This window comes from Candidatus Poribacteria bacterium, from assembly GCA_026702755.1.
In the GTDB taxonomy this organism is placed as follows: domain Bacteria; phylum Poribacteria; class WGA-4E; order WGA-4E; family WGA-3G; genus WGA-3G.
The window spans coordinates 115,343-173,013 of sequence record JAPPBX010000082.1; the positions used below are offsets into that span (position 1 = coordinate 115,343).

A 57,671-nucleotide genomic window follows, 5' to 3' on the forward strand; every position below is an offset into this window, starting at 1 on the left:
AAACTTCGTCAACTGGGGGTAAAGCATCCCTCAATCAAATATCGGAACGGAAGAACTTCAGAAATGCCACCGTTGTAAACGCCAAAGCGAAAAAACCGAGTAAGAGCACATCCACCGCAGAGCGACGCAATGTGTCCGACAAAGAAGGCTCCGTCAGGGTTGGCGGCGGTGGTATTTTGTCTGTTTCGGATTCAGAAGAATCGTTCACCCGACGCAATATCTGCATAGCCTGTGCCATTGCATCGTCTGAAACTGCCCTGAAATACGAGTCATCAACTTGACTGTAGTACCGCTCACCCGTTTGGAAATAGTCGTCCCTTTTCAACTTACCCGTTTGTGTCAAGTTCATCGCAACATAAGTCAGAGAGGACGTTGGTACGATCCGAGAAAGTGTCTCTCCAACATGTTCTTGCCTCTCCTTCTCACGCTGATAGTCCCTGTCAATTTTTTCCGTTTGATTCTGGAACTCCTGTCGAAACTGCTCGTTAATCGGCTTTTTGATTTCATCCATTCTTTCGTCGTCTGAGCGCATCATAACAACACCGCCGCTACCCCCGACAGTTTTCGCCATTTTTTTGAAAATTTTTTCATCTCTATCTTTCGTCAGGTTGTTGCGAAGCACCGTTTTTTCCATATAAACAGCCTGCTGTGTCCGGGTAGGCGCGACGAGTTTAGCCACCACAAACGCACCGCGTGGCGCGATTAGCACGGCAAACACCCAAAACGTAAAAGCGACAATCAGCGCGGTCTTAGCGTTATCCAGATAGGTTGAAATGACCACGCCTATTGAAAAGAATACAGCAATATAGAGCAACGAGATAAGCGTCAGACCCAAAACAGGTAGCGCGACTTTGAGCTCACCGAGCGGAAAGCCTTGCCAGACCAGCAAGAGCAACCCTAACAGGAAAGACACTAAAAATGGAACGACAAACACAATGTATCCACCGATTAACTTGCTCCACAAGAACACATCTCGCGGAAGAGGGTTTGACAGGTTTATCCGAAGGGTGCCTGCCTCCCGCTCCCCTGCAACGGCATCGAACGTGAACAGAAGTGCCAGCAGACTGAAAACTGTCCCGACAATAAATAGGAAATCAAGATTTCCTAAGACATACGCAACGGATGCCTCAGAAACCCCTGCTGAACCTTGCCGGACCCCATTACGCGTCATTCCAAGATACGTCGGAAGTACATCCTCTAAACCGTTCGCAAAGACACTCAAAGGTGTAGGTTTAAGGAACAACTTGGAAACCTCCGTGTTCGGGTCCGACGCGTTCGGAGGATTTTCTTTCGCCTCTGTCTGTTCGCGTTTGATCGACTCTTGGTAGTCTACAAGGTTCTGGCTATACCTACGGTAATTGATCGAAAGGGTGAGCGGAACGAGCAAAAGGCACATTAACAGAAGCGCGACGAACCGGACGCTCAAAATGTGGTGCATAATCTCTTTTTGAATCAATGTCATTAGCATCGTAATTTCTCCTCTGTTTTTTTATTCTTAGAACCTATGCAGACAGGCGATAAATCGCCTTACTACAAACAGACATACCTTGAAGGACGTGTATTTCTCAAAGACAGTATGGTTCGTAGTCGCGCAATTTATTGCGCATTGCGTAAATCCTGATTATGTTAGATTTTACAATTATTTACACATTTTAAAGAGGCGAGGATACAATCCTCGCCAGCAGCGATGGAGGTCTTCGCTTCTATTTCGCCAAGCGATTTGGTTATTACTAACCACTTGTATTAAATATCGGAACGGAAGAATTTTAGGAACGCCACCGTAGTCAATACCACTGCGAAAAAACAGAGCAATAGGAGGTCCACCATTGATTGACGGAGCACCTCGCCTAAGGTCATAATTTCCAAAGAGGGTGGTTGTGTGATTGTAACGGTATCTTCTACCCTATGCATTCTCATAGAGATATGATCTACAACTTTGCTGAACCAATCCGTATCAAGCGCATCATAATAGCGATGACCCGCTTGAAAGTAATTGTCTCTTTTTGTCTTTCCGGTCTGGGTTAAATTTGTTGTGAGATAGATGAGCGAAGATGTCGGGGTGATTCGGGAAAGCGTTTCACCTACAGATTCTTGCCGCGCTTTGTCCCGTTTGTAACGGCGGTCTATTTCGTCAGCACTCTCCTTGAATTTCTGCCGAAATTCCTCTTCAACCGGTTGCACCTCTTTATCCACATCACTGATGCCCCCAGCAATAGTATTCGCTATCTGTTCATCAAAGGAAGGCTGCTGACGATCTTTCCAGAATTCTTGGTGTATCTTCGCTTTCTTTTCTTCAAGCTCTGAATTGAAATTCTCACGGAGAGCCGTCTTTTCAAGATAGACACTCTGCGATGTTTGGGTCGGCGCGATGAATTTCGCTGCGAGGAACCCAACACGCGGTGTAATGAGCACAGCGAACACCCAAACCGTAAATGCGATAATGAGTGCTGTCTTGGAATTATCTAAATAGGTAGAAATAACCGTTCCAATTGCGAAGAAAACCCCAATGTAGAGTAGCGAGACGACAGTTAGACTCACCACCCGTGGAAAAATTTCAGACTCACCAAGCGGAAAACCTTGCCAAACAAGCATCAGTAAACCGAATAGCAGTGATATCAAGAATGGAACGACGAACACTAAGTAACCACCGATCAGCTTACTCCATAGGAAGAGGTCGCGCGGCAAGGAATTTGATAGCGTAATCCGAAGTGTTCCGGCTTCTCTTTCCCCAGCAACAGCATCAAAAGTAAACAGAAGTGCAAGCAAACTGAAAACAGTACCTACAAGAAATAGAAGATCAAGATGTCCCAAAAGGTAAGAAAGAGAATCTGAAACCAAAGCTGGAGCACCTTGTGTAATTCCATTGCGCGTCATTCCAAGATAACTCGGCAGGGCATCCCCTAATCCGTTTGCGAAAACGCTCAGCGGTGTCGGCTTGAGGAAAAGTTTGGAAACTTCCAACTCCGGCTTCAGTTCCATCTTCGGGTTCATCTTTGCTTCCTCGATGTTTGCCAATTTAACGGCTTCTTGGTAATCAACAAGGTTCTGTTGATAATTTCGATAACCGATAGAAAGCGTAAGTGGAATAAGCAACACACACATCAGCAAGAGAGCGACGAACCGGACGCTCAAAATATGATGCATAATCTCTTTCTGAATCAATGTCATTAACATGGTGATTTCTCCTCTGTTTTTTATTTGTTAACCCGTTTGATTTTTTGTAAAAGGCGAGGTTAGAACCTCGCCAACGGAGCCGGAAAGACGGAATGGAACATCAAGGAGATACCAACACCGATAGCTGCTCAAGGATGTCCTGCCCCTCTTCCGTTTTAAGAAATTCTTCCCCAAGGTGCGATTGTAGTTGCGACTGTAGTTTTTCCTTAATCTGATCTTTCACCGACGCGGTCACTTGTTGTAGGATATTCATACCCATTTGTGTCTCAAGAATACCCTTTCCAAATTGTGCCTCCAGCTGTGGTTTAGTTTGCTCAAGGATACTAACCTCCATGCGATTGAGTACCTTCGGCAAGACCTTGAGGATCAAATCTTCGGTCGCTTCCTTAATTTCCTCTCTGACTGTTTGGGTCTTGAGAAAATTCTCTCCGTGTTGTGCCCGTAAGTCACGTAAAAAGTCAGATAAGGCAGAAAACTCTGTCTTGTTGCTATTATAGATAGTTCTTTGCGGTCCGTTTCGATAGAGTTTCCCAGCAACACTTAAGTTGAGTCGATGATGTTCACACCGAACGATGGGAGTCATATCACCTTCCTGCATCAACAGCCTTTCCTGATCCGCTTTTTTAGAAGGACGCATCTCATAGAGATAGCTACACGGCAGCGTTGGGTCTGACGCATCGTCGGTGAGAACGCCGGGAGTTCCTACTGTTGGATCTGCAGGGCAGATGAGCACTTCCTTCTCCAAATATTCTGGAGAAAGTTCGGAAAGCCATTGCGGATTTGTATGTGCAATAGAAACGCGATGCCATTGCGGATTTGTATCTGCATTAGAAGAGCGATTCGGTCCAATGACGACTCTCAAAGGCGGATCTTTATCTGCATTGGAATAATTCTCACGCGCCAGTTTTATCTGTCTCAAATTCTCTCGGCATGCCTCAATCCCTTTAGAATGCTTAGCGTCCTGTTGCACTATAGATGCTGCGAGTTCATAAGGATAAACAGCCGCCAAGAGGAATCGGTTTAGGCGAACCAATGCTTCTCCACTTTTTGGATTTTGGGCAATGAGTGTCTGCATCTGTTTATTGAATTCAATATCAGCGAATAGTTCGGGATCGTAGAGGGGACCCGCTTGAAGAAGCCGATTCAACTCTGCAAGCAGTGCCTTCTGCAGCTTCGGAGACGGATCGCTTGCGCCATCGTACCCAACTAACAGCCGCTGTATATCTTCGGACAACCGCGACGCAATCAATTTGGATACCGGTGCGCGTGTGTCTGCAAGTTTCACCGCCAAACTGCCCGGATCTTTAATCGCATCCATATCAAAGAGAAACTGATTTGTGCCTGCGTGGAGGGACAGTTGCATGCCCATCGCCATCAATACAGTTGCGAACAAAAGTGTTATCGTTTTGCCTTGTAAGTACAACCTGAGATAATGAATCTTTAATCGTTCAATCATTTTTAACATTTTTAAATCTCCTTTTTTATATTTTTTATAGGTTATTGGCTGTCGGCTATCAGTAGTCAGCAGTTGCCTTGTGCTGGTTATCCAATTTGCTATTCCCACAAGCACCTCTTTTCTGAAAACCGATAGCCGATGGCTGGTGACTAATTCAGCGTGAAACGTAGCACACCGCGATCCGTAGTTCCAACATAGAGTGTGTTACCATCAATAGCAAGCGAGCTAATCTCGCTCGGAACTTCCGGTGTGACCTGTTCCCATCTGCTTGAATTCTCTTTCAATTGATATATCTGTTGCTGAGTTGCGCCGTAGACCGTTGTGCCATCCACTGCCATTTTTTCTATCACAAGCGGTGTGCCTTCCGCATCGGTTGCCATGTGCCAGTGAGTCCCATCGCTTGAATACGTCACACCTTTATCGGTTGCCGCGTAAAGCGTTGGTCCGGCGAAGACGATAACCTTGAAGTGGGTAACAGAAAATGGGAGGTCTGTCGTGACATCGTTCCACGTGTCGCCTTCATCAAACGATTGAAGGAGGTGTCCATCCCGTTTGCCAACGTAAACATTTTTACCTGAAACTGCGATTTTGAAATCAAGGGAACCCTGATCTTGAATGTCAGCGATAGAATGAATAGACTCACCTGCATCCGCTAAGCCAGTATTGAACCATTCAGTCATACCGGCCTTCCACCTGAGGAGTTGCTGGTCATATTCCATATAGTAAGTACTACCGCTGACAGCGAAACTCCCCAAGTATGCCCGAAAGAGTTTAACGAGACCTTCCTCTACAGTCTCATTAGCAACTGTGCTGAGCATATCCATATCGAAATCTTCAGGTTTTAATCTCTTACCTTCTTCAATGTTTTCCTGAAGTTCATCTTGTCCGGGTTCCCAAAGGGCGTTTTTGAATGTTTCAAAGATCAGTTCTTCAAGGTCTATCGCCCCTAAAATTGGCATTCCGGGGACAGGCACTAACCCATTATCCTCAGCAGATACGCGGTAAAGTTGAGGCGATCCCCCGTTGACACCTTTGACATAGGGCACATCGTTAAATTTCATCATACTCGTGAGAATTTCAGGACCACCTAAAACAGGGGTCCACGATTCACCATCATCAAACGAGCCAACAAGTTTTCCCCATGTTTTTGCGTAAAGCATATTATTGGCATAGACCAACTTGTCTACGCCGGCCCTCACCAATCCTGTGTTAAACGGATGCCATGTTTTGCCTCCATCGGTCGTGCGTTGAATCCCCAATGGACTACTACTTTTGTAAAATGTGTTCGCATCCGATATGACAGCGGTGGAATCACCTCCTGTAGCTGCCGCTAAGACACGGGTGGCAGGACTTCCTATAGCTGCGTCACCTAAACCTAAAGATATCCATGTTTCCCCTGCATCACTTGAGTAATAACTCTCAACGCCATCTACGACTAAAAGTCTTTCTTGTGCTGCCACCATTTTGACGCTGGCAGTCTTTTCCATTTCTGAGTTGTCATCCACTGGTCGAGTGCCAGCACCAGTGGCAAAAGTAAATCCAGCGTTTTCCTCGGAATCGGAAGCTGTTTTTTTGGGGAAATCTATCGCTTGCCACGAATCTCCGAGGTCTGTTGAACGGTAAAGCGACAGATCGGTATTAGATTCCGACATTAACACGGAGATCGAAAGCTTCTTATTTTCAATCTCCTCTCCAACGGCAACATAGAGTCGGTGCTCAGCACTTGCCAATGCAAGGATATTCTCGACTTCACCTACGGGTAATTGCTCCCAGCCTTCCGAACTGTGGCGATAAAGCCCATTATCCGTCCCGACAAAGACAGTGTTTTCTATAGCGGTGATTGCCCGAATTTTCCTATCGGTTAGGTTTTCGTCGGTAAGAGATGTCCACGATTTACCGGCATCTACAGAGCGGAATACACCATCAACAAGTCCCAAGTACATTGTAATGTTGGCTTGCGCTCCAAGGGTCTCATCCGTTATAATAGTGCCAATCAATTGCCCTTCTGGACGTGTTCCCAATGAATTCCATGTGCTACCTCTATCTGCGGAAGCAAGGACTTCGGTATCGGAAACGACATAAAGGGTATCCTCATGTTCCATCATTTGCCACGATCCATTAATAGACATGTTCGTATTAGCAGATATCCACGCGCTTCTATCGTCTGTTAGTCTATAGAGATCCGCGCCTGCTTTGGCATAAACGTCGCCGTTAGATGCCATGAAGAGGTCGTTGACGACTCCTCCTTCGGGACCCTTAGTTTGGGTCCACTGCGGCTTCGGCGTTGAGACTTCTCTCATATCGACTGGCAGGGTGGCAAAAAGCGATTCGTCGGGTTTCTGACCCGCGCCGGGACTCTTACCAGGGATAGCTGAGCTTCCTGCCTGACTCCGAACTGCGGGCTTTGCTGGAGAGTCCACAACAAAAACCGCCTCAATAAGCTCAACCGTTGGTTCAGAGGTGGCACTCAGATTGTAGGGTTTTTGAAAACGGGAGAGGTACTGCGTGCCAACACCCATCATTAAGAAAATCAAGACAGCGGAGGCAGCAGAGATTGCTAACGGCGCGACCGGTTTACTCACAGCAGGTGGAACGGGTGCTATACGTGAGACTTCCTGCATAATGTTATCCGCTAAGCTATCAGGGAGTTGGAAGCTGCCGAGATTCTGCTGAATTACGTCGTCCTCTTTCCGCAAGCGGTTACGTGCGCGGCTGAGGCGGCTCTTGACGGTATTCTGGGAGACACCCAGAAACTCACTGATGGCTTTGATTGTCATTTCGCCGAGGTAGTGGAGCGTCATCACCGTCCGTTCACTTTCCGGTAATTTTTTGAGAAGCTCCTTGACAACCTCGCGGCGCGTTTCGTCGGCTTCGGCTTCCTGTTTTTCTGCTACATATTGAGAATACGACACTTTGTCCACCTCGTTTGAATCGGCAGTATCTAAGGATTCCATGGGTATGCGGTTTTTTCGGAGCCAATCAAGGCACTCGCGGGCGACGATAACGTAAAGCCATCCGCTAAACGCGTTAGGGTCCTTCAAGGTACGTAGTTGTCGGTACGCCTTGAGAAACGCGTCTTGCGTAAGTTCTTGTGCGATGTGAAAATCACCGATTTTCCGCCACGCCAACGCGTGAACCCCTTTTTGATATTTCTTGACCAAGGGACTGAATGCTTCCTGGTTCCCTTGTAATACTTGCTGAATGAGTTGCGCATCGCTCTGTTGCATTGCACGCCTCCTGCTGAATTATCACGTCTGTTGATTGAAGTGACGTAACTTAGATTTCAAAAGGTTGCATTATTTCTGAAAAGGCAAAAAATTGATCTCTGAAGGGAACGTTTCAAAAGACGCTTCCCAAGGTGTATTGTCTACACGATGCGCTGGCAGTTCAGAATTCGTTCCTATTTCAACGCTGCCGAAAGCAAGATAACCAATGCCGAAGAATAATAAAAAGACCAGGAATAGATTAATCATTAGAAAGCGCATGGTTTTCTCCTTTAAAGTGAAAGTTCGGTTCCGTTTGTGATCAACAATTTACCTGAAATTTAACATCCATTGATTGTAGTGACGTAACTTAGGTTTCAAAAGGTTGCATTATTTTAAAAAAGTTGGAGAATCAACCGCTTGTGTAAACATTTCTCCGTAATCATTACATCCATTGATTGTAGTGACGTAACTTAGATTTCAAAAGGTTGCATTATTTTAAAAGCCGTCAGCAATCAGATTATCATGTAGGTTGGGTTGAACGGCATTGAAAGGGCGGATGTTGGTGTTCCAAACACCCCCAAATCCAAGAGGCTGCCCTATACACTCAAGAACATAGTGAAACCCAACTTCATACTCTCAGAGTCGTGGCACTTGACAACAAAAGCGTTGGGTTTCACTCGGTCTCTGGTTGCAACCGCACCATAGGTGTCAATTTAGGGATATTTCGTTGTATTTTATAGGAATGTCCCTACAAATGCCGCCCCTACGGGGCTTGGGTTTTTTGGTTTTAACGCTGCTACACAGATGTCGTCCCTACGGGACTAAAGAGGGGTTCTGGCGTGTCAAAGTTTATGGCTAAAATCCGGCGCAGTTGGAAACAGCACCATAAGTGTCAATTTTAGAAAAAACAACCGTCGCAGTCCCAATCTGGTAGGTTCGGTTTCCTAACCGAACCGAGTTTTACACAAAAACCTCTTGAATCCCGTAGGGATGGTATCTGTGTAGAAAAACGCGACCTCACAGACCTAAGCCCCGTAGGGGCGGCATTTGGAGAGAGACTGTTGCAAAATCCTCGAAAAGTCCTTAAATTGACACCTATGGCGCAGTTGGGAAACCGAACCTACCGGACCTGGTGCTCAAGCAGTTGTTTTTTCTAAAATTGACACTTATGGTGCAATTTGCAACCGTACTGGATCTTAAGTAGAAACTGCGTATTCCCTAATCCCCTTCTTCAGTCCTGTAAGAATGCAATGTTTATAGCATATTTATGGAACCCATGTATGGTTAAAATAAAATAGGGGTGGTAAAACCACCCCTATTTAACATTTTTTAAATTACTGCGTAAGTCCTAAGTTCTTTGAAGCCTTGATGGCTCCCCACGTCACAGCCCTCTTATCTAACGGTTGCACTGGCAGTGAATCACCACCAACCCAACGTGGCGAAATAGGCAGACTATCCGGCAAAATAACTAAACGCCGAACTTGCTGCGACGCAAGCGAATAGATGTAGAGACCATTATTACCAAAACCTATATCCGCAGAAAAGACAAGATAGTCGCCATTCGGAGACCAATCTACTTGAAAGAACTGCCGCAAGCCGCGATTGGCTACTTCCAGCAGGTTTATCCCATTAGCATTCACAACAAATATACCTTCATGAAGGTGAGTGACCACTGGTTGGTGATTCCTCCCATCAACATCCGCAACAAATACACCTTCATGAACCGGTGTGTAGGCAATCTTTCTACCGTCCGGGGAGAAACTATAGAACGGGTAACGGCTTACGAAACCCGCACGTTCAGGGAATAGCGAGTGTTTCTTAGGTTTCTCTCGTCCACTGACATTCGACGCCCAGATCTCCTGAGGCTTGTCCATTGAAGCGAGATTGTAGAACACCGATTGCGCATCTGGTGCCCAGACAAAACCTATTGGATTCTTACCAATGGGGTGTGGTAACTTTCGTTTCCGTCGTCCATCCGGCGAAATTAGAAAGATTTCTGTGTCCACATCGCGTCCGCCTCTTATCTTTTGCTGACTGCCAGCATACACAATCCAACGTCCATCCGGAGACCAAGAAATATCCACGTAGGAATGGACTTGTAATATGATGGAACGAATTTTCTTACCCGTGCGAAGGTCTCGGATATGAAGAACATTACGGCGGTCAGGGTCGCTGTCTACCGCTGCCAAAAAGCGACCATCCGGCGAAGGTGTCGAAATACCCTCTTCCGCAATGCGCGTAGGTGTAGGGACTGTATCATTGGGACGTATCATGTAGGTGGTACTACGATAGGTGTAAACAATCACACCTTCTGCCCAGCAGAGCAGATTTGGGCAAATCCCCAATAGAAGAATTATTACCGAAAACAGAAAAGTCAAGCGATGCGTTTTCATTAGGAACCTCTCATTTCAAAAATAGCTGCACTAAGAGTCAAGGTTAAGGTGCGTTAGGATTTACGCGAGTTTCTGTTAAATCTTAAGGTCCGCCCACTGCTGGCGAGGTTTTAAACCTCGCCAGCAAAGAGGACTGCGTAAGTTCAGATTTATTAAATTCAAGTCAAATTTGGGTTTTAATCGGATAGCCCTGAAACTGCAGCAGTCTCGCTGTCAAAACGTTCAAAGAGACTCACGAGTCGGCTCATAACAATCAGATTATTGATCTGTTTGCTGATATTGATGACACCGACGCGACCTTTCTTTCGTGCGACAGCGGCACGTGCTCCCATGAGCACACCAAGTCCTGTACTGTCAACCCGCTTGACGTGCTCCAAATTGATGAGGATACGGGGTGTCTCAGAAGTCTCTATCTGCGACGAGATTGCTTCCCATAATTCTGATGTTGAGGGTCCGATTATTTTTCCGTTCGGTTCCAAAATCGTGATCCCATTTTGCTGGCGAATTTTAGTCGTCATGATTTACTCCTTTTTTAAAGTGAAAGTTTCGTTTGATTTACAAGGAACAATTTAGTTGAAATTTAACATCCATTGATTAGAGTGACGTAACTTAGATTTCAAAAGGTTGCATTATTTTCAAAAAGGTGGGAATTAATCTCTGGTTGGTCGAAAAAAGGTGAGAAGAATCTGTGAATCCAGACTTATTTTTTAGAACTGATAGAGAATCGACTGCTGCAGGTCTTTGGGTCCAGGAATTTTTTCAGATCAAATTTATAGGGAAACCGAAGTACAAGACTCCAGTTTCCCTATGTTCTGTATGACAGTTACTCAGCCTATTTCGCTAAATTTTTCTTCACTAACTCGGCAACAGCTGTCTCAAGTGCGTTTCCACGGAGTTGAACCTTGCGAACGATTCCATCTCCATCAATCAGGAAGGTAGCTGGAATCCCTATAACGTTATACATCTTGGCGACAGTGCCGTTATCCAAAAACTGGGGCCAGGTAATATCCTGCTCTTCAATATACGAATCAAGGACTGCCTGTCCCTGATCTAAGCTGATACCGATAATCTCAAATTTCTGGTCTTTGTATTTATCGTAAACCTTTTTGAGATGTGGCATTTCTGCCTTACAAGGAACGCACCATGTTGCCCAGAAATCAAGTAGCACAACCTGTCCGCGGAATTTCTTCAGCGAGAGTTCTTGACCCTTTAGGTCTACCGCTTGGAAACCCATTGCGGGTTTGCCGATTTTTTCGCTATGGGAGACCCTCGGAGCATTTGAAGTATCCTGCTTTTCACTTTTCTTATCCGCTGATTTCATGCTAAACGGGATTTTGGTGTCACCCTTTCCATCGCGTTCGTACATTTTTGCAACCAACTTCAATTGCTCTAAATTATCCGTTATCTCCTTAATTTCATCAGCATACTTTTCCGGATCCATATCGGTTCGCATCTGTTTCATCATTTCCATAAAATGGGTGATATCCGAAACCGTTGCTCCCCCTTCACTCCCCATACGAAAGAAAAGTTCTACCCATTCTTTTGCAAGGGGATGACCCTTGTAGGCTATTGCGGCACCAGTTTCAAGCTCCTTGCGTGCAGCGTCTGGATCGGTGGCGAGCAGCTCGTAAAATTTCTCCATGTGCTGACTGAGAATTTGTGCTTCCTTCTCAGCGTCAGACAATTCCGCTTCAGATCCAGAAGTGCTCTCTTGTGCGTCGGAAGTTGTCCCGTCAGCCACCAGCGGTTTAGCACCAGCAGCTTCGATGTGTTCAGCAAATCCCGTATAATGTTCAAGCGCATCTCGGTGGTGTTGTATCTCCTTGGCATACTTTTCTGGGTCCACAGCAGTTAGCATTTCGAGTCCGAGTTCATATACACGTATAAGATCCGGAATTATTTCCCATGGGTTCTCGATTTTATCTTGTCCCGTTTCGTCTAGACTGATTCGGTGAAAGACTTGGTAGCAGTGTTCTACCCACTCTTCGGTAAGTGAGTGTTTGTTGAACAGTTCCTTAGCAACGCGATCAAGTTCGACGCGTGCGGCTTCAGGATCTGTCTTGAGGAGTTTATAAAATGTTTCAAAATGTGCCTCCCAAGATGCACCGTTTTCATCGTGACCGTGTGATTCAGCGTCAGTTCCAGTATCGCTGAAAGCGAGATAACCGATGCCGAATAGGAACATACAGACCAGGAATAGGTTGATCATTACAAAACGCATTTTTTTCTCCTTTAAAATAGAGCCTACGTTAAATTCGCAAGCGGTAATTTGCTAAAATTTTGAATCCGTTGACTTAATTTATAAGTGACACATTTCAGCGGTCAAAAGGTTGCATTATTTTCAAAAATAGGATTGAGATCAGAAGTTTGTCGTAAAAATAGAGGGTATAATTGCAATTTTCTTTTATACTTCTTGAAATATGTGTTATAATTTGTATACACACTTTTGGCATAGGTCAAAACTTGCTATACAAAAGTTGGAACCACGACATGCTCAATTGGGAGGCATAGCATGGAACACCATATAACAGATGAACAGTGGGAACATTTTTCGGAAAACGGCTACGTGCGCATTGGACAAGTCGCAACGGATACCGAACTCGAAAAACTGCAGCAGCAGATGGATGACATCATGCTCGGCAAAGCCCCGTTGGATTATGACCAAATCATGATGCAACTTGACCGGGAACCCGGCAAAAACTCGCCTGGACCGCAATCTAAAGGGCATAAAGGGGCAACGTTGTTGTACCGGAAAATCCAGAACCTCGAACTCGATCCGATTTTTTTAGAGTATCTCCAGAAACCGATTTTTGAAGAGGTCTGCACGAAAATCTACGGAGATGGGACTCCCGTCGCCTGCTTCCGGGCAATGTTTATGAATAAACCTGCGCATGAAGGCACTCAGCTCACGTGGCATCAAGACAGGTGGAGGGATCTCGACCGCGACCCACAGATTACGATTTATACGGCTTTGGATCCAGCAATGATTGAGAACGGCTGTGTACATATCATTCCGAAGTCCCATAGTAGGCTCATCAACCCTGAAAACGGCTCTGGTTTTCTAACGCAGGAACACATTGATGACATCGTCGCGAAGGCTACACCGCTACCGATGGAATTGAAAGCAGGAGAAGTGGTACTCCTCCATAATTGGATGCTGCACAGTTCCGGTACGAACGACACGGATATTCCACGGCGTGCGTTCAGTGTCTGCTATATGCATGGCGAGACGCAGTCGCATCATGGGCATAACTTTACGCGAGTTTTCGGCGATGGTGCAATCAGCGTCGATGATTTATCGAAATCTACGTTTGAAAGCCCAATCGTTTAGGTTTCGGAGCAGCCAGCAATCAGCAATCGGCAATCAGTAAAGCGTTCCTCGTTAATCGACAACCTCTTCTACTGATCGCTGAAAGGATTTTGAAAAAATCCGCCCTGACTGCTGACAACTACTAAACAAGGAGAAAAATATGGCGAAAATTCGACTTGCCATGATTGGGTGTGGCGGAAACTCCTCAGGTCACGCCAGACGCATGAATGAAAATCCCGACGTGCAAATCGTCGGAACGTGTGATGTGAATACTGACATCGCCAGCGGTTATATTGATCGGAACCTGTCTGACCTCAGTCCACGCCCGGGTGCGTATGATGACATCGGTGCGATGCTGAAAGAAACCTCACCGGATGCTGTGGTGATCTCTACACCGCACACACTCCATTTTGAACAGGGCATGCAAGCACTCGAAGCAGGTTGCCATGTTCTGATGGAGAAACCGATGGTCACGTCTTCCAAAGATGCGTATACCATAGCAGAGAAGGTTGAAGAGACTGGGCTGACCCTTACGATCGGCTACAATACGCCTTGCACGCCCAACTTCTATTATACCAGAGAAATCATCCGCAGTGGGGAATTCGGCAAGCTGGAATTAGTGATCGGTTATATTACGCAAGGCTGGAAAGGTGGTACAACGGGAACATGGCGACAAAATCCGAAACTCTCCGGTGGTGGACAAGCGTACGATAGTGGCGCGCACCTCTTGAACAGTCTCTGCTGGGCAGTCGAGTCGAAAGTCGCTGAAGTCTATGCCTATACGGATAACCAGGACCGGGATGTCGACATCAATTCCTCGATTAACGTTAAGTTTGAAAACGGTGTGCTCGCTGCAATGGCAGTAAGTGGCAATTGCCCAAGCCCGGGTGGTACACACATGGCGTTAGTCTTTGAGAACGGCAGAATTGAGGTAGACGGCTGGGGTGGTGGTTGGATTCGCGTCTGGAAAGGTGGAGAAGCGTTAGACCCACCTCCGATTTCAGACGATATGTCCGCCGGTAGCCCTGATGACAACTTCATTGATACGCTTTTAGGCAGAGCGGAACCGCGGACAAGTCCAATGAACGGGATTATTCAATCCGAATTGATGGATCTCATCTACGAATCCGCGGAGACAGGTGTCCCGGCACGTCCAGAACGCTAAAACTACAAGCGCGGTTTTTCAGCCGCGCTCACCACATTCAATTAAAAGGAGGAATTAAAATGGAGTTTACTGTTAATTTAACAACAGAACAGATCATTGATTTTATCCAGCAGATTCCACCTGAAGAGAAAATTGCGGTACTCACCACGCTTGCAGAACAGGCACACGCTGAACATGCCGAACAGATAAAGTATGGCGAAGCAAAGGTACGTAAAATATGCGCAGCGCGAGGATTAGATTGGAACGCGATGACTGAAGATGAACGAATAGATTTTATTGACGATCTCGTTCATGAGGACAGGGAATGCAACCAATAGTCGTTTACGACACAAATATCTTGATATCCGGCATGGTGTGGGGTGGAACTCCTTATGATTGTATCAAACTCGCAATGACAGATAGAATTGAAGGCGTAACCTGTGCTGAAATAATTGATGAATTTGCCGAAAAGTTAACCACCAAACTTGAATATTCCGAGTTCCGAACCTCAAGAATCGTTACCAGACTCCTTGGTTTCCTCCGAATGGTCAAAATTAAAAATAAACTTGAAGGTATCACCAGAGATCCTGATGATGATAAAGTAATAGAATGTGCTGTTGTCGGTGGTGCTACTCACATTGTTACCGGTGACAAGAGACACTTGTTACCACTGCAGAACTATCAGGGCATTCATATTGTAGCAGCGGCTGATTTTCTTCGACAGTTTGGATAACACTGTCCGAATTGCGGAGACATCTCTTATAGTTATACTTCTAACGTCGCGCCTTCGGGACGTGGTGCTGTCGGTCGGATAGGCATCTTCTGGTAGGAACGATACGCGAGTCCTGCCAAATGTGGTGTCTCAATTCGGACGTGTCCTTCCGCTCGCGAGTGCATGAGCGCATCAAGAACACCCGTCACGAGCAGCGTCCGTTCTACCGGATACTGCGGTTCATTCGTCACGAACATCTCTTCAATATTGAGACTCAAATAACTAAAATGAGCGTGCGGGGGTCCGTTCTGTAAGTACACCTCTGTGGCATACTGCGTATCCTCCGATTTTGCTGCATACGCGAAATCAGAGATGTAACCGTTCAACATCAACACTGCAGAGTGAAACCCATCGCTATGTTCCAACAGAAACGCCGCTGGATTCGGACACCTTTCCGTGAACGTGCTATCTGGACGATTTTCAATCTGAGCACACGCGACCTCGGCTAATTCCGTAGACCATCTTCCAGACGCACCTGCCTCCCAGACCGATTCTCCTTCCAGACACTGAATTGCCACGATCCCCGACTCGCCGCCTTGCCGACGTTCAATCATACATTGCAACGTCTCAAGCGCATGGAACCCATAGGACTCCACACCACCATAGCCAATGCCGACAGCCGAATCCAACTCAGTATCAAGCGGATGTTCTAAAAACGGTTTCCGCCAACCGAGCGGTAGCGAAGAACCCGCCATGAACGGCACATCAAGTGCTTTCGCTCGCTCATACATCCAAAGTGCATCTGCCCAATTGTAGGAGAGGTGTTTATCGCAGAAAACTGGCACCGACCTACTGCTTGACGCAAAGACACCGCAAATCTGCTCAAACATATAGCGGCGCGGATACATGTGCTGTTCAAACTCGTTATAGGGATAGTCACCGTGCTCACCAATTAATATCACACCATCGACAGCCAGTTCATTCCCACCGAGAGTCAACGCCTGTCGGATACTCGGGTAGATAGGAACGTTGTGTTCCGCCGCCAAACCAACGCCGATGTCCCGATCATCTACCTGATCCAGATAGATAGACACTAACTCGACACGAGGCATCTGATGTCCCGTATCTGTTGGGAAACCCTTCATGTATTTCGTAGCGATTACATCCGCATGCGAGTGCTGGAAATAGGTCGTAATGATTGCAGCAATTTTTTTCGGTGTCGCCATCTGATTCTCCTGTTTACCTATCTAACCCAAGGAGGCAGGGTAGGCACAAGACCTACCCCTACGGGTTTTCTATAGACATATAAACGTCCAAAATCTATTAGGTAGTAACTCAGGTTATCTAACGATTTCGGTGCCGATTCCACCCTCTGTGAAGATTTCAAGCAATAGAGAGTGTGGAATTCTTCCATCAATAATATGCGTTTTGTAAACGCCGCCCATGAGTGCCGTTGTGCAGGCATCCACTTTAGGGAGCATGCCGCCTGCGATGAAACCTTCGTCGATTAGCTGATCCACTTTTCTTATATGGATCGTTGACATCAGCGACGCGGTATCCGAGAGGTCCCGGAGAATGCCACGCGTATCGGTCAGCAGAATTAATTTCTCTGCTTGGAATGCGGATGCGATCTCACCAGCCATCGTATCGGCGTTAATGTTATAAGTTTGTCCATCAACACCAACACCAATTGGTGCGATAACAGGGATATAATCGGCGTTGTCAAGTGTAGTGATCGACTCGGTGTTAACGCCGATAATTTTCCCAACGTATCCCAAGTCAATATCGATTTGATGTCCGTCTTCATCGGTAACCTGTGTTTCCTGTTTCTCCGCGAGAATTAGGTTCGCGTCCTTTCCAGAAAGTCCAATCGCTTTTCCACCGTGTTGGTTGATACGCGCCACAATTTCTTTGTTGATTGATCCGAGCACCATCTCAGCGATTTCAACTGTTTCTGCGTCGGTTACACGCAGCCCCTGTACAAATTCCGGGACTTTCCCGACCTTGTCCATCCATTCGGTGATTCGGGGTCCGCCGCCGTGAACGATAATGGGTCGGATACCGACATATTTCATCAAAACGATGTCTTCCATGACGGAGTGGATAAGTGTCTCGTCCTCCATTGCGGCACCGCCATATTTGATAACAATGCGGCGGTCATAAAAACGGCGGATATAAGGTAAAGCCTCAATAAGAACTTCGGCAGTTCTGTTCATATCTGTTCGTTTTGCCCTCTATTTTTTTCTTTGAAAGTGGAGTATAATAATATATGATACGTGAAGCCTGTGGGTTTGTCAAATTAAAAGTAGTTGGCTGTCGGCAAGAATGGCTATTGGCTGTCGGCTGTCAGTGTCGCGATACGGAGATCGCTCCTACCCAGAAGGAGGGTCTCTGACCGATAGCCATAAAAGGAATAGTAGCATAATGCAAATATCAGCACAGATAACCCGATTCCACGGCGTGGACACTCCTTTTGAGGTTTGCGAGATGCCTGTGGTCGCCACTTCAAACGATGTTCTTGTTCGCGTCTCACTCTCAACCATTTGTGGTTCCGACCTTCATACCGTATCGGGACGCCGCGGTGCGGAAACGCCATGTATACTCGGACACGAAATTGTCGGTACTATTGCAGCACCCACACCGCTTCGTTCCGCAACCGGGGAAGCACTACGCGAAGGCGACCGGATTACGTGGGGTCTCACGACTGCCTGTGGTACATGTGACTACTGTGTGAATCGGAACCTCCCGCAGAAATGCGAAACGATGTTCAAATACGGACATGCCCGGAGTGAAGGTGCCACCGCTTTCTCAGGTGGTTTCGCCACACATATCCTTCTCCGTCCCGGAACAGCCATCTACCACCTTCCTGATGCTATGATGGATGAGGAAGCTGTCCCCATCAACTGCGCCCTTTCGACTGTGGTAAACGGCTTGACAAACATCGGCACACATGTCGGTGAGACCGCTGTCATTCATGGTGCTGGCATGTTGGGCATCTATGCAGCATGCTATCTGCGAGAAAAGGCATACGAGAACGTCGCCGTTGTGGATATCAACGAGAATCGTTTGCAGACCGCTAAAAGCTTCGGTGCGACACATACTTTTAATCCGGATAAGACATCTGTTGAAGAGATTGATGCGGCACTCAAAGAACTAACAGATGGGCGGGGTGCTGATCTCGGTGTCGAGGTCAGTGGCGCGACAATTGGAATTCCGAACCTAATTACCTGGTTAGCAATCGGTGGAAGATGTGTAACACTCGGCTATGTTTACCCAAACGCTGATATCTCTGTGGATGCCCATCAGATCGTCACGAAGTGTGTGACACTCCGAGGTATTCATAACTATCATCCTTCTGCGCTCGGCACCGCACTCCGCTTTGTCGAGGAAAGTCGGACGCGCTATCCGTTTGCAGAACTCATCGAGGAAACATATCAATTGGCGGATATCAACACTGCTTTTGAGCGCGCGATGCGTCAGGAAGCACTCCGCATCGCTATCGCGCCGTCTTTAGAGGGATAGAAGAAAATTACTCAATTAACGGAACAGCGAGATTATTTGGCAGGATTAATTGTTTGTCCGTTAAGAGGTAAAAACGCATTTCTTGTGGCCGCGTACCGATGTCAGGTATTCTTGCTCTAAAATGCATATTAATAAGGTACGCTGGAATTAAAACCTGTTTGTAAAGCACTTTGGTAGATTTACCCGGCATGAGGGTGCGTTTTTTATTTAGAACCATCGTAGGATAATTCGCGATGGTGTATTCAAAACGATCCAAGCGAAAAGAGTCAGGCTCGGGCAGAACTTCAAACAGATAGTCCTGAATTATCGGATGCATATCATCTTCAAACTGGTTTTTGAAAAGTTCCTTAGCCTCTTCAAGGTGTTGAACATCATCCTCTGTGTGGACGGGTATTGTTGTTCCTGCACAACTCATGAACATCAAGACAGCAATGCCAACGACGAAAAATATACGATATTTCATGTTACCCCCTGCGAAAGTCGTTTTGAGATAGTATAGCACAATTACCAAAAAAGAGCATTTGTTATGTCAGTGGATCCCAGTCAGCTGCCAGTGTCTATACCCTATAATGGGTAGGATTGGATGGAAACCTCCACTTATCAGGGGGCTTTAAGAGTCGGGAATCGGAGTTCCCTCCTACAGTTCTCCGTCAATCCAGCATCTTATTCCATCGGTACGAAGTGTAATTGCGCCCGCTTCGTCGGTTCGTAATAACACAGACCCACGCATCTGATACCGTGCAACCACATCTGGATGTGGAAACTGATACCGATTTCTTTGACCGAGTGAAAAGATCGCATAACGCGGTTGAACGGCATCCAAAAACGGTGCACTGCTTGATGTTCGACTCCCGTGATGCGGTACCTTCAGGATTTCCGAATGAAGATCCTGTCCAGACGCAATGAGTCGCGATTCTGCCTCCTTACCAATGTCTCCTGTGAACAGAATGTCTATCTCACCGTAAGTAATCTTCATCACGAGTGAATCGTCGTTGGCGTCTCTATCGAGTAAGTTGGTGGACGCAGCACTGATCGGATGCAATAGATTCAACGTGGCTGTCGGCGTAAGTTCAATCTTTCCAGCGGACGGAAACGAATACGGAATGTTGCGCATGTTGACAATTTCGTGTAGGCGTTGATGCGTCTGAGAAGCGAGTGGTATATCCGATATTCCGAGGACGCGGGCGACTTTGAAATGCTGTAAGATATATCCGAGTCCACCGCCGTGGTCAATGTCTGGATGTGTCAGCACAACCATGTCAAGTGTCCGAATACCGTGGAAGTCAAGATAGGGTTCAATAATCCGTTTACCCACGTCGTAGTCAACCTGCCGCCGTTTTCGTTCGTCGTAATATGACCGTCGGATACCACCATCAATCAACATCGCCCGATTGTCTGGAAACCTAACGATAGCAGCGTCGCCCTGTCCGACATCCAACGTTACGACTTCCAGTAGCCTGCCTCTCTCGTGGAACGCAGCATCCCAGACCCAGATTGCTATAACTGAGAGTCCTATCAGGCTTGCAATTCTCCATTGACGATAGACATCCCGCCAATACGTGATGCCTAAACAGATGGCAATATAGAGGATGAACAGACCCAACGTCGGTGGGGTTATTTTCATTACGCCCCCTGTCTGTCCAAATACACCGATGAGTGACAGAAAGACGGAAATAATAGTGTGGTTGAAGAACCCAAGCAGTTTGGCAAGTGGAATCCAGAGAAAGCCAACACATACCGATGCCATGCCCACGGCAACAATGAGCGACACAAGCCCAACTGCAAATGGACCCACGATAATACCGATCGGGTATGTCCGGAAGAAATGGTAGGCTATCAAGGGTCCCGTCCCAATCTGTGCTGCGAATGTCACGAGATAGGAAAGCATCAACCATTTAACCGCAGTGTTGCGGAATCTGGTTAGGATAGGATCACTGCTGTCTGCAGGTGAATCCTCTGATCCTTCCCACCATCGACGCAAAGGTTTCTCCATTTTCGGAACGAAATAGACGATTGAAGCCACCGCTGCGAATGACAACTGAAACCCCACATCCCATAACTGCTGAGGGTTTAAAAGGAGCAACACTAACGCCGCAAAGGCTAACAGATTGAAGAGATCCGCATCTCGGTCAATGAGCATCGCACAGAGAAATAGGATTGTCATCAGCGATGCCCGAAAAACGGAGGGACGGAAACCGATCAGGCACGCGTAAACCAGCACTGCGAGAATCGTTAGCAGACAAACGACCTTCTGTGGAAACCGAAAGCGTGAGAAACCGAAATAACAGAACATCGCGATCAGCCCAACGTGCAGACCAGAAACAGCGAGTACATGAAAGGTTCCGCTGTTTCGGAAGAGATCCAACGTCTCTGTAGGGACATCACTCCGTTTGCCCAGTAAGATACCTTTGAGGAGCTGCGCATGCAATGAAGGTTCTGAGGGAGGTGTCTCTGTTTTAGTTCCTGTATAGATAGTATCAATCACACGTTCTGTGCGGATACGGAGTGCCTCTATCCACCGCAAGGGTGGAAATCCACGCTGTTCACCTATCTGGAGAAGTCCCTTGGCATCAATTATCCCAACGATATTTTGTCGAGCAAGGTAAGCGCGGTAATCAAATCCGCCGGGGTTGCGTTTGGCTTGCGGTTGACGCAGAATACCTGTGAGGGTTAAATGTTTACCGTAGCGGAGCGGCATCAACTGCTGGAATCTGATCAGGAATTTCGTCTTTACTCGCTGCGTCGGATCTGACAACAATTGAAGTTCACCGGCGGCATAACAGGCATCCCATGCCTCTCCGCGTTCAGGCTGATACGCTGTAGTACCTGAAAAACTAATTGGTTCATCATAGAAGTGCGCGGGGATTGCCGAATGCGATACAGCTTCCAATCGGAGCATCCCGCCCGCAAGGATTGCGAGATGGAGTAATCCATAGCAGAAATACCGCTGCCGATTCCTCGTTAAGATGCTACCGATGAGACAGAGCATCACAGAAAACCAGAGCCACAGAAACGGAACAGATAGCCATCTGCCTGCAATGATGCCCAATAGATACGGGATAAGAAAGAAGAGCGCGGGACGCGGTTTGATTTTCATCCGAATTTTATGCGGGGTTTTGCTCAATGTCCTGCTATTATACCAGTATTTGTCAAAACATTCACCTTTTTTCGCCACTTTGTGATATAATCCATAGAGATACCACTTCATAGGAAACGTCCATGTCAAAAGATAACATTCTCTCGCAGATGCCGATCAATCTCGGCGACAACCTAAAACTTCGATTCGCTACATCAGACGATATAGAAGTACTCACTGAATTCAATGCTCGCCTCCACGAAGCTGTGAACATCAGTACAAGTGTTCGAGACTTGATGTCCGGAGATCATCCTACCTGCAAGGCAAGCGACTTCACCGTTGTTGAAGATACCAAGACCCAGAAAATTGTGTCATCCGCGTGCCTCATTTCACAGACTTGGACGTATAGTGGCATCCCTTTCAAGTTTGGACAACCCGAATTTGTCGCCACTGAACCCGAATACCGCAGAAGAGGTTTCGTCCGAAAACAGTTTGAAGTGATTCACGCCCTGAGTGAAGCACGCGGGGAATTGATGCAAGGCATCACAGGTATCCCGTGGTATTACCGACTGTTCGGATATGAAATGGCACTCGATATGGAAGCAGAACAGGTTATTGATGGGATACACATCCCGTCTTTGAAAGAAAGTGAGACCGAAACGTGTCGGCTCCGACCGCGAACCGAAGCGGATAACACCTTCATTCAAGAACTTTACGCGAACGCGATCCAATCTCAGGTCTTTGCGTGCCCTCGAAGCCCTGCATTGTGGGAATATGAGTTCAACGGACGCTCAGCAGGGAGCGACGCACGGCATGAATGGCTACTCATTGAAGATATGGAAGGAGAGCGACTCGGGTATGTGCAACATCTTCAGTGGTGTTTTGAAGGTTTTAGCGAGTCAGGGAACCCCGGCACTAATTTCCTTGTCATGCGAATGGAGTTGAAGCCAGGGATTGGGTATCTGCACTTGATGCCTTCACTATTACGCGCACTATGGAAAAAGGCACAGACGACACCGGTGACACCTGAGAACAAGAATCCGGAAGTCGTAGGCATTCAGTTCATGTTGGGACGTGAGCATCCGGTTTATAAAACGCTACCTAAGGGTTTTGTCCGTCAGGAGCCGCCATACGCGTGGTATATTCGGGTGCCAGATTTAACAGCATTCTTGCGACATATCCGACCTGCTCTCGAAAAACATCTCATCGGCACTATCGCGGAGCACTACACCGGTGAACTCAAACTCAACTTCTTTCGGAGTGGAATCCATCTGAAATTCCATCGCGGCAGCCTAACGGAAATAGCAGATTGGACCCCCGAAGATATTGAGGACGGAGATGCCCAATTTCCAGATTTAACCTTCCTGCAGCTGCTGTGCGGACGGTGCCGAACAGAGGAATTGGCAGCAAGTTACGCTGATTGTTGGGCAAGTGGCACCGCAGCTGTGCTACTCAATTGCCTATTCCCCGAATTCACAAGCGAGGTCTGGCATCTTTGAATTAGCTGTCGGTTGTCAGTTATCAGTACTGAGTAAGAAAATCTCCTTGCTGAAACCCGACAGCCGATAGCCGACAGCCATTAACTATGATAACCCACTCACACGCTATCCTCAACATAGCACTCCTCTCGAAGCGAGACAAACCCTTCCTTCATTTTTATGCCTTTCTCGGTGCGGTATTACCCGACGTACCAATGTTCGTCTTCTTCGTAGTAGAAAGCATGATCCGTAAGACACCACAGCGTGAACTCTGGGGTTCTCAATACTTTATGGAGGCGTGGCAAACCTTCTTTGACCTCTTCAACGCTGTTCCATTGATTCTGATTGTGTTAGGTATTGGGTATTATCTATTGAACTCCGAGAAAGTTACTGTCTTTGCTTGGAGTATGCTCATCCACTGTGGTTTCGACTTTTTGACGCATAATGACGACGGGCATCATCACTTCTTTCCGCTCTCCGATTTCGTCTTTGAAAGTCCTATCTCTTATTGGGACAGGGATCATTATGGTGGTATCGTCGCACCAATAGAACGATTGGTCACGCTTGTCGCCTCTATCTATCTGTTTCCGAGATTGAAAACCCGACTCGCGCGATGGAGTCTGATAGCAATAAACGTTCTATCCCTTGGCTCCTACCTACTCTTCTTCATCTTCCGTTAAAAGTTATGAGTTACGAGTTGTCAGTACTCAAAACGTTTTGATTCCATACTGGTTTGATTAAAAGTTGGTACGCGTAAACTGGGCAGAGGTTTTATGCATGTTTCGATTCCATACTGGTTCGATTAAAAGATGTCATTTATCGGCAAGGGAACATCCTTGGACACTGGTTTCGATTCCATGCTGGTTCGATTAAAAGACGATTCGATACTATTCCCACTCGACACAGAAACACGTTTCGATTCCATACTGGTTCAATTAAAAGTCAGAGGACGCACCCAACTCCCTAACCTTCGATTGAATGTTTCGATTCCATACTGGTTCGATTAAAAGCGCCGCCAGAACCTCCACCACCACCTAATCCGAGACGGTTTCGATTCCATACTGGTTCGATTAAAAGCCATACCCAAGCCGCTGTTTCTCGCGAAGTGTATAGTTTCGATTCCATACTGGTTCGATTAAAAGATAGTCCCTTCAAAGTATCCATGTCCAATAGTAGGAGGTTTCGATTCCATACTGGTTCGATTAAAAGACATTATCGTCGGGGTGCACCTGTCTTTACGACGCGAAGTTTCGATTCCATACTGGTTCGATTAAAAGGGATCAACGGCATTGACACACCGGAGAAACGACCCAAGGTTTCGATTCCATACTGGTTCGATTAAAAGGCGCGACAACCAGTGTCTTGAAGTGTAAGATGTCTTTGTTTCGATTCCATACTGGTTCGATTAAAAGCGTCATCGTGCCAGCAGAACCCGCCGTGACCGTCAAAAGTTTCGATTCCATACTGGTTCGATTAAAAGGAAAGCGCACCCAATTCGCGCCGTTCCTGTGTCAGGTGTTTCGATTCCATACTGGTTCGATTAAAAGACGATAGTTCTTCTCTATATCCTCATGGATTTTGGTTTCGATTCCATACTGGTTCGATTAAAAGTTGTTAAAAAATCCTACGTCTTTGCTATCGAATATGAGTTTCGATTCCATACTGGTTCGATTAAAAGCCAAGCGTCGTACACTTTCAACCTGTATAAATCGTGTTTCGATTCCATACTGGTTCGATTAAAAGTTATTTGAAACCGTTCACAATATCTGACATAACCCGTTTCGATTCCATACTGGTTCGATTAAAAGTTGTCCGTCCTGGATGATCGTCGAGGACAATAGACGTTTCGATTCCATACTGGTTCGATTAAAAGATACAGACGAAAGAGGGACGCAAGAAGCGTATCCAAGTTTCGATTCCATACTGGTTCGATTAAAAGCGCAACGCGAACAGAATATCCGGCGTTCACAACTCTGTTTCGATTCCATACTGGTTCGATTAAAAGACGCCTCTACAATATCTTCGCACATCTGATTCCGGGGTTTCGATTCCATACTGGTTCGATTAAAAGCGCTACTTCCTCCGCGTGTACGCACTATGGAGGTTGTGTTTCGATTCCATACTGGTTCGATTAAAAGACAGCAAGGTTCGACTGTTATCAATCACTCAACGGTGTTTCGATTCCATACTGGTTCGATTAAAAGAAATACAGCGTTTGTTAATGAGTGCTTCCTTGACGGGTTTCGATTCCATACTGGTTCGATTAAAAGGGGTATACCGGTTTCCCTGGCTTCCAACGGGATGTCGGACGTTTCGATTCCATACTGGTTCGATTAAAAGTTTACTATCGCTCAGACAATCGGCTACGACGAGATTGTTTCGATTCCATACTGGTTCGATTAAAAGCGAAACGTCGGTGCAATCCCAAAACTGTTAGACTTTGTTTCGATTCCATACTGGTTCGATTAAAAGTTACGGAGCCGGAACCGGAAGTGGAAGAAGGTCCTACGTTTCGATTCCATACTGGTTCGATTAAAAGCTGAGCTCGACATACAAGCACAGAGCGGAGACCTTATCCGGTTTCGATTCCATACTGGTTCGATTAAAAGTGACGGTCGCGGTGCCGGTCAACGCTGCAGACTTAGTTTCGATTCCATACTGGTTCGATTAAAAGTGGCAGGAGCGTCCAGTGCAGAGTCAGAAAGCATCTGTTTCGATTCCATACTGGTTCGATTAAAAGCAGACTGCGCAATTCCAATCATCCATGCCCTGCATCAGAATGTTTCGATTCCATACTGGTTCGATTAAAAGTGCTGCCCGGCAGAGTGCCGAGAGTTCGATCTTTCGGTTTCGATTCCATACTGGTTCGATTAAAAGCTTATGAAAGGGGCAGTCTCCCAGATGAGCAGAAAAACGTTTCGATTCCATACTGGTTCGATTAAAAGAGAAGATCATTTAACCTTATGGGGGAGGCGTGTTGAGGTTTCGATTCCATACTGGTTCGATCAAAAGCAGACTGCGCGTCGGTACTCGGCAATCGGATACGAGTTTCGATTCCATACTGGTTCGATTAAAAGTTCTCACTTTCGATCCAGCCTCAGATTGATAAATACGGTTTCGATTCCATACTGGTTCGATTAAAAGGCATCATCCGGTGTTGTCGGGTATTGCCGATTGAATTCGGTTTCGATTCCATACTGGTTCGATTAAAAGCAAGCTTTAGACAACCTCATCAACCGGATCAATGAGGTTTCGATTCCATACTGGTTCGATTAAAAGCGAAATGTTGTCAAACCACGATTTCAAAGTGTGAAAAGTTTCGATTCCATACTGGTTCGATTAAAAGGAGACCCGCTCTTTGGGACAGGCAACCTAATCCAAGTTTCGATTCCATACTGGTTCGATTAAAAGCCAGTTGCGGAAGCCGATATAAACGATTATATTTTTGGTTTCGATTCCATACTGGTTCGATTAAAAGGCATCATAGTTTTCTGCAGTCCACCCCGCCCCCAGCGTGTTTCGATTCCATACTGGTTCGATTAAAAGCCGTCGGGACATTCATATACGCTGCCAATCTGGCAGTTTCGATTCCATACTGGTTCGATTAAAAGGTATGCGACATCTCCGAAACTCAAGCGGAAACTGGCGGGTTTCGATTCCATACTGGTTCGATTAAAAGTTCTGCTTGAACACGCTCAAGCCATTCAACGAGTGTTTCTGGGTTTCGATTCCATACTGGTTCGATTAAAAGCGGCTGGATTCGATCCGCACGCTTGGCACATGCCCTGTTTCGATTCCATACTGGTTCGATTAAAAGTTGGTAAGGTGCTACCAAAGCGTGTGACGGACTTGCGTTTCGATTCCATACTGGTTCGATTAAAAGTTGAGGAATTACAAGGTCCGTCAGATGTTTACCGAGTTTCGATTCCATACTGGTTCGATTAAAAGCTCATAGAGTTTGTCTGTCGTCTCTCGTGCGATCTCAGTTTCGATTCCATACTGGTTCGATTAAAAGCTCACAGCGAGACGATAACGACGAGTATTCGGGCATGCGTTTCGATTCCATACTGGTTCGATTAAAAGGTCCCGAACCTATTTGCAGGAGATGACGCAATGACTCAGTTTCGATTCCATACTGGTTCGATTAAAAGATAAGATAGCCGATCAAGCCGTCACTGCAGCGAAACTGTTTCGATTCCATACTGGTTCGATTAAAAGTTTATATCTATGTCAGCATTACGAAAAACATCAATGTTTCGATTCCATACTGGTTCGATTAAAAGCAAGAATTCACTATTATCACCCAACACTACACAGACGTTTCGATTCCATACTGGTTCGATTAAAAGTTTATGAACCGCCACCGCAACAAGAATACGATCTTCCACGTTTCGATTCCATACTGGTTCGATTAAAAGACGCTCGCAAGGAAGGCACTCCTACCAACCGCTTCAATGTTTCGATTCCATACTGGTTCGATTAAAAGACGATGATTTTGGCATGGGGTGAGTCGTACGTAGTTTGTTTCGATTCCATACTGGTTCGATTAAAAGTCAATAATCGTGTCATCCGTCGCCTCTGAAATAGATGTTTCGATTCCATACTGGTTCGATTAAAAGCGTAACCGAGACAACACCCGTGTTTCTGCCGTTGCGGTTTCGATTCCATACTGGTTCGATTAAAAGTATGACCCTAACCGAACCCACTGGGCTTTAGAATTCAGTTTCGATTCCATACTGGTTCGATTAAAAGTTGAGGTGGTAGACGGACGCGTTCAGTTAAAGCCGAGTTTCGATTCCATACTGGTTCGATTAAAAGGCCGTACGACGAGTTATTGAAGCGTCCGTTTGCACAGTTTCGATTCCATACTGGTTCGATTAAAAGGCTGGGGTTATCGGTAAAAAGATTGTGAAGCCGTGTTTCGATTCCATACTGGTTCGATTAAAAGGCTATACGATAACGATGAACATATTATACGCGACCCCCTCAATCCGCGTCAAGTCAATCTCTCTCTTTTCAATTTTCAAAGTTGATTTGCTGTCAACCTCTGGTTGTGCAAATTCTCTGGGAGGTTGACAGCATCAGACAGGATGTGGGTTTATAGTTGTAATTGCCTGAAATTGGCATGTTTATAATCTGCTGGGAACGGAAATTTTGGTGAGGTCGACAGCAAATCGTCAATCCATATTTTCTCGGAAGGCGTACCTACAATAGGTTTGTCGCGGGATTTTTATCTACGCCCATGACCTCCTTATTCATCCACCGGGCATCGCGGAGTTGGTAGATGACAACGGAATCCTTTTCTGGGTCAGTGATCGCTGCCAATCCAGATTTGACGCGAGCAAACTGTGCTTTGGTTAGTTGCCCCTCAAAAACTGAATTTTGAATCCAATTTAGGTGTTGTCGGAGGTATTTACACACCTTTGCGACCCGTTCGACTTCGATATCGTAGACGAGGATGATGTACATTGTGAGTTTCCCTTTTTAGTAGGCGAGGCGACCTCGCCCCTACGAGGCGCTGTTGCCAGTAATGAATAAGAAAGGCACGGTTAGAAACCGAACCTACCGAACCCTTATTCCTAACGGAGATCACCCCTACCACCACGGACGCAGTGCCTGATAGGTCTCCATTCCAACGAGGTGCTTGATGAGTTTATAGTATTCCAAACGGATGAGGCGTTGATAAGAGACATGCCGTTTCAACTTTCGATGCGAAACGGTCTGCTTTAGTTGTTCATCAAATGCAGCAATAAATAGTTTCCGTCCCTTTTCATTCAGATAACACCCATCAATGTTGGTTTCAAAATGTTTTGATTCGTTGAGCTGCTGACGGTTGAACAAACGAAAAATAATTCGGTCAACGATAAGGGGTTTGAAAATTTCGGCGAGATCAAGACTTAACGAGAATCGCCGGTCGCCGGGTTCATGGAGGAAACTGATTGTCGGATTGAGCTGCGTGCGGTAGACTTCCGTAAGGCATGCTGTATACATCATGGAGTTTCCAAAGGAGATGACGGCATTAATCGGATTGTCTGGCGGACGACGGACTCGCTTTTGAAAAGGGGTTTTTAACGTTAAAATCGTATTGAATGCGGTGTAATAGGTGTCTCGGATGATGCCTTCGTAACCCATCAATTCGTTTGTGTTTTTTGCTGTGCTGCTTTCTGAAAGGATTGTCTCTATTGATTCGATTTGTGTGGTGCAATCCTTACCGCGGTTCGTGTGATACCGCAAAATTCGCAACATATTGAAAACAGCGGAGGCGACAAACTCCTGTGCGAGTGCCATCCGTTTGGTAGATTTTTCGTAGTGCTGTACCTGTTTGACGAGCAGGGAACCGGAATTGAGATATTCCCTGGGGTAATAACTCCCAGCATAGTAACCGTAGTAGTTGAACACGTGAAATGGAATGTGCTTCTGCGTAAGGAAGTTGAGGAGTCTGGTGTTAAGGTCAAGTTCGCCGTAGAGATAGAGTGCGTCAATATCCTCAACCGGTATCGGTACCCGTGGTGCTTCCTCTGGCTCTAAGTAAAGGGTGTTATCCTTTCGACGCAGTCTGCCGGGTTGGGTGATGTAGTAGTTTCGGGACATAATTGGTTTTCCTCCCATGGTTGGCTTACGGCATGGCGGAGCATGCCTGCTACCTTTAACTCCAGCAGAGTTCTTGATAACTACAGGATTTACAGATTTTCATATAGTCGGCATGCGGTGGTGTTGGCAGTGCTGTAATCTCGTTGACTTTTTCAATGGCGTTTTCCACCTCTTTTTCTCTTTCAGGTGTGAGTTCTACTTCGGTTGTCTGCCGTTGGCGCGGATAGTTGATGGCAGCGACGGTGATGTTGGGGGAGTCTGGATCTGGATTTGTATTTGAGAGGAAGACTTAAAAGTTATAGTTTTTTATCGTGCTTGAATAGTTGAGCCGTATCGCACAATCTGTGTACGTTGTTCTGGCAACCAATAAGGAGGACGGTAGGCACCAAAAGTCTCAATTGTGGTAACCAATGAAAAACGTTGACAACCAAAAAGTTCTTGATTAAGTCTATCTTGTATTTCTCTTCGAGCAAAAACGCGGTCATAGGGTAGGTCTTTAATCAACGCTAACCTATCGTTACTGTGGAATGGAGCGGAGAATGGTTTTGTCCATGTCGCTGTTAGGTTGGGACATTCACTGACTTCAAAAGATGCAATCTGACCATATCCTAATGTAGTTTTCTTACCGAGTCCAATCTGTTCTTTGAGCGCGAAATCTAATAACCTTTCAACTCCACTTTTATCACCGCGAAAGAAAAAGGCGTAACTTTTAGTGAGTGGAAAATAGAGGCGATTGTCAAGTGCTTTCGTTGAACCACCACCCGTATTAAGCTTACTTTTCAGACGAATCGGGCGACCAAATGGTTCGCTTACTCTTCGTCTTAACGGAATAGAATCTACAACTTCAGGATATACTTTAAACTGCTGACTGTTGGAAGTGAAAAATGCACTAACAGGAATAAGGACATCACCGTTGACATCAACGGGTAAACCTACCGAACAATCATATAGTGGTTTTAATCCAGTCAACGGAATTTTGCATAACGGCAGTTCAAAGTCTATCCACATCTCTTGATGACGTAACGCTATATTCCATTGCCACAATAACTGTTGGGAAAGTTCGGGATTTGCCTCCAACGCGTTACCAAGTGCAGCCCGGAATGCGACATAACTGAGAAAGCCATCAAGCGTAGGAAGTCCAATGACAGGTGCATTTGACTTCTCCGCAGTAGTAACTGCTGATGTAGCTAAATTTAATCGGAGTTCGTATATGTCTTTTCCTGTCTTTACCCCGAATTGGTACTGGGCATCTTCGAGTAATTTCTTAATAGACAGGTCAGGTTGTAACACTGAATTAGATCGACGCGATGTCATTCGTTTATCTCTTCAGTCTGAACGGTTAGAACTTTAAGAATATCTTCCCGTTTTTCTGTTAGATAATTTTGGTAGGCATTGAGTGCATCTTTGATGGTCTCCGACCAATCTTCATTCAATAGCACAGGTTCAGCCCCAACAGAACCTTGTAATTGGATCTGGACTTGTCCATATCCAGCAGAACTTCTTCCGCCAATTGTGGGTTGACGTAGAAAAGCACTCAATCCATCAAAAAGACAACCGAGTTCCAATTGATCAACCGGAAATTTAGAGTAAAGTTGTTGCAATAGCCATGTTCCGGCAGGAATACATTCAACATAGTAAATCATTTGTTGAATTTCCTTATCCGTTTGAAACTCAAGATCAACAAAACGCTGTCGCGTAAGGTCCTTACTATCATCCTTCCGTGTGAGCGGACCGTCGTTAAAAAACAAATTCCGTGCACTCGTCCATTCATTCATTGGGGGAACAGTACATTCTTCAAGTGTTTCGTACATCCCTTGCAGAATTTCCTGTGTCTCCTCTGCACAAGGCACAATATGTGTCATCGCCAATTTAGAAGGAAGCATCACGTTTCCGAATGCAGATCCCATCAACCGCATTGAAGGTAGATGATTAGCAAAATCATAGATCAACTCTCCCGCTTTGCTTTTCTCGGAAAGTGCACCACCGCTATACAAGATAGTGTAAACATCGTTATCAGTGAATCTGAGTAGTTGTTTTCCTTGATTACTAAGGCGAGAACAGAGTGCGTCAGCAAGAATGTCCCGTAGTTGACCTCGAAAACTGTTACCAGATAGTGCAGGAACAGACACAGGCTTTCCTTTGTAAATGACGCGCATTTGTTTCAGTTTACTGATATTTCCAATAGTCTCTTCTGTGTGAATGATCGGCTGCTCGGCGAGGTATGCAAATGTTAACTTCACATCAACAAGTGTGTGATTAGTTTGTTTCATGCTATGCTTCTCCTTCACTGGCACCTTCGGGTAGGGGTTGGGCTTCATCTGCCTCATCAATACCTCCCCGTGCATCTTGATAGATTTTTTTCATGAGCATTACCAATGGTGTTGTCTCTTCTTTCAAAAGTTTCAGTGCCTCATCAACGTGTTCTGTTTTAGACTGATAGATTGCTTCAGTTACTTCACCAAGTGCCCGCAGTGTAATGAAATTGGGGGAAATCGCTAACTGTACATCATTCACCAAACTTCCAAGCGTTTCCGCATTAGAAGCACGAATATACTTGACAAGTGTGGGATATGGGTTAAACTTTTCCTTCCGTTGGAATAATTGGGGGTCAATTGGACCTCGCATCAGAAGGAGAGTTTGAATAGCTAACTTGACGGATTCATCTAAATCAAGTTTCACAGTTGCTTGTAGTGCGTCAGTTAAAGTTTCCTCTAAAGACTTCTTCGACTTGTTCTGTTGGTGCGTCATCGGCGGTTCCTCCTAATTTTTATCTGTGTTTTGTGGTGGAAATAAAGCAAGTTGTTGAGGTGAACTCGTCTTCTCAACTTTTGTCTGTTTTTGAGGAATCTGTATTTGTTTTTGAAGGGCTTGCAGTAATAGCAGAAGGGCAGGAAATTCCTCAAGAGCGTTTGTTGCATTTTGTTTTAGCTCTTCATATTGCTTCCAACTTTCGGCAAAATCACCTTTATCAATATGTCCGTCCCAGAAATTTTCTACATCTTTAAACGCTATATCCTCTAATGTTGAATTTTTCGGGAGCCGTCCTACATTGATTGTTGCAGCAGAACTCTCAAAAACAGCTGTAAGTGGGTCGTTATTAGAAAGTACCAGTTTAAGCCATAGGTTTTTCTGGTTCACTCTTTTTTTTGAACGTTTGAGTTCATTCGTGGCCTCCGTTAAAAATTTTTCCCGCTCAAAAAATGCTTTAGTCAGACTTACTTGCACATTGTCATCAATCAATACCGGTATGGCAGATTGGGAATTGACGGTAATGATTTGAGGTGCCATCTTAAGGAGCGTATGCTTTTGATGTGCAGATCGATCAGGTTTTATAGTGGTTCCCAGAGCAACTTCTATCGCGGGGCACACTTCTGACTCAAATGGATAGGCTTTTAAAGCAACATTTGAGAAAATAGAGTCAAGATGTGGTAACAGATTGCGAACACGATCATTTGATTCGTGGGTCAAAGCAATAGCTCCAAGATATGGCAATGGTAGGCACTCATCTGGAACGATATGCTGCCATAATTTTGCAATAACGCGCCGTGCCATCTGCTGGAATAGTGTGAATTCCTGAGTCGTAACTGTGACGCGGTTGAGTGCATTGTGAAAACGTCCACCTATATCCAAAGGTGGTTGTTCAACTGCTTTCAACTCCTGATCATCAGCGGCAAAATGTGAAGCAGGTGCAAAAAAAGCAAAAGATCCGCGAAGGGATTTTCGCGCGGAAATGCCTTTTTTGGCTTCTGGTGAGTTAATCACATATAAATGCGTTAATGGGGCAACATCTTCTTCAAAACCTACAAATTTCGTGTCAACAAATTTGCTTGAAAACAACTTGTCTAATCTTATTGGAGCAGGAGGTAGATTTGGAAGAAACGGTGTACCAGTCAAACGGCAGACTTTCTTATTTGACGAATTTCTGGTTTCGCTAAGCATTTCCACAGGACGTTGAATAGCATCATTTAACGGACGAAAGAGAACCTTTTCAGGAGGACGTTTGCCTAAGCGTCCTGGAACTTCGCGAATTTCTATCTGGTTATCAAAAGCAGCTTTGAGATAATCAACACCATTTTTTTCTGTTAAGATGTTAAAGTCTTGCTCAAGTCGATGACGACTTGTATCAAGCGTCATTTCCTGAATCTCCCGAACCCTTTTGGGCAAGTTATCCGAATAGAGTTGAGACTGTGGGACAGCAATTATTACTGTCCGGTTGTCTTGATATACCACCAAAAGTTCTGACAATGACACAGTGTTATCCAGCATTTCATTAGGCAACAGTGGTTTCCCTGTTAAATCTGCGGTAAAGGTTGTAGCAAACGGTTCATGTTTGGGATCAGTTACAGGTGTGAGATGACGCATGATGAAAATGTGACCATCCCTATAGACATGAAAATGATGTCCAACTTTATCCCAGATTTCGTTATCATTCGGAGGCGCAGAAAAAATTAGGTTTGACACAGTCTCAAATTCAAACCGAACTTGGTTAATGGGTGTGCGTCCATTATCATTGAATGCCTTTTGTAATGCTTCTGCTACATCTTTTGTCACTACTTCAATAAAGGCATCGGCAATAACTGAACGAGTTAAAAGCGTAGGCAATGCCGGTTCAACGGCGAAATTCAACTGGATGTAATTGACAGCAGCACCGAGGTTGTACTGGTCTCCCTGATCTGAAATGATATTAGGCTCTAGGATTTGTAACCGAGGTAACCAATCTCCTGATGCATTTTTCACCTCAAAGTGATGTGTGCAGACTAAACCTTCCCGAATTCCTGTACGATGGGCAAGGTACTGTTCTGCCTGCTTAAAAACGCCGATTCCTGGAATATGATTCCAACGCAGTCCCCTTTCACCACGATCCCAATAGAAGGCAGGCTTGTACAGATCATGCCAAAGCCAAGCGATAAATTCCTCAACGCTTGTTGAACCAACAAGCGCATTGAGCATAACATGAAGCGGAAATGAGGCGAGATTGATGGTGTCTTTCGTATTGCCTGCCTCAGTTCTCGCTATTGGTCCGAAGTTAAATTCTGTCATTTTGATGCTTTCTTTGGTGGGTTTTACCTTAATATGAAGCATTATATAACAATTCAGTCAAATAGTCAAGTTATAATTAGATGCCACGATTCAAGATCACTCCTACAAGGTAAGTTTTAGACTTCTGCCATCCCGAAACCGGCACTGTTTTTATCGCCGAAGCCGCATTCGTAACCGATCTGGATTAATGCTGGACTTCCAGTGACACGGAACGGACATAGAATGCCTCTTATCTTGATACCTTTGTAATCTACGAGACGGGTGACGCGTCCCTTTCGCCTGTCAATATAGTTTTTATCAAACGCGAAGGTCAGGGTATCGTCGTGCGGGGCGCGAGCGTGGATTGCTTCGTGTTTGCGGATTAGGTTTTGACGGATGAGTTCGGAGAGTGCTGGATCGTCGGGCATGCAATAGTGCATTGCTTGTTTGCCATCCCGCTCGCGCGTCGTGGTCATTACAATAGGGGAGAGACATCGGAAATGCATTTCTGATCGGAAACGGGGGATACGCGGTATGGTGACATCTCTGACTTGTAAGGGGCGGTGTCCAAGGGATAACTGTGCTTCGGTTAAGAGCGTATCGGCAAAATGGGAGAGAAATTGTTCAACTGGAGAGGAGACGTACCATGTTAAAGTTGAACGAAAATGGATCTTATCACCGGTAACGCGTCGGCGTTCCGCCATGAGTTGTGAGAAGGTGAAGAGTTTGAAACGCTTCTCTGCAGCGCGGTAGCCTTCCTCGTGGAGAAAGGTGGCGTATTCAGGGTCGGATTCGGCAAGGAATCGGTAGATTACGCCTGCAAGCAGGTGGTTGTAGTTAATGGGGAGCGTGATGCCGTCCCCAACGTCGGCTTGGATTTGGATTCGCATAGGGTTATCTCCAGAAACCTCTTAAAATCCGCGTAATCCGCGTAATCCGCGATTCAGACAATGAACCACTGACGGCTGAGCGTTATGTTAAATCCCCATGCGGAGGGCAACAGCAGCAAGTAGGATTAACAGAGAAACGACACCCATCAGACTGGATATGACCGACATCTGGGTACGGAGTGGCTTCACCTCCGCCGGGAGTTCTTCAAGGGCGGGATCTAATGTCTCAATTGCTGCTGCCAATCGGGGTGCGAAAATCATGCTGTGCAATACCGTGAGGATAACCAATACGAAGAAAAGCACGATTTTGATGAGGAGGGTTCGCATAAACGCATTTGAGATCGGGGTTGCAGTCGTGAGGTCTACAGCAAAGAAGATATTCACGATGCCGGTGAAAAACAGTACACCGATACAGCCCCATACAACAGGTTCAAAGCGTTTCCCTATCTGCGTCAAGAGTTGGATGCGTTGGACAGGCGGCAGACTCTGTTTAAAGTGAGGGACAATCACCATTGCCAAGATGAGGTTGCCACCGACCCATACAACGGCGGCGATAACGTGTAGCCAAAGTGTGAAAAGTGAGAATATTTCCATTTTATTATTCCTTTTTATATAGTTGTCAGTCGTCAGTTTTCAGTTTTCAGTTAACACTTTGTGGCGGTTAGAATTTGTATCCGTGCCACAGCACACCTCTTTAACTGAGAACTCCTCTGCACAGCCTAACAGGCTATGCTACAAGCGAGGATACAATCCTCGCCAGCGGTGATAGGCACAGCCTAACAGGCTATGCTACAGTGGCTTTCAATATAGTTGATAACACCTTCAGCACTGGTGATTAGGCTGTTCCGTTCGTCTGAACTGAGCGGTACAGGTGCGAAACGATGATAATCACACTTCGTGAGGATGTCAATGAGATCTTCAACAACAGATTCGGCGATTTGTGCCTGTGTGCATACCTCTCGTGCCGTGTCCATATTCCGTTCTGATAGCACTAACGTATCCTCAAGATACTGGTAAAGCGTCTGCGCGAGGGCATTCGCGAATGTCGTTGCGTTGTCCGTTGCGTCACCACGTGCAAGTGCTGCAAGTGCCTCACGCGCGTGTGAAACCGGTGTTATCGGATCTCCTTCGGCAGGCTGCACCTTTTGCTTTCTGGATCCACGACCGTCAAGCGTGTTTGTTCCCGCGGGGGTGCTTCCCTGTGTCTTTGCAGGCTTCACAAATTTGGAGCGATACCAAAGATAGCCACCTACCGCCAATACGACAAGCAGAACTGCAAATAAAATTATCCAGAGTGTCCACGGTGAACCGTCGGTATCGCCAATAGGATCGTTCGGGTTCGGACGCACCGAGAGCGGAATAGGGGGTGTCTCGGTCGTCGCATAAACTGCGCGGTTCGGATCGAAGTAGGCATACTTAATCGCGGGGATACGCAGGGCACCTGTTCGAGCAGGCGTTAGAACGTACGCGTAGATCCGACTTGTCGCCGTAGTATTTTCCATAAGATTGGGTCCGCTTACCATGACCCCAGCGATTGGTGGCAGCTTGGGGGGTACGACCGTCTGGATGTTACCATGTCCAGAGATACGGACAGTAAGTGTTAGCGCCTGTCCAACGTCAACCCAACCGCGTTCAATTTCAGCAGAAATTTTATATTCACCGATAGCACCGTTGAAGTGAGCGGGTCTGCCCGTTTCGGGAATCGGTTGCACCGTCAGCGTCAAAGGTTTGGTTTTCAAGGTTTTGTGTCCACGCGGGAGTGGTAGTAGCAATTCAGCAGGTGCAAGAACGATCTGCCCAATTTTCTTGGGATATAATTTATGTGTGTACGCTTCAACCCAAAATGTCCGCCCGCGAATTTGCTGTGTGTAAGTCGGCACCTTTTGAAGCTTCTCAACGAAGAAATCAGGGAATGTCGGGAGGCGTGGGGTTGGGGATTCGCGAGTCGGCAGAACAGTGGTGTAGAGATGCCGGAAGGTATACGTAAATGGTGCGTTGATGTAGGGCTGTGACGTATCGACTTCTGCTTCAACCCGGTGAATAGCGTTGGTTGAAACCTCCACGTAGGTGTCAGCACCGCTCACTCGGATTGAACCCGGATTCGCAAAATAGGAGTTCCCTTGATAGGCAAAACGGACATCGGATAACGCAAAATCCCCGACTGCTTGCGGAATCAATTCATAAGCCCACGCCATAGAAACCGCTATCCTGTTCGATTCCAAGCGCGGTGTGGTTTCAGAACGCAGTGGCATCGCAAGGAATGCAGGTAGGAAGTTAAACTGCGGGACTTCAACATGTTTGATGAAGGTCTCCCCTGAAATCGTGAGGTCCAACCTCGCTTTCTCCCCGAATTGGATGTGACGAGGACTCACTACGGCAGCGACATTAATCTCTTGGCTTTGGGCATCTGTTGCAAGAAAGATGAAAACGATGCCGATAAAAAAGATTAGAAGAAGTTTACCAATCTTTTTCACGCCGATGTCCGCTTTTGCGCTGTTCCTGTAGTAATTTTTGGCGTAATCTATTCTCATTCTCACTAAAACGTTCCAAGAGTTGAAGTGTCTCCGCTCTGCCAATATCATTAGGTTCAGTTTTCGGTGGAGCGTCCTTATTCGCCTGCTGTTGTGCGAGATCTTCCTGTTGCTTCATCAGTTGAAGTGCTAATGCAAGGTTGTACTGGGCATCGGTGTCCTGAGGCTCGAAGCGGAGTGTGTGTTTGTAAGATTCAATTGCCCCTGCAAGATCGCCTGCTTTAAATTGGGCGTTTCCCAAGTTGTAATAGATGTGCGCCAGATTTGGGACGTTTTTGGTTTGCTCAGTGTGCTTTCGCAGCGACACCTGAAATGCCCGCACCGCCTCTCTAAATTTGTCCTGTTTATAGAGGGCTGCGCCGAGGTTATAGTGTGTGGTCGGACTTTCAGGCTTGTCAAGCGTTGCCTGTTGAAAAGCGACTTGTGCCTCGCCATAGTTCTGGCGCGCGTACGCCTCGTTTCCTGCTTTCATAGTCCGCGTCCAACCCCCTACCCATCCGATGAACACAAAGACGAAAATAGATATGAATAAGCAACGGAGCATTTTGGTCCACATGGTTTTATTGTAACAGATATTTTTGGGATTTGCAAGCAATTGTGGCAGGAATTGGGGGATGTAAAAAATATGGCGAATTGCTATACACAATTGTACGACAATTCGCCATATCAGAGGCGTGCTGAAAAAACACACCGACAAAAATAATCGAACGTTATTATTTCTGTTTCTTAATATCTGCCCAAGTTGTTGTCAATTTTCCAGTGGGTTCGACGGCAGTCAACGGCAGGATTTCATCAAAGAAACTATCCTTATCGGTTGAATCTTTGGGATAGATTGTAACAGCGTCGTTCGTTGCGTCGTCAAAGTGGAGATTGAAATACGCGGAACCACCAGATTCGCCGCATCGATAGAGCAGCACGTTGGCACCTTTTTGCAAATCAACTTCGACGTTATGAAGAATCGTTCGTGCGGCACCTGTCCATCTGGTATTGTTGTACCACTTTTCGCCGTTAATCCAGATCTGTGCGTGATCGTCGTGTGCGGGTGACATTACAGAGATCATATCACTCGGAGAATCGATAACGATAAGCGCATAGGTATCAAGATTATCAACGGGGCCGCCTCTGTTCATATTATTTCCATCAGCAGGATCGATTTCAAAGACAGTCCACGCACGGGTCCCGCCGTGGTCATCGCCCCATTCCATATCGATGTCCTGTGTCATAAGCAGCCCTTCCATCGTTGAAAGTGAAGCCTGGTTCAGTTTACCGCCGCTTCCTTCGTCGATGAAGTCCATCGGACCTGAAACTTGGAAGGTTCCATTGTTTTCGTAGTTGCCGTCGGGTCCGTACCACTTCGTAATCCACGTTTCTACGTCACTGTGATCTTCTCTAAGATCGTCACCGTTGGGATCTGGATCTGCTAAGAGTTGATCTTCAGCCAAGGGACCCCCTTGGATGAGGTCAGCCGCAAATACGTGGTGTGAGCCGCTGACAATGAATGTGAACATAATCACAATTGCGAGTGTTAACGTATAAAATCTTTTCATTCTATATCCAATATCCTTTTTTTGAGATTAAAAACTAAAGTCATCAGGACGCGCTATAGGCGACCTGAGTTTCTTTATCGACAGATTATATAACGTTGAAACAGCGTTCAACATTACAAATTATTATAACATCTTAACACGGATTTGTCAAGAGAACTATAGGATAGTAATTGGGTTTCTCTACATTCAAGCCAAACTACGATTCCGTCCAGTGCCCCTTGGGAACATCAAAAAAGCCCTTGCCTGAAAAGGCTGGACAAGGGCTTTCGTTTCACTAACGGTTCCGTTTAATATTTGCCCAGAGTGTTGTTAATTTTCCAGTCGGCTCGACTGACAGGAACCCACGTACTTCATTGAAGAAACTTTTCTGATCCTTCGACTTGTCAGGGTAAATTTTGCAGGCTTTATGGGTGTCATCATCAAAGTGGAGGTTTATATACGCGGAACCGCCGGATTCACCAACCCGGTAGAGCAGCACATTAGCACCTTTTTTCAAATCAACTTCGACGTTGTGCAGAATCGTCCGTGCGGCACCTGTCCACCTGGAGTTGTTGTACCATTTTTCGCCGTTAATCCAAATTTGGGCGTGATCATCATGTGCTGGAGACATGATGGCTTTTCTCGCCACGGGTGCATTAATAACGATCATTCCATAGGTATCAATATTATCAACAGGACCGCCTCGGTTCATATTGTTTCCGTCTGCTGGATCCAGTTCAAAAACTGTCCACTTTCGCGTGCCGCCGTGAGCCTTATCCCATTCCATATCAACGGTTTGTGTCAGCTGTAAACCGGCGACTGTTGAGAGCTTGGTTTCTGTGAGTTTACCGTTGGTGCCCTCATCAATAAGATCTCTTCGAGAAGAAACCTGAAAGGTGCCGTTGTTTTCATAGTTCCCTTCGGGGCCATACCACTTGGTAATCCAAGTGTCAACATTACTGTGATTTTCTCTAAGATTGTCACCGTTGGGGTCAGGATCTTTTAGGAGTTCGCCTTCCGCCAAAGGTCCACCATCAATATCGTTTGCCTGTGCGAATGCAAGGTGCGAGATGCTTACAACCAATGTAAAAATGATCGCTGTTGCAAGCGTAAATTGACAAAATCTTTTCATTTCGTTCCCTTCTTACAGATAAATATTTTAGGACTTACGCAATTTCTGATAACTACGGACATTCCACACGCCGCTGGCGAGGTTTCAAACCTCGCCAGCAATGGAGCTGCGTAAGTCCCGTATTTAAAAGCACTGGGTTAAATTAAAGCATAACCCAGATTCATTTATAAAGATATGGCGGATTGCTGTACACGGTTGTACAACAATCCGCCACCAGCAAAGCGTGTTTGGCAAACACGCCTACAAAAATAGCAAAAATTTCTACTTCTGTTTGATCTCTGCCCACGTTGTTGCCAATTTTCCGACGGGATCAACAGCGAGTGCACCAGCGATTTCTCTAAAGAAACTTTTCTGATCTACCGCTTTGTTCGGATAGATGTCAACAGTGTCGTGCGTTTTATCGTCGAAGTGCAAGTTCATATACGCATCACCACCAGATTCGCCACACCGGTAAAGGAGGACATTCCCGCCTTTCTGCAAGTCAATTTCAATATTGAAGTCGACTTGTTGGACGGCACCTGTCCACCGCGAATTATTGTACCACTTTTCGCCGTTAATCCAGATTTGGGCGTGGTCATCGTGCGCGGGTGACATCACAGCCTTCATATCCTGGGGAGCCTCAATAACGAGAATACCGTAGGTATCAATGCTGTCTCCAGGGCCACCCCTATTCATGTGGTGAGAGTTCGCGGGATCAATTTCAAAGACCTCCCATCCTCTCGGTCCTCCGTGACCCTTATCCCACCCGACATCAACGGTTTGTGTTAGTTTCAAACCTTCAATGGTAGACAGTTTTGGTTGCGTCAGTTTACCACCGGTCCCTTCCTTGATAAGGTCTTTCGGGGCAGAGTTACCGAATCCACCGTTGTTTTCGTAGTTCCCATCGGGTCCGTAATACTTCGTGACCCAGTTCTTGTTATCTGAATGGTCCTCGTTCAGTTCTGGAGCTGGATCTTTTAACCAATCCGCTTCTTTTAAGGGACCATCTTTGATATTGACCTTCCCTTGTGCAAGTGCCAGGTGTGAAATGCTCACAACCAGTGCAAAAATAATTGCTGTCGCAAGCGTGAACTGATAAAATTTCCGCATTGAAATTTTCCTCCTTATAGGATAACAATTCACAGTGGAATAGCAGATTTTGGAAACCTGCATATTTCACCAAAAGGTTGCGTGAATCTAAATGCAACTCAGGTTCATTGGACAATTTACACGTTATGCAAACATTGTAAATTTTTAACGAAAATTTGTCAAGCGCGTAACGAAGAAAAATATTGTCGTTTCATTTAGGATTTCAATGAAGAGTCGCGAGGCGGTTAGAAACCATATCCATCGAGATTGTAAGGAGTTATGGATACGCATCTAAAGCGGTTTGCCATTCGGTTAGCTGCGCGACGCGTTGTGCAGTATCTGTGGGTATTTCAAGCGGTCTACCACGGGTATCAATAACCAAGCCAACGACCCCGCCCATTGCCTCTGCCTCAACCATGTTTCCGCTCCCTGCACCGACATCAAATCGTCGCGAGGGATGGAGTTTTAATGATGCCTTTTCACCCAATGGTAGCGGATATAACCGGAGTTCACCGTAAGGAACATCTTCCGCTATAGGTGGCTTGCCATCGGTGCTAATTTCAACGGAGAAACATGCCTCACCCACCTTCCCAACCCCGATAGGAGCAATAGCTGTCCCCAGATGGATGAGGCAATCCCGTTCAAAGACCTGCGTCGCGGCTTCAGGATTTACTTGTGCAAGCACACCGAGTTGTGGCATCATAAAGATGCTATCAACAGCAAGATGGGTTATGCCTTCAGGTTGAAAAGCGTCTATCATCATGAGCATCGCTTGCTGACGACGCGGCGCGTGCGATAAAACACCACCACTACCGACGAGCATATCTAAAGAGAACATATTAACGAGGGTCTGACCACTTTCCGCCTGATCGAAGGCTTCAGAGATAGTTCGCTGCTGCTGAACCCCCCGTAATTCGACGGCGAGCTGTTTGTGCTGCTCAAAGGCGAGCCGGAGTGCTTCACGTGCGATCGCCTGCTCAAGAATCAACTCTTGTAAGGTTTGCGGAATTGTGGTCGGACGAATCATTTTGTTTTTTATGCGATTGCGGAGGTCGCCCTCTTCAATGTCAAAGGGCACCCACCGGAGAACGTTCTCTAAACCGGTTTCAGCAAGGACATTGGAGACGCTATAACTCATGCCGAGGTTCGCACTGACAGTGCGGTTGAAGATCGGTTCTGCCTCCCGGTTTTTAAAAACGGAGAACACATCCGTCGTCGCACCGCCGATGTCAACCCCAACGACTTCAATAGCCTGTTGTGCGGAGACGGTCTGAATTATCTCACCAACTGCACCCGGTGTCGGCATGATAGGGGCATCTGTCCAATCAATGAGTTTTCTGTAGCCGGGGGCGTGTGCCATAACGTGCTCAAGGAATTGTTCCTGAATCTTATGGCGGGTCGGCATTAAATCTTCACGCTCTAAAACAGGGCGGAGGTTGTCCACCATTTCCAGTGACATCACGTCTTGCAGGCGTTCTTTGATCGATTCGCGTGCGTCTATATTCCCTGCATAAATGAGCGGAAGTTCGTAAGCGATGCCCAATCGCGGCCTGGGACGTGCAGCGGCGATAATTTCAGCCAATTCAACGACGTGGGAGGTCGTGCCGCCATCAATACCACCGGAAAGGAGTAACATGTCAGGACGGAGGTGCCGGATACGCTCAATCTTTTCGTGTGGTAGGCGTTTATCGTTAGAGGCGATAACATCCATAACAATCGCACCGGCTCCCAGTGCCGCGCGCTCCGCGCTTTCTGCTGTCAGGTTGCGCACAACACCCGCCACCATCATCTGGAGTCCACCACCGGCACTACTGGTTGATATATAGATGTCAACACCCGCGTCCCCGTTTTGTGGTTTGATGATGACCCCATTATCAAGGAGTTTGCGCCCAGCCAACTCCTCAACTTCGGTGATCGCGTTGATAACACCAGCCGTTACGTCCTCAACGGGTGCCTCAACAGTGGTGGGTGCTTCGCCACGGACAATCAGTTGATATTCGTCTCCCCGTTTCTCAATTAGAATTGCTTTCGTCGTTGTGCTACCACAATCGGTAGCAAGAATAGAGCGGATATCCTCCGCTGATTCGTTCATACACTGTATCTCCAGATTTCAGATTTTACACGTATAAATCAGAGCATTTGGTTTGTCGCGATTCGGAGATCGCTCCTACCAACTAATAACCTAATTGCCGCAGATATTCTCGGTTCACCGACATACGTTCCAGATCTGAACGCTTCTCGACCTGTCCGGGACACGCCGTAACCCACCGGTCATAATTGAGTTCTTCCAAAGTGGACATGATACCGGGGAAATCCATGACAGTGCCAGCACCGACATCCACCCAATCCACTTCGTATGTACTTTCATCTCCGCCTGTGTAGCCCGAATAATCCTGAAGATGGACGTAGACGAGGACATCACTATAACGGCGAATTGATTCAATCGGATCGTAGCCCCAGAGTGCGGAATGCGATACATCTATACATAATTTGCACTTTCGGAGCAGACTCATGTATTTTGCCCAGTCTTCAATCGAATCAACGGTCGTGTTTGTGTGGATATGGTAACAGACATCCAAACCGTATTGCGAGGCGTATTCTGCCCACTCCTCAGAAACGTCAGCAAGTGCTGCGAGATCCGAATTATTGACGGGACGATCCTGCGGTTTACCTGCTCCCATGAACATGAAACAATCGGCTTCAACCTCTGCGGCGAAGTCTATTCGCCGTTTATTCAGTTCCATCTGTTCCGGGTTTTTGTCGATCGGCAGTCCGCGTGCTGTTACGGCAGCGACGGGCAGATCCGCATTGTTGCATACCTGTCGGATGTGTTGTGGCGTGCCGACCCAATCCAAAGACTGCCGCATCTCCCATCCGTCCCATCCGGCAGCTTTGAGTTGTGTCAACAGTTCTTCAAAATCAGGTTGTTGCCAACGTAAAGTACTATATCCAAATTTGAAACCCATAATGTGTCCTCCTCTGGGACTATTTAGTTTTAGGTTTAGGCAGCATTCACCTTACTTGAAATACGCGAGAAGCGCGATGATTGCGGAGCCTACCGCCGTTAAAACGGCAATTTTGCCCCACAGCGAGGCATCCGACTCTTGCCTACCCTCAAGCTTACCACGGATCCACCCTAAACCGATCTGGAGTTCGCTGAGAGAGGCGCGGATGTCCGTAAACTGTTCATCTGTCTTATTCTTCCATTCTTCAGTGCGCTCCATCCAAGTATCAGTGCGCTCCATCCAAGTATCAGTGCGCTCCATCCAAGTTAAAACACGTTCGCGGAATTCAGCATCGTTCATAATAGTTTACCTTTTGTTTTGATATATTTTGACGGTAGATTTCATAGTCTCCTATTTTTCCTCCGGCACAAACATATTATAGCATATTTGAAAATAAATTTCTTGCTATATAACAGTGCCATTTGTTAAACTATAGCAGTGAAACTTAGGGATTTTCCGTAATTACCCATTTTAAGGAGAAAATATGGATAAAGTGAAACTCGGTTTTATTGGAACCGGTGGTATGGCGGGCGCGCACATGAACAACCTTAAAGATAACTTTGAGGACGTTGAATTCTGTGCGATGTGTGATATTTCGGAAGACCGTGCAAAGGCACGTGCCGAAGAATTCGGTGGCAACGCTTACACCGATTATCGCGTCATGTACGATAAAGAGGAACTGGACGCGGTTTATATTTGTACACCACCCTTTGCCCACGGCGAACAGGAACGCATCGCTTGCGAACAAGGCATCGCGATGTTCATTGAGAAGCCAATCCACTCCGAATTAGAACCGGCGATTATTATTAATGAATACGTTGAACAGAGTGGCGTGGTCACGAGTGTCGGTTATCATTGGCGTTATGGCGGCAATGCACAGAATGCGAAGGCGATGCTCGAAGAGCAACCCCAAATTCTCGGGGCACTCGGATATTGGATGGGCGGGATGCCCGGCACACCGTGGTGGCGCGTGCGCGCAGAATCCGGTGGGCAGCACGTCGAACAAACAACACACATCTTCGATTTGGCGCGGTTTCTCGTCGGTAGCGACGGTAAAACCGTACACGGTGTCGCTGCAAGCGGTAGTATGACCCATATCGAAAACTATGACATAGACGATATCAGTATGGTGAACATCGAATTCAAGAACGGTGCTGTTGCGAACATCGTCTCGGCTTGTGCGATGGAAGGTTTCGGTCGCGTCCACCTCGAAGTGTTCACCCGTGGACTCGTTGTCACCGTCGGGGGTCCGAACAATGTAAACCGAGGCGGAGAGACAGAACCCCTTCAAGGAGATGGCGGACAGGACAGAGATCGCGTCTTTATTGATGCTGTGAAGAGTGGAGATACCTCTGAGATTCTATCGCCTTACAGCGACGCATTAGAGACACTCCGCATTATGCTCGCCGCAAGTACCTCCTTCCGCACGGGTAAGGCAATAGACCTGTAGAAAATAGCGGGGACGAGGAAACCTCGCCCCTACAACAAAGAAAGAGAGAATTATGCCAATTAATCAATCCATCTGTTTTGGCGGTTTCAGTCGTGACAGGGATCCCGTAGATGTCATTAAGAAAGCCGCCGAAATCGGTTACAAATCTGTTGAGATGCTCCCCGCAGAATACTGGTCCGTCGTCCAAGACCACGGGATGCGCGTTGCGATTTTCAGTGGACACTCGTCCCTTCCGTCCGGTTTGAATGACCCAAGCAACCACGACCGGATTGAAGACGAGCTTCTGGAAAACATCGACATCGCGGCGGAAAACGATATTCCCGGACTCATCTGCTTCTCTGGGAACCGAGAAGGTAGATCCGAAGAAGAGGGACGCGATAACACGATAGCGGGATTGTCCCGTGTCACCAAATATGCTGAGGAGAAGGGCATCAACCTTTGCGTTGAACTTCTGAACAGCAAAGTCAACCATCCAGATTATCAATGCGACACGACGGCGTGGGGTGTTGAGGTCTGTAAAGGTGTCGGTTCACCACGGGCGCAGCTGCTCTACGACATCTATCACATGCAGATTATGGAAGGCGACCTCATTCGGAACATCACCGATTACAGCGATTACATCGGGCATTATCACACCGCTGGCAATCCGGGTCGTCACGATCTCGATGACGAGCAGGAAATCTACTATCCTGCCGTGATGCGCGCCATCGCAAATACCGGATACGAACTCTACGTGGGACATGAATTTAGTCCCAAAGGCGATGCGTTTGATGCGATGCAACACGCTTATGATGTGTGTAACGTCTAAGCACACCTCATGTAAATTGTAAGGGCAAGTCACTGTGCTTGCCCTCTTTCTCATTACCATGTTCATTATTTTGTTAAAATAAAAACACAAAACTCAACCAATCAACGATACGAAAAACACCTATTCCAATTCCACACAATTGTGCCAGTAGAGTCGCACGACTACTCAACATTTCGCTATGTAATTTCTCAGTGTTGATATATAAATCTGGAATCTTCGCTTTTGACAACAGACCTACAATAGAAATTTTGGAAGCTGAAGTTAAGAGCGCATTGAAAGATTTTGATGAACCAAATCTATAATATTGTCATAAATATGGAGGGGGCGATGAAGAATCTGGTAGTAACAGAGGAAATTTGGAAAGAAGGCAACATGTACACCGCCTACTGTCCAGAATTAGATGTTGCGAGTTGTGGAAAGAATATTGAAGAAGCCCGAAAAAATCTCCTTGAAGTTATTGAAATACACTTAGAAGAAGCGGCAAAACTCGGAACACTCAAGGCATTTTTAGAAGACGCAGGTTATGACTTGAACACTTCACAACCAACCATTCAACTTGATAAACAGGTGGTTGCTTTTAATCAACGGACCGTATCATTTGGAGGTCTTTAATGCCGACACTTTCGCCAACAGATTGGCGAATCCAAGTGAAGATTTTTGAAAAATTCGGTTGCCGTTATGTTCGACAAAAAGGATCACATCTTATCTATCACCATCCCGATGCTAAACGTGCTGTCGTCATTCCGCGTTACGACGAGGTGCCGGTTACCATCATCAGAAATAACATGCGAACCGTCAATATGAGCAGGGAACAATACTTTCAATTGTTCACAGAAGTTTAATCTTGGTGATATTAGGTCGCCATTTGCCCTAACCGATTGCAGAAACAAACTTAGAATATACACACGGAAATAGGAGAAAGTGATTGATGAATAGTGACGCGCCTACTTCAATAGCGCACCTATCAGAAAATATAACATCTACTCTCGAAAACCTTCTCGGTTGCAAACTGGAAGATATACTCACGGCGATCTCATCGGATCCCGCTGAAATTGAAACTTTCCTCGCGAAACTCCCAACAGACACTCTCGAAAAATACCTCACACCGCAGTGGGTCGTGCTTGCTGCCGGTAAAGGCACGCGGATCGATGCCACAGGACGCTTGAGCAAAACACTGGATATCACCTTCGGCGAGCAGAATACGCTCCAGTACTCACGGCGTTATCTACCGGGGAACCGTCCTGACATTGTCGTTATCAACCCACAGATGGCAGCACGTGTTGAGAAAAGCGGATCCGCAGCACAATTGCTGGGTCCGAATGCCGTTTTTTGTATTCAAGAAGAGATGAACGGCACAGGGGGTGCTTTGCAAGCAGCACTGCCAGTACTCCAAAGTTCGGATGCTGAATGGATCGGCGTGGCATTCGGTGATGAGCCGTTTTTGGCGCGCGACATTTTCGCGCAGACGCTGCTTTCCCACTTCCTCTCCGGTGCGGATGTTACCCTCTGTGGCAAAATTCCTGAAACGGTCGTGGATAAGGGTGGACTCTTTTTCGACATAGACGGGAAACTCATCGGTACCAAAGAGTGGTATGACATGACGGAGACAGAAAAACAGGAGATGTGGATCCTATGGCACAAAGGTGAGGCATATACCAACACAGGCATCACCCTCATTCGGAAAAGCGCGTTGATGGAAAGGATAGATCGGTTACAACCACATACAAACCGCAACGATGAACTCCACCACGTTGACCTCATCAGACACTGCTATGAAGACGGATTGAAAACGAATGCTTTCATCTATCGCGGCGAGGTATTATCCGGTGTCAACCGCTGGTCCAACGTCCTATCCGGTGAAGAAGCACTGTTCGCACAGACGCGGGCATCTCTCGCACAGAAAGGGGTTCGTGTTGATCCTGCGGCACAGATAACGCTAAACGGTGAAGATATTGAGATCGGCACGGCGTGTTATCTAATAGGCAGTGTGCATCTCGGTGAAAAGGTTCAGATTGGAGACTATTGTCGGCTTGAAAACGTTACGTTACTCGGATCAACAAGGGTAGGTGATTCCGTAGGACTACAGGGTGTCACCGCAAACGACACGACGTTTGAATCAAATCCTTTACCTGAAACACTATCGGCACCGGTGCAAGGACTCGCTACCCGAAGTACCATCAAAAATTCCACCTTTGATGCGGTGAGTGTAGGGAACAACGTCCAACTCTCAGCAGTCGCTGCGCATGGAACAGTGATTCCCGCCGACATTACCCTGTCAAATCGGACGCTTGGCGTGCCACTGGCTCAGACTCCGCCTGGTGTACCGAATACACTTTTCGATCAGATTGTGCCCCGTGAATATATCCCTGGGGTTTTCACCTTTGGTGAAAAAAGAGAACTACCGGATTGGGAGGGCCTTCGGCAGCATGTAACATCACATAGTGCCACAGAGTTGATCCCACGTGCGACAGGCAATTCACAGTTGCAACAGATCACGAACAAGGCTGTAGAAACACTCTTGGATATCCGGCGTGCCAATGGGGATTATCTCATTGAGTCCCTCACGTCTGAAGAAATATGGGGTAGCATCTTCGAGATGGTAACGCTTCATACCGGTAACCCAAACCCTTATCATTACGATAAACGCAAGGCACGGCAGACAGCGCTCGAACTCCTCCCAGAGTTTTGGAAAGATAGCTGGTTAACACGATTGAAACTCGTTGTTGCGGGAAATATCATCGACTATAGCAGCGAACGGGTCATGAAGAGATTGAACGCAAATCCCGATTATTTCTCTGAAGTCCTGCGTGCTGCGGTCGAAGCACCTTTCGCTATTGACTGTTATGAACAGTTCCGTGAAAAGGTGATTGACACGACTTCCCAGAACATTCTCTGGCTCGCCGACAACGACGGAGAGGTAATCTTCGACATAGCGTTTGTTCAGGACCTCATTCAATGCGGACACCGTATCTCTATTGTCGGAAAAGTGGACAACGCCAGCAATGACGCGACCCTTGCAGATCTGCATGAAATAGTGAACTATTCGCAATTCCAAGAACTACAGACAGCGATGCGTGACGGAGTTGTTAAACTCATGTCATCAGGGGCAAAGACGATTGGGACAAATCTGTACCGTGGAGCCCCAGAATTTTTCAATGCGCTGTTAGAGGCAGACATCGTTATTTCAAAAGGGCAAGGGAACTTCTTTACGACCCCGGGTTGGCTAAAAGACACATTCTATTTACTGCTTTCCAAAGGTTTGACTGCGGAACAGAGTACTGGCGTTGTGGCGGATCGAAATCAGACAATTGACGGATTAATCCTGGCTTACCTTCCGGGTGGTACAAAGCGGGTCGCCACGCTCCGAGAACTCTGTTACAGCAGTGATTCTTAATCAGTCGTATTCAGGTCTACTTTTGAAATCGTGAATTCCCGTTTTCCCGAAGCAGGAAGCGGAATCTCCTCTACAAATTCTACCGTGACAGCAACATCCGTACCGAGCGTATCCTGAATCTTCCCGACCAGAAGATCGCCTGTTGTTTCCTGCCACTGTGCATTAATAACCAGTTTTAAAACACATCGCTCAAACGTTTCCTGAATCAGTTGGAACTGGTCCACACCGATGACGTTATAGAACTGTTGCGTGAAATACCCACCGTGTATTAGTGCCCCAGTTTTCGTTCGGAAAGTTGCAGTAGAGCGTCCGAGCAATTCCGCCAAAATAGGTAACTGATTGCCACATGGACAAACTTCATCAGAGAGGCGACCGATGTCCCCGATTCGGTATCGAATGAACGGCATCGCATAGTTATTCAACTGGGTAATCAAGATTTCACCGGGTTTAGTGTAGGAGTCGATACTGTCTATCTCAAGGTAGAGGTCGTGGCAGTTGATATGCATACGTCCCTCTGTACACTCCATTGCGATCAACCCAACTTCCCGTCCCCCATAGCGATTATAGACTTTCGTGCTGAAAACGGTCTCTGCCAAGGAGCGATAATGCGGATGTAGCATTTCCGCCGAAGAGATAATTCCCTTCAATTCCCATCTGGGTGTCAAACCGTTTTCGGAGAGAAATGAGGCAAATTGATAGAGTGATGACGGGTAAGCGAGAATTGTTTGCGGGTGGCAACTATTCATCTCGTTAAATGCTTCCTGCATCGCTGTATCTGTGAGGTGAAAACCGTTGAGCCAATACTGATTTCGCCAAAAGTTGTTGAGGCGATGCTTCCAATGTTCATCGCTTTTTAAGTCTGCGGGAGAACCCCATATAATCAGTTGCGGTTCACCGAAATTCCAACCCGCCCACCGATCGAAGTAGTACACGCTCAAATTTCGTTGATTCCAATAATTTCTGTCCTGATAGAAGATAAGCGGTGTACCTGTTGAACCACCCGTAGCGTTTCTGATGCGCTGCTTCTGAGAAAACGCTTCAGAACAGAGGTGCTTTAATTGCTCCCGAACGTTCTGTTTCTCAAGCGGCGGCACCTCTAATATATCCGGTGATTCCGTCTTGAGCAATTCACGGTAATAGGGTGTTGTGTGGTATGCGTGCTGAAGAAGTTTTTCCAACCGTTCCTGCTGGAATGCTATAATGGTTTCGCGCGGTGCGTCCAGCAATGCAGCTGTCTGTGCAAATCGAGAGCAGTAACGCGCACCTTTGCGGTAACTATTGTAGGCGGACCACGCCGCCTTTGAGAATAGCATTTTGGCAGAACGACGGATCGGCATGATTTAGGAGTGTAATGAACTCTTCCAGTTCTGTAGAAATTAAGGATTGGCAGAAAAGGCGGAAGATTGGGGGAGAGGTATTTTTCCATTCTTCCTACCCCTTGCCTTCCACCCGCTTATTCCTTTGGTGGTCTCAAGGGATCAATATGCGGCGAATACCCTGGTGGCAACTGATCACTCACGGAACGTCCATCTTGGAAAAGCTGACCTGCATCCGGATTCTCAAGTTCAGCAGGTGGAGGGAATTCGCGCCAGTTATCGCCATCAAGCGGTAATTCATAGCCGTCATCGCGGAGCCATTCAATCAAGCGTTTCCGATAGTCGTTGAGAATTCTACCATAAGCAGGATTGCCAACGAGACTTCGTTCATCAAGTCTGCCCGGCAAACGCCTGAAGAGCCATTCCTGCCGATCAGCGGCGGAGTAGATGTATTTGTATTCATCGGTCAAGAGCATATACAACCCTGTGCTCTCCTGTCCCAATTGCCCAACGATTGCATCCCGTTGTGCGCGTCCGGTGGCAATATCCGCAAGATCCATACCGCTCCGATCTGATTCCGGCGATAGCCCCGCTGCACCAAGACTTGTTGGCAGTACATCAACAAGACTCGTTGGAACGTCGCATTGGGTGTTTGTAGCGAAACGTTCTGGATAACGGACGAGCAGCGGAATCCGGGCAGCAGCGTCAAGGAAAGAGCGTTTCCCGTAGCAATCATAGTCGCCGAGCAATTCACCGTGGTCGGAGGTGTATAAAATTAGCGTGTTATCAAGTTCACCTTCCGATTCAAGATACTCAAGAATTCGACCCACCTGATAATCGATGAAAGAGATGGCTGCATAGTAAGCCGCCCGCATCGTGCGGAGAAGATTCATATCCCGCCCTTGGTCACGGTATTTATAGCGATTTTGATGTCGGTTCCAATAGGTATGTAGATGCTCATAATCTGGTGGCAGGAATGGAAGCGGCATTTCGACTGTGCGATAGAGCCGATTCCACGGCACTGGTGATTCAAATGGCGGATGCGGTTTGATAAAACTGCTCCAACACAAAAAGGGACGACTCGCATCGCGCTGAGATAGGAATTGGAGGGTTCTGTCCCCTACCCACTGCGTGTGGTGCAACCGCGCAGGCAGCTGTGAGGGTTGCGGAATATAATAGTATTCACTCCGCTCGCCGTGTGGTGCAACGATATGGTCATAGCCGTTTTCACCCAGAAACTCCGTAAAATCATCGGGACCGGGACCCTCCTCGGAATAGTCTCGCGTTTCAAACCCCCACATTTTGCGTCCTTGTGGTGTGAAATGCATCTTACCGATACCGTGCGTCTGGTAGCCTGCTTCATTGAGCAGCTCCATCACTGAAACGCGATCTTGGGGCATTGCGGAATTGCTCGTACATTCTGTCTGATGTGGCCACTGCCCGAGCAGGAAACTACAACGGGATGCCACGCACACAGCAGACGGGCAATACGCCGACGTAAAACTTGTGCCCTCCCGAACAAGACGATCTAATCCCGGTGTCTGAGTAATTGGATTTCCAAGTGCGCCAACGGTATCAAAACGCTGCTGATCCGTCATGAGGAAAATGATATTTGGTTGTTTTGCCATGAGGCGTTCCGGTCCTTCAAAAAAGATACTTCTGTTGAGGCGTAAATTACAGACAGCATACCAGATTTTCAAACAGCGTGCAACTACAAAATTATGTATCATCTACCTTGCTGTGCTCCATTTTCTGTTGACATTTGATGGTATATATGATAGCATTTTTAGAGTTGGGAGCGAAAAATTTTGGTGCGATTGGGTATCTGATGCGCGACAGTTTACCTGAAGTTCGATAGATCACACCACCCGTCACAATGTAAGCAAACGCTAATATCATCAAAAAAGCTGAGACTTTCACAATGGCTTATAGCAACTTTACCTTAGAAGAAGTCCGAACAACATTCGGGTTAGAAACGGTTGAATCAGCGGGTACCTTTTCCGAAATTGCACCGGTGGATCCCAGTGATCATCTTATGACTGCGTTGTCGAGAAATGTACCTTTAGCTGTAGCAATAGGCACAGAAAAGGCAAAGTCAGAAATGATAGTTGCTAATGTGCTTATAGAACTCCGCGAGCAGTTTGAGCAGCGCATTAGTCTCTTTTCAGGGATTGATTTTAGTGTTGATGTTGAAAGTGGATTAACCGGAGTCTGTGATTTTTTGGTAAGTCTGTCGCCAGAACAGTTTTATTTAGAGGCACCTGTTATCGTGCTTGTTGAAGCAAAAAACGCCGACGTGAAGCTCGGGTTAGGGCAATGTGTTGCTGAAATGCTCGCTGCACAACGCTTTAATAAGGAAAAAGGGAATAACATCCGTTGTGTTTATGGCGTTACGACTTCAGGTACAGATTGGCTCTTTCTCAAATTGGAGGGACAAAAACTTTACATTGACATGGGAGTCTATGCGATTGGGCAATGCGACAAAATTTTAGGGATCCTTTCAAGCATGGTATCCCAAAAAGCGTGAAGAGAAAGCAGAAAATATGGGAATCTGTCACCTGGTGTAAAATGCAAAAATGGTATGAAAACAAGACACTTTTAAATACCTTTATCGCTTTGATGTCTGTCAGTTTTATCGCTTACTTTTTCTTTCAATGGAAATGGGGATTGCCCCTATTTCTGTGCGGTGGGACAGCAATTATGGTGAGAGGTGTTGTAAAAATTACGATGCGGATGCGCAGTAGAAAAAGACGCAAGGAAAATTTAAAAAATGAAGAGACGAACGTTCATAAAATTGAGCGCGATTAGTGCAGCAGGAATGGTGTTGCCCCTTCGATTGGAAGCAAATGCGGCAGCAGTGCCACAACTTAAGCCGCACACACTGATAACCCCGAATGCCGACTTCTATATCCTACAGATCGGCGATCCTGTTGAACTTAACGCAGCGACATGGCGATTGCCGATCACCGGTCTCACTGAAAAACAGATACCACCGCTGCGACTTGAAGATATCACCGCGATGGAATCTGTCACGGCGATGCGAACCCTGAAGTGTATCGGCGACCCGATCGGCACAGAACAGATGAGCAACGCCGTATGGAAAGGCGTTCGGCTGCGCGAGCTGCTTGAGAAAGTCAGTCCGAAACCTGAAGCAAAAGTGGTCGTTTTCCGCTGTGCGGATAACTATCACACAGCGATTCCGTTGGAAAAGGCGATGCGGGAAGAGACGCTTCTCGCCTATGAGATGAACGGTGAACCGCTACCGACTGAGCACGGCTTCCCTGTCCGATTGCTTAACCCAGGACACTACGGCACGAAGAATCCAAAATGGATCATCAACATCCAGTTGGCGAAGGAGCATGAAAGTTATTGGGAAAAACGGGGTTGGGACCCAATCGCGAATGTGAAACTCGCCACAATGATTGGAACACCGAGTGAGGGTGAGGAAATTCCGGGCGGCAAGGTTTATACAGTAAGCGGCGCGGCGTTCGATGCGAACAATCACGGCGGCATTAAAAAAGTAGAAGTCAGTATCGACTACGGACAGACATGGGAAGAAGCAGAAATTTGGGCGAAGGATACGCCCCTCGCATGGGTGCTCTGGAAATGGGAGTGGCAGGTACCCGAAAAAGTGGAGCCTGTTGAAATCTATGCGAGAGCCACCGGCAACAGCGGTGTCACGCAAGACGAAATCGGCATTGAAGTGGAACCGGTTGGCGCGACAGGTTATCATATAATTGACGCAGCGATTGTGATGCCATAACGTAGGAGAGGTTTTCAACCCCGATGCCTTATAGTAAGTCCGTAATTATTTATACACCAACACAAGGGCGAGGATACAATCCTCGCCAGCGGCGGTGGGCGGGTTTGTTCCCTGACCTAACGTAGGAGGGGTTTTTAATCCCGATGCCTTAATGCGCCTAAAACCGATCCAACTGCTCACTGTTTATCTACCCGTCCTATTGATTGACTTTGCCTTTAGCAGCATCCTGACTAACACCTCTTTTTATACAAGTTATTTAGGGCTCTCCACAACGTTTCTTGGTACATTGATGGCAGTGAGCACAGGATGTTTTGCTATACTCGCGATTCCACTTGGTAGACTCTCAGATCGGATAGAGCGGCGGTACATCCTCTACACCGCGTGCCTGATACTTGGTGCCGTCAGCATAGGACTCTCCCTTTGTCGGAATGGCGGACATCTGATGAGTGTCTTTCCCGGAATCGGTATCAGTATGGCACTCTTTTTTCCGGCTTACGAAGCATGGCTCGCTGAACGAGAAAGCGAAGGCGAATTAATCCACCGAATTATGCTCTTCAATCTGTTCTGGAGCATCGGTATGACCTTGGGTCCGGCGTTATCAAGTTATCTATACGGCGATGCCAACCCATTTATACCTTTCTACCTCGCAGGTTTCTTCGCTGTACTCACCCTATTGACAGTTTGGACTTCTCGTATCGCCGAACCCGAACCATCAAAGCCATCTGTCCACACAGATGAATCTGAATCGGAACCGCCTGAGATACTGTATCCACCTCTATCCATTCGGCTGACTTACCTCCATCTGGCTCGGTGCGCGAATTTTGTCTCATGGTTCGCGCTGGGTGTCCTCCGTCAACTCGCGCCAAAACTCACGTTAGAGATGGGAATACGTCCGGCAACATACGGAAATTTGATGCTGATACTCGGTAGTGTGCAAACGTTAGCGTTCGTTGTCCTGGGGACCGGCTACTCAACACGGTGGCATTATCGCTTCGGTCCGTTATTCATTGTTCAACTACTGGCAATTCTGAGTTTCCTCAGCATAGGATTGTTCCAGCACCTGATTCTCTGGGGTTTTGCTTTTGCTGTTATCGGTGTGACTGTTGCGTTTACCTACTTCAGTAGCCTCTACTATGGGCTGGACCGACATGCGGATAAAGGGAATAAGAGCGGATGGCACGAAGCGATATTAGGTGTTGGGATCCTGTTAGGTCCGTTCCTTGGAGGTATTTCAGCGGATTCACAATTGGGCGTTCAGAGTCCTTATCTGCTCTGTGCAGTAGCGATTGGAATCGCTATTTTCATAGAGATTCTTATTCTGCTCAAGAGCTCTCAACATCAAGCAGATTCTCGTTGATGTAGTCTTCATCAGGCGTAACGCCGAGACCTGGACCCTCCGGCACCGTGACAACATGATCGTGGATTTCGACACCGCTCACCGCCATGGTTGTCAGAAAAGCGGGGGCGTTGAGTTCAGCGGGGAGCACCAAATCCAAAGTTGAAAACAGATGGACACTCGCGATGAAACCGATCCCTGCTTCTGTCAGACCGCTGCCGAGTAATTCAAGCGAATTGGCTTCGGCAACGTGAACACTCTTGAGGCATTCCGCCAACCCACCAGATTTACACACTTTCAAGACAACCGCATCTGCACATTCCAAACGTGCGATTTTCGCCAAGTCGAAGTAGGTGAAGCAACCCTCGTCA

46 protein-coding genes and 1 CRISPR repeat array (1 of these 47 cut by a window edge) are annotated in these 57,671 nt (G+C 46.7%); of the genes, 15 read left to right on the top strand and 31 right to left on the bottom strand.

Going from position 1 to position 57,671, the window contains the following annotated elements:
- Positions 1-34 precede the first annotated feature (34 nt).
- From OXH39_15670 to OXH39_15700, 7 genes are all read right to left on the bottom strand, one after another.
- Complete coding sequence (locus tag OXH39_15670; GenBank protein ID MCY3551899.1) at positions 35-1,468, bottom strand: ABC transporter permease; 1,434 nt, start codon at positions 1,466-1,468, stop codon at positions 35-37.
- Positions 1,469-1,743: 275 nt separating this feature from the next.
- The gene (locus OXH39_15675; protein MCY3551900.1) at positions 1,744-3,174 is read right to left on the bottom strand and encodes an ABC transporter permease; all 1,431 of its coding nucleotides are present in this window, start codon (positions 3,172-3,174) and stop codon (positions 1,744-1,746) included.
- Positions 3,175-3,274: 100 nt separating this feature from the next.
- Entirely contained in the window at positions 3,275-4,639 is a 1,365-nt protein-coding gene (locus OXH39_15680) for a hypothetical protein (protein ID MCY3551901.1), read from the bottom strand.
- A 140-nt stretch (positions 4,640-4,779) separates the two neighbouring features.
- A complete protein-coding gene (locus tag OXH39_15685; GenBank protein ID MCY3551902.1) occupies positions 4,780-7,857 on the bottom strand; it encodes a sigma-70 family RNA polymerase sigma factor in 3,078 nt (1,025 codons plus the stop codon).
- A 1,313-nt stretch (positions 7,858-9,170) separates the two neighbouring features.
- Positions 9,171-10,229, bottom strand: coding sequence for a hypothetical protein (locus OXH39_15690; protein ID MCY3551903.1), 1,059 nt, complete (start codon positions 10,227-10,229; stop codon positions 9,171-9,173).
- Positions 10,230-10,405: 176 nt separating this feature from the next.
- A complete protein-coding gene (locus OXH39_15695; GenBank protein MCY3551904.1) occupies positions 10,406-10,747 on the bottom strand; it encodes an STAS domain-containing protein in 342 nt (113 codons plus the stop codon).
- Positions 10,748-11,061: 314 nt separating this feature from the next.
- Positions 11,062-12,450, bottom strand: coding sequence for a TlpA disulfide reductase family protein (locus OXH39_15700; protein ID MCY3551905.1), 1,389 nt, complete (start codon positions 12,448-12,450; stop codon positions 11,062-11,064).
- Positions 12,451-12,741: 291 nt separating this feature from the next.
- Here OXH39_15700 and OXH39_15705 point away from each other — a divergent pair, with 291 nt between their 5' ends.
- From OXH39_15705 to OXH39_15720, 4 genes are all read left to right on the top strand, one after another.
- Positions 12,742-13,560 carry a phytanoyl-CoA dioxygenase family protein gene (locus OXH39_15705; GenBank protein MCY3551906.1) on the top strand — a complete coding sequence of 273 codons (819 nt, stop codon included), beginning with the start codon at positions 12,742-12,744 and terminating at the stop codon, positions 13,558-13,560.
- A 139-nt stretch (positions 13,561-13,699) separates the two neighbouring features.
- Positions 13,700-14,704: a Gfo/Idh/MocA family oxidoreductase gene (locus tag OXH39_15710; GenBank protein ID MCY3551907.1), complete on the top strand. Its 1,005-nt coding sequence runs from the start codon at positions 13,700-13,702 to the stop codon at positions 14,702-14,704.
- A 59-nt stretch (positions 14,705-14,763) separates the two neighbouring features.
- A complete protein-coding gene (locus OXH39_15715) occupies positions 14,764-15,021 on the top strand; it encodes a hypothetical protein (GenBank protein MCY3551908.1) in 258 nt (85 codons plus the stop codon).
- Positions 15,009-15,416: a putative toxin-antitoxin system toxin component, PIN family gene (locus OXH39_15720; GenBank protein ID MCY3551909.1), complete on the top strand. Its 408-nt coding sequence runs from the start codon at positions 15,009-15,011 to the stop codon at positions 15,414-15,416. The genes OXH39_15715 and OXH39_15720 overlap by 13 nt, the downstream gene beginning before the upstream one ends.
- 32 nt (positions 15,417-15,448) lie before the next feature.
- Here the strand turns inward: OXH39_15720 and OXH39_15725 are convergent, their stop codons facing one another.
- On the bottom strand, positions 15,449-16,621 hold the full coding sequence (locus OXH39_15725; protein ID MCY3551910.1) for a hypothetical protein: 1,173 nt from the start codon (positions 16,619-16,621) through the stop codon (positions 15,449-15,451).
- A gap of 114 nt (positions 16,622-16,735) precedes the next feature.
- Complete coding sequence (argB, locus tag OXH39_15730; protein ID MCY3551911.1) at positions 16,736-17,611, bottom strand: acetylglutamate kinase; 876 nt, start codon at positions 17,609-17,611, stop codon at positions 16,736-16,738.
- Positions 17,612-17,819: 208 nt separating this feature from the next.
- Here argB and OXH39_15735 point away from each other — a divergent pair, with 208 nt between their 5' ends.
- Positions 17,820-18,917, top strand: a complete 1,098-nt coding sequence (locus tag OXH39_15735) for a zinc-binding dehydrogenase (protein ID MCY3551912.1) — start codon at positions 17,820-17,822, stop codon at positions 18,915-18,917.
- 7 nt (positions 18,918-18,924) lie between these two features.
- Here OXH39_15735 and OXH39_15740 read toward each other — a convergent pair whose 3' ends face one another.
- Both OXH39_15740 and OXH39_15745 read right to left on the bottom strand, forming a co-directional pair.
- Positions 18,925-19,380 carry a hypothetical protein gene (locus tag OXH39_15740; protein ID MCY3551913.1) on the bottom strand — a complete coding sequence of 152 codons (456 nt, stop codon included), beginning with the start codon at positions 19,378-19,380 and terminating at the stop codon, positions 18,925-18,927.
- A gap of 174 nt (positions 19,381-19,554) precedes the next feature.
- Positions 19,555-22,125 (bottom strand): DNA internalization-related competence protein ComEC/Rec2, encoded by a 2,571-nt coding sequence (locus OXH39_15745; GenBank protein ID MCY3551914.1) that lies wholly within the window; start codon positions 22,123-22,125, stop codon positions 19,555-19,557.
- An 11-nt stretch (positions 22,126-22,136) separates the two neighbouring features.
- Here OXH39_15745 and OXH39_15750 point away from each other — a divergent pair, with 11 nt between their 5' ends.
- A complete protein-coding gene (locus OXH39_15750) occupies positions 22,137-23,492 on the top strand; it encodes a GNAT family N-acetyltransferase (GenBank protein ID MCY3551915.1) in 1,356 nt (451 codons plus the stop codon).
- A gap of 86 nt (positions 23,493-23,578) precedes the next feature.
- A complete protein-coding gene (locus tag OXH39_15755) occupies positions 23,579-24,151 on the top strand; it encodes a hypothetical protein (protein ID MCY3551916.1) in 573 nt (190 codons plus the stop codon).
- A 34-nt stretch (positions 24,152-24,185) separates the two neighbouring features.
- Positions 24,186-28,419: a CRISPR direct-repeat array (repeat unit 30 nt; unit sequence GTTTCGATTCCATACTGGTTCGATTAAAAG).
- A 257-nt stretch (positions 28,420-28,676) separates the two neighbouring features.
- Here OXH39_15755 and cas2 read toward each other — a convergent pair.
- From cas2 to OXH39_15840, 17 genes are all read right to left on the bottom strand, one after another.
- Entirely contained in the window at positions 28,677-28,940 is a 264-nt protein-coding gene (cas2, locus tag OXH39_15760) for a CRISPR-associated endonuclease Cas2 (protein ID MCY3551917.1), read from the bottom strand.
- Between the two features lie 126 nt (positions 28,941-29,066).
- A complete protein-coding gene (gene cas1b, locus OXH39_15765; protein ID MCY3551918.1) occupies positions 29,067-30,062 on the bottom strand; it encodes a type I-B CRISPR-associated endonuclease Cas1b in 996 nt (331 codons plus the stop codon).
- A 55-nt stretch (positions 30,063-30,117) separates the two neighbouring features.
- On the bottom strand, positions 30,118-30,309 hold the full coding sequence (locus OXH39_15770; GenBank protein MCY3551919.1) for a Dna2/Cas4 domain-containing protein: 192 nt from the start codon (positions 30,307-30,309) through the stop codon (positions 30,118-30,120).
- Positions 30,310-30,368: 59 nt separating this feature from the next.
- On the bottom strand, positions 30,369-31,376 hold the full coding sequence (locus tag OXH39_15775) for a hypothetical protein (GenBank protein ID MCY3551920.1): 1,008 nt from the start codon (positions 31,374-31,376) through the stop codon (positions 30,369-30,371).
- Entirely contained in the window at positions 31,373-32,332 is a 960-nt protein-coding gene (locus tag OXH39_15780) for a hypothetical protein (protein MCY3551921.1), read from the bottom strand. Before OXH39_15780 ends, OXH39_15775 begins: the two co-directional genes overlap by 4 nt.
- 1 nt (position 32,333) lies before the next feature.
- On the bottom strand, positions 32,334-32,810 hold the full coding sequence (locus tag OXH39_15785; protein ID MCY3551922.1) for a hypothetical protein: 477 nt from the start codon (positions 32,808-32,810) through the stop codon (positions 32,334-32,336).
- Between the two features lie 12 nt (positions 32,811-32,822).
- Entirely contained in the window at positions 32,823-35,102 is a 2,280-nt protein-coding gene (locus OXH39_15790) for a hypothetical protein (GenBank protein MCY3551923.1), read from the bottom strand.
- 116 nt (positions 35,103-35,218) lie between these two features.
- Positions 35,219-35,971 (bottom strand): CRISPR-associated endoribonuclease Cas6, encoded by a 753-nt coding sequence (gene cas6 / locus OXH39_15795; GenBank protein ID MCY3551924.1) that lies wholly within the window; start codon positions 35,969-35,971, stop codon positions 35,219-35,221.
- 87 nt (positions 35,972-36,058) lie between these two features.
- A complete protein-coding gene (locus OXH39_15800; protein ID MCY3551925.1) occupies positions 36,059-36,565 on the bottom strand; it encodes a CopD family protein in 507 nt (168 codons plus the stop codon).
- Between the two features lie 182 nt (positions 36,566-36,747).
- Entirely contained in the window at positions 36,748-38,502 is a 1,755-nt protein-coding gene (locus OXH39_15805; GenBank protein ID MCY3551926.1) for a BatD family protein, read from the bottom strand.
- The gene (locus tag OXH39_15810; GenBank protein ID MCY3551927.1) at positions 38,429-38,974 is read right to left on the bottom strand and encodes a tetratricopeptide repeat protein; all 546 of its coding nucleotides are present in this window, start codon (positions 38,972-38,974) and stop codon (positions 38,429-38,431) included. Before OXH39_15810 ends, OXH39_15805 begins: the two co-directional genes overlap by 74 nt.
- A 241-nt stretch (positions 38,975-39,215) precedes the next feature.
- Complete coding sequence (locus tag OXH39_15815) at positions 39,216-40,049, bottom strand: hypothetical protein (protein MCY3551928.1); 834 nt, start codon at positions 40,047-40,049, stop codon at positions 39,216-39,218.
- A gap of 274 nt (positions 40,050-40,323) precedes the next feature.
- Positions 40,324-41,160 (bottom strand): hypothetical protein, encoded by an 837-nt coding sequence (locus tag OXH39_15820; GenBank protein ID MCY3551929.1) that lies wholly within the window; start codon positions 41,158-41,160, stop codon positions 40,324-40,326.
- 261 nt (positions 41,161-41,421) lie between these two features.
- Positions 41,422-42,249 carry a hypothetical protein gene (locus OXH39_15825; protein ID MCY3551930.1) on the bottom strand — a complete coding sequence of 276 codons (828 nt, stop codon included), beginning with the start codon at positions 42,247-42,249 and terminating at the stop codon, positions 41,422-41,424.
- A 256-nt stretch (positions 42,250-42,505) separates the two neighbouring features.
- Positions 42,506-44,320 (bottom strand): glutamate mutase L, encoded by a 1,815-nt coding sequence (locus OXH39_15830; protein MCY3551931.1) that lies wholly within the window; start codon positions 44,318-44,320, stop codon positions 42,506-42,508.
- A gap of 82 nt (positions 44,321-44,402) precedes the next feature.
- Positions 44,403-45,194, bottom strand: a complete 792-nt coding sequence (locus OXH39_15835) for a sugar phosphate isomerase/epimerase (protein ID MCY3551932.1) — start codon at positions 45,192-45,194, stop codon at positions 44,403-44,405.
- A 51-nt stretch (positions 45,195-45,245) separates the two neighbouring features.
- Positions 45,246-45,533 (bottom strand): hypothetical protein, encoded by a 288-nt coding sequence (locus OXH39_15840; protein MCY3551933.1) that lies wholly within the window; start codon positions 45,531-45,533, stop codon positions 45,246-45,248.
- A 184-nt stretch (positions 45,534-45,717) separates the two neighbouring features.
- Here OXH39_15840 and OXH39_15845 point away from each other — a divergent pair, with 184 nt between their 5' ends.
- The 5 genes from OXH39_15845 (at position 45,718) to OXH39_15865 (ending at position 50,885) form a co-directional block, all read left to right on the top strand.
- On the top strand, positions 45,718-46,683 hold the full coding sequence (locus OXH39_15845; protein ID MCY3551934.1) for a Gfo/Idh/MocA family oxidoreductase: 966 nt from the start codon (positions 45,718-45,720) through the stop codon (positions 46,681-46,683).
- 52 nt (positions 46,684-46,735) lie between these two features.
- Positions 46,736-47,491: a TIM barrel protein gene (locus OXH39_15850; protein ID MCY3551935.1), complete on the top strand. Its 756-nt coding sequence runs from the start codon at positions 46,736-46,738 to the stop codon at positions 47,489-47,491.
- A gap of 327 nt (positions 47,492-47,818) precedes the next feature.
- On the top strand, positions 47,819-48,103 hold the full coding sequence (locus OXH39_15855) for a type II toxin-antitoxin system HicB family antitoxin (GenBank protein ID MCY3551936.1): 285 nt from the start codon (positions 47,819-47,821) through the stop codon (positions 48,101-48,103).
- Positions 48,103-48,333, top strand: a complete 231-nt coding sequence (locus OXH39_15860) for a type II toxin-antitoxin system HicA family toxin (GenBank protein MCY3551937.1) — start codon at positions 48,103-48,105, stop codon at positions 48,331-48,333. The genes OXH39_15855 and OXH39_15860 overlap by 1 nt, the downstream gene beginning before the upstream one ends.
- A gap of 86 nt (positions 48,334-48,419) precedes the next feature.
- Entirely contained in the window at positions 48,420-50,885 is a 2,466-nt protein-coding gene (locus OXH39_15865) for an ARMT1-like domain-containing protein (protein MCY3551938.1), read from the top strand.
- Here the strand turns inward: OXH39_15865 and OXH39_15870 are convergent.
- The gene (locus tag OXH39_15870; protein ID MCY3551939.1) at positions 50,882-52,222 is read right to left on the bottom strand and encodes a hypothetical protein; all 1,341 of its coding nucleotides are present in this window, start codon (positions 52,220-52,222) and stop codon (positions 50,882-50,884) included. The two genes, OXH39_15865 and OXH39_15870, sit on opposite strands and share 4 nt — an antisense overlap.
- 116 nt (positions 52,223-52,338) lie before the next feature.
- Complete coding sequence (locus OXH39_15875) at positions 52,339-53,829, bottom strand: sulfatase-like hydrolase/transferase (protein ID MCY3551940.1); 1,491 nt, start codon at positions 53,827-53,829, stop codon at positions 52,339-52,341.
- 293 nt (positions 53,830-54,122) lie between these two features.
- Here OXH39_15875 and OXH39_15880 point away from each other — a divergent pair, with 293 nt between their 5' ends.
- The 3 genes from OXH39_15880 (at position 54,123) to OXH39_15890 (ending at position 57,321) form a co-directional block, all read left to right on the top strand.
- On the top strand, positions 54,123-54,728 hold the full coding sequence (locus tag OXH39_15880; protein ID MCY3551941.1) for a hypothetical protein: 606 nt from the start codon (positions 54,123-54,125) through the stop codon (positions 54,726-54,728).
- A 243-nt stretch (positions 54,729-54,971) separates the two neighbouring features.
- Positions 54,972-55,964, top strand: coding sequence for a molybdopterin-dependent oxidoreductase (locus OXH39_15885; protein MCY3551942.1), 993 nt, complete (start codon positions 54,972-54,974; stop codon positions 55,962-55,964).
- 151 nt (positions 55,965-56,115) lie between these two features.
- Positions 56,116-57,321, top strand: a complete 1,206-nt coding sequence (locus tag OXH39_15890; protein ID MCY3551943.1) for an MFS transporter — start codon at positions 56,116-56,118, stop codon at positions 57,319-57,321.
- Here OXH39_15890 and OXH39_15895 read toward each other — a convergent pair.
- Positions 57,287-57,671, bottom strand: the final stretch of a protein-coding gene (locus OXH39_15895; protein ID MCY3551944.1) for a muconate cycloisomerase. The gene runs 746 nt beyond the window's last position; only the last 385 of its 1,131 coding nucleotides appear in the window; the start codon falls outside the window, past its right edge; it ends in the stop codon at positions 57,287-57,289. The two genes, OXH39_15890 and OXH39_15895, sit on opposite strands and share 35 nt — an antisense overlap.

Excerpts from the sequence above, each read along its gene's own strand:
- OXH39_15670 (MCY3551899.1), bottom strand. The coding sequence starts at position 1,468 with ATGCTAATGACATTGATTCAAAAAGAGATTATGCACCACATTTTGAGC.
- OXH39_15675 (MCY3551900.1), bottom strand. The coding sequence starts at position 3,174 with ATGTTAATGACATTGATTCAGAAAGAGATTATGCATCATATTTTGAGC.
- OXH39_15680 (MCY3551901.1), bottom strand. The coding sequence starts at position 4,639 with ATGTTAAAAATGATTGAACGATTAAAGATTCATTATCTCAGGTTGTAC.
- OXH39_15685 (MCY3551902.1), bottom strand. The coding sequence starts at position 7,857 with ATGCAACAGAGCGATGCGCAACTCATTCAGCAAGTATTACAAGGGAAC.
- OXH39_15690 (MCY3551903.1), bottom strand. The coding sequence starts at position 10,229 with ATGAAAACGCATCGCTTGACTTTTCTGTTTTCGGTAATAATTCTTCTA.
- OXH39_15695 (MCY3551904.1), bottom strand. The coding sequence starts at position 10,747 with ATGACGACTAAAATTCGCCAGCAAAATGGGATCACGATTTTGGAACCG.
- OXH39_15700 (MCY3551905.1), bottom strand. The coding sequence starts at position 12,450 with ATGCGTTTTGTAATGATCAACCTATTCCTGGTCTGTATGTTCCTATTC.
- OXH39_15705 (MCY3551906.1), top strand. The coding sequence starts at position 12,742 with ATGGAACACCATATAACAGATGAACAGTGGGAACATTTTTCGGAAAAC.
- OXH39_15710 (MCY3551907.1), top strand. The coding sequence starts at position 13,700 with ATGGCGAAAATTCGACTTGCCATGATTGGGTGTGGCGGAAACTCCTCA.
- OXH39_15715 (MCY3551908.1), top strand. The coding sequence starts at position 14,764 with ATGGAGTTTACTGTTAATTTAACAACAGAACAGATCATTGATTTTATC.
- OXH39_15720 (MCY3551909.1), top strand. The coding sequence starts at position 15,009 with ATGCAACCAATAGTCGTTTACGACACAAATATCTTGATATCCGGCATG.
- OXH39_15725 (MCY3551910.1), bottom strand. The coding sequence starts at position 16,621 with ATGGCGACACCGAAAAAAATTGCTGCAATCATTACGACCTATTTCCAG.
- argB (MCY3551911.1), bottom strand. The coding sequence starts at position 17,611 with ATGAACAGAACTGCCGAAGTTCTTATTGAGGCTTTACCTTATATCCGC.
- OXH39_15735 (MCY3551912.1), top strand. The coding sequence starts at position 17,820 with ATGCAAATATCAGCACAGATAACCCGATTCCACGGCGTGGACACTCCT.
- OXH39_15740 (MCY3551913.1), bottom strand. The coding sequence starts at position 19,380 with ATGAAATATCGTATATTTTTCGTCGTTGGCATTGCTGTCTTGATGTTC.
- OXH39_15745 (MCY3551914.1), bottom strand. The coding sequence starts at position 22,125 with ATGAAGTGGTATCTCTATGGATTATATCACAAAGTGGCGAAAAAAGGT.
- OXH39_15750 (MCY3551915.1), top strand. The coding sequence starts at position 22,137 with ATGTCAAAAGATAACATTCTCTCGCAGATGCCGATCAATCTCGGCGAC.
- OXH39_15755 (MCY3551916.1), top strand. The coding sequence starts at position 23,579 with ATGATAACCCACTCACACGCTATCCTCAACATAGCACTCCTCTCGAAG.
- cas2 (MCY3551917.1), bottom strand. The coding sequence starts at position 28,940 with ATGTACATCATCCTCGTCTACGATATCGAAGTCGAACGGGTCGCAAAG.
- cas1b (MCY3551918.1), bottom strand. The coding sequence starts at position 30,062 with ATGTCCCGAAACTACTACATCACCCAACCCGGCAGACTGCGTCGAAAG.
- OXH39_15775 (MCY3551920.1), bottom strand. The coding sequence starts at position 31,376 with ATGACATCGCGTCGATCTAATTCAGTGTTACAACCTGACCTGTCTATT.
- OXH39_15780 (MCY3551921.1), bottom strand. The coding sequence starts at position 32,332 with ATGAAACAAACTAATCACACACTTGTTGATGTGAAGTTAACATTTGCA.
- OXH39_15785 (MCY3551922.1), bottom strand. The coding sequence starts at position 32,810 with ATGACGCACCAACAGAACAAGTCGAAGAAGTCTTTAGAGGAAACTTTA.
- OXH39_15790 (MCY3551923.1), bottom strand. The coding sequence starts at position 35,102 with ATGACAGAATTTAACTTCGGACCAATAGCGAGAACTGAGGCAGGCAAT.
- cas6 (MCY3551924.1), bottom strand. The coding sequence starts at position 35,971 with ATGCGAATCCAAATCCAAGCCGACGTTGGGGACGGCATCACGCTCCCC.
- OXH39_15800 (MCY3551925.1), bottom strand. The coding sequence starts at position 36,565 with ATGGAAATATTCTCACTTTTCACACTTTGGCTACACGTTATCGCCGCC.
- OXH39_15805 (MCY3551926.1), bottom strand. The coding sequence starts at position 38,502 with ATGAGAATAGATTACGCCAAAAATTACTACAGGAACAGCGCAAAAGCG.
- OXH39_15810 (MCY3551927.1), bottom strand. The coding sequence starts at position 38,974 with ATGAAAGCAGGAAACGAGGCGTACGCGCGCCAGAACTATGGCGAGGCA.
- OXH39_15815 (MCY3551928.1), bottom strand. The coding sequence starts at position 40,049 with ATGAAAAGATTTTATACGTTAACACTCGCAATTGTGATTATGTTCACA.
- OXH39_15820 (MCY3551929.1), bottom strand. The coding sequence starts at position 41,160 with ATGAAAAGATTTTGTCAATTTACGCTTGCAACAGCGATCATTTTTACA.
- OXH39_15825 (MCY3551930.1), bottom strand. The coding sequence starts at position 42,249 with ATGCGGAAATTTTATCAGTTCACGCTTGCGACAGCAATTATTTTTGCA.
- OXH39_15830 (MCY3551931.1), bottom strand. The coding sequence starts at position 44,320 with ATGAACGAATCAGCGGAGGATATCCGCTCTATTCTTGCTACCGATTGT.
- OXH39_15835 (MCY3551932.1), bottom strand. The coding sequence starts at position 45,194 with ATGGGTTTCAAATTTGGATATAGTACTTTACGTTGGCAACAACCTGAT.
- OXH39_15840 (MCY3551933.1), bottom strand. The coding sequence starts at position 45,533 with ATGAACGATGCTGAATTCCGCGAACGTGTTTTAACTTGGATGGAGCGC.
- OXH39_15845 (MCY3551934.1), top strand. The coding sequence starts at position 45,718 with ATGGATAAAGTGAAACTCGGTTTTATTGGAACCGGTGGTATGGCGGGC.
- OXH39_15850 (MCY3551935.1), top strand. The coding sequence starts at position 46,736 with ATGCCAATTAATCAATCCATCTGTTTTGGCGGTTTCAGTCGTGACAGG.
- OXH39_15855 (MCY3551936.1), top strand. The coding sequence starts at position 47,819 with ATGAAGAATCTGGTAGTAACAGAGGAAATTTGGAAAGAAGGCAACATG.
- OXH39_15860 (MCY3551937.1), top strand. The coding sequence starts at position 48,103 with ATGCCGACACTTTCGCCAACAGATTGGCGAATCCAAGTGAAGATTTTT.
- OXH39_15865 (MCY3551938.1), top strand. The coding sequence starts at position 48,420 with ATGAATAGTGACGCGCCTACTTCAATAGCGCACCTATCAGAAAATATA.
- OXH39_15870 (MCY3551939.1), bottom strand. The coding sequence starts at position 52,222 with ATGCCGATCCGTCGTTCTGCCAAAATGCTATTCTCAAAGGCGGCGTGG.
- OXH39_15875 (MCY3551940.1), bottom strand. The coding sequence starts at position 53,829 with ATGGCAAAACAACCAAATATCATTTTCCTCATGACGGATCAGCAGCGT.
- OXH39_15880 (MCY3551941.1), top strand. The coding sequence starts at position 54,123 with ATGGCTTATAGCAACTTTACCTTAGAAGAAGTCCGAACAACATTCGGG.
- OXH39_15885 (MCY3551942.1), top strand. The coding sequence starts at position 54,972 with ATGAAGAGACGAACGTTCATAAAATTGAGCGCGATTAGTGCAGCAGGA.
- OXH39_15890 (MCY3551943.1), top strand. The coding sequence starts at position 56,116 with ATGCGCCTAAAACCGATCCAACTGCTCACTGTTTATCTACCCGTCCTA.